Annotated in this window: 53 protein-coding genes, 1 other RNA gene and 1 pseudogene (2 of these 55 only partly in view); 20 read left to right on the forward strand and 35 right to left on the reverse strand. The window is 69.3% G+C overall.

Annotated elements, in window-relative coordinates:
- From BIV28_RS03225 to BIV28_RS03250, 6 genes are all read right to left on the reverse strand, one after another.
- A protein-coding gene (locus BIV28_RS03225) for a zinc metalloprotease (protein ID WP_076259203.1) crosses the window boundary here: on the reverse strand, positions 1–542 show its 5' portion. The gene continues 394 nt to the left of window position 1, outside the view; only the first 542 of its 936 coding nucleotides appear in the window; the start codon lies at positions 540–542; the stop codon falls past the left edge of the window.
- A 117-nt stretch (positions 543–659) separates the two neighbouring features.
- Entirely contained in the window at positions 660–971 is a 312-nt protein-coding gene (locus BIV28_RS03230; protein ID WP_076259205.1) for a DUF3039 domain-containing protein, read from the reverse strand.
- On the reverse strand, positions 968–1,789 hold the full coding sequence (locus BIV28_RS03235) for a glutamate racemase (RefSeq protein WP_076259207.1): 822 nt from the start codon (positions 1,787–1,789) through the stop codon (positions 968–970). The genes BIV28_RS03230 and BIV28_RS03235 overlap by 4 nt, the downstream gene beginning before the upstream one ends.
- An 11-nt stretch (positions 1,790–1,800) precedes the next feature.
- Positions 1,801–2,361 carry a YqgE/AlgH family protein gene (locus tag BIV28_RS03240; RefSeq protein WP_076259208.1) on the reverse strand — a complete coding sequence of 187 codons (561 nt, stop codon included), beginning with the start codon at positions 2,359–2,361 and terminating at the stop codon, positions 1,801–1,803.
- Between the two features lie 50 nt (positions 2,362–2,411).
- Positions 2,412–4,703: a DEAD/DEAH box helicase gene (locus tag BIV28_RS03245; RefSeq protein ID WP_076259210.1), complete on the reverse strand. Its 2,292-nt coding sequence runs from the start codon at positions 4,701–4,703 to the stop codon at positions 2,412–2,414.
- A gap of 294 nt (positions 4,704–4,997) precedes the next feature.
- Positions 4,998–5,393, reverse strand: coding sequence for a hypothetical protein (locus BIV28_RS03250; RefSeq protein ID WP_076259212.1), 396 nt, complete (start codon positions 5,391–5,393; stop codon positions 4,998–5,000).
- Positions 5,394–5,487: 94 nt separating this feature from the next.
- On the opposite strand from BIV28_RS03250, the gene BIV28_RS03255 reads away from it, so the two are divergent.
- Positions 5,488–6,138 (forward strand): SIMPL domain-containing protein, encoded by a 651-nt coding sequence (locus tag BIV28_RS03255; RefSeq protein ID WP_076259213.1) that lies wholly within the window; start codon positions 5,488–5,490, stop codon positions 6,136–6,138.
- Between the two features lie 28 nt (positions 6,139–6,166).
- Positions 6,167–6,571 carry a thioredoxin gene (gene trxA / locus BIV28_RS03260; protein WP_076259215.1) on the forward strand — a complete coding sequence of 135 codons (405 nt, stop codon included), beginning with the start codon at positions 6,167–6,169 and terminating at the stop codon, positions 6,569–6,571.
- A 94-nt stretch (positions 6,572–6,665) separates the two neighbouring features.
- Here trxA and ssrA read toward each other — a convergent pair.
- Positions 6,666–7,032, reverse strand: a transfer-messenger RNA (tmRNA) gene (ssrA, locus tag BIV28_RS03265).
- A 247-nt stretch (positions 7,033–7,279) separates the two neighbouring features.
- On the opposite strand from ssrA, the gene BIV28_RS03270 reads away from it, so the two are divergent.
- On the forward strand, positions 7,280–7,567 hold the full coding sequence (locus BIV28_RS03270; RefSeq protein WP_076259216.1) for a biotin/lipoyl-containing protein: 288 nt from the start codon (positions 7,280–7,282) through the stop codon (positions 7,565–7,567).
- Here the strand turns inward: BIV28_RS03270 and BIV28_RS03275 are convergent.
- Positions 7,548–8,399 carry a winged helix-turn-helix transcriptional regulator gene (locus tag BIV28_RS03275; RefSeq protein WP_076259218.1) on the reverse strand — a complete coding sequence of 284 codons (852 nt, stop codon included), beginning with the start codon at positions 8,397–8,399 and terminating at the stop codon, positions 7,548–7,550. The two genes, BIV28_RS03270 and BIV28_RS03275, sit on opposite strands and share 20 nt — an antisense overlap.
- 52 nt (positions 8,400–8,451) lie before the next feature.
- On the opposite strand from BIV28_RS03275, the gene BIV28_RS03280 reads away from it, so the two are divergent.
- Both BIV28_RS03280 and BIV28_RS03285 read left to right on the forward strand, forming a co-directional pair.
- The gene (locus BIV28_RS03280; RefSeq protein ID WP_076259219.1) at positions 8,452–9,696 is read left to right on the forward strand and encodes an MFS transporter; all 1,245 of its coding nucleotides are present in this window, start codon (positions 8,452–8,454) and stop codon (positions 9,694–9,696) included.
- Between the two features lie 108 nt (positions 9,697–9,804).
- Entirely contained in the window at positions 9,805–10,620 is an 816-nt protein-coding gene (locus tag BIV28_RS03285; protein ID WP_076259221.1) for a hypothetical protein, read from the forward strand.
- 45 nt (positions 10,621–10,665) lie between these two features.
- On the opposite strand, the gene BIV28_RS03290 is transcribed toward BIV28_RS03285, so the two are convergent.
- The 16 genes and pseudogenes from BIV28_RS03290 to BIV28_RS03365 form a co-directional block, all read right to left on the reverse strand.
- Positions 10,666–12,657 (reverse strand): DUF2207 domain-containing protein, encoded by a 1,992-nt coding sequence (locus BIV28_RS03290; protein WP_076259222.1) that lies wholly within the window; start codon positions 12,655–12,657, stop codon positions 10,666–10,668.
- Positions 12,658–12,743: 86 nt separating this feature from the next.
- Positions 12,744–13,217, reverse strand: coding sequence for an SsrA-binding protein SmpB (smpB, locus tag BIV28_RS03295; protein WP_076259224.1), 474 nt, complete (start codon positions 13,215–13,217; stop codon positions 12,744–12,746).
- 141 nt (positions 13,218–13,358) lie between these two features.
- A complete protein-coding gene (locus BIV28_RS20395; protein ID WP_278247755.1) occupies positions 13,359–14,846 on the reverse strand; it encodes a M23 family metallopeptidase in 1,488 nt (495 codons plus the stop codon).
- 167 nt (positions 14,847–15,013) lie between these two features.
- A complete protein-coding gene (gene ftsX, locus BIV28_RS03305) occupies positions 15,014–15,919 on the reverse strand; it encodes a permease-like cell division protein FtsX (protein ID WP_076259227.1) in 906 nt (301 codons plus the stop codon).
- 12 nt (positions 15,920–15,931) lie between these two features.
- Positions 15,932–16,846, reverse strand: coding sequence for a cell division ATP-binding protein FtsE (ftsE, locus tag BIV28_RS03310; RefSeq protein ID WP_076259228.1), 915 nt, complete (start codon positions 16,844–16,846; stop codon positions 15,932–15,934).
- A 236-nt stretch (positions 16,847–17,082) separates the two neighbouring features.
- Positions 17,083–17,604: a hypothetical protein gene (locus BIV28_RS03315; protein WP_076259230.1), complete on the reverse strand. Its 522-nt coding sequence runs from the start codon at positions 17,602–17,604 to the stop codon at positions 17,083–17,085.
- Between the two features lie 153 nt (positions 17,605–17,757).
- Positions 17,758–18,876: a peptide chain release factor 2 gene (prfB, locus tag BIV28_RS03320; RefSeq protein WP_076259231.1), complete on the reverse strand. Its 1,119-nt coding sequence runs from the start codon at positions 18,874–18,876 to the stop codon at positions 17,758–17,760.
- A gap of 189 nt (positions 18,877–19,065) precedes the next feature.
- Positions 19,066–19,617: a matrixin family metalloprotease gene (locus BIV28_RS03325; RefSeq protein ID WP_076259233.1), complete on the reverse strand. Its 552-nt coding sequence runs from the start codon at positions 19,615–19,617 to the stop codon at positions 19,066–19,068.
- Positions 19,618–19,854: 237 nt separating this feature from the next.
- Complete coding sequence (locus BIV28_RS03330) at positions 19,855–20,313, reverse strand: lamin tail domain-containing protein (RefSeq protein ID WP_076259234.1); 459 nt, start codon at positions 20,311–20,313, stop codon at positions 19,855–19,857.
- Between the two features lie 180 nt (positions 20,314–20,493).
- A complete protein-coding gene (locus BIV28_RS03335; protein ID WP_083706986.1) occupies positions 20,494–21,063 on the reverse strand; it encodes a pilus assembly protein TadG-related protein in 570 nt (189 codons plus the stop codon).
- On the reverse strand, positions 21,060–21,530 hold the full coding sequence (locus tag BIV28_RS03340) for a pilus assembly protein TadE (RefSeq protein ID WP_076259236.1): 471 nt from the start codon (positions 21,528–21,530) through the stop codon (positions 21,060–21,062). Before BIV28_RS03340 ends, BIV28_RS03335 begins: the two co-directional genes overlap by 4 nt.
- Positions 21,527–21,997 (reverse strand): TadE family protein, encoded by a 471-nt coding sequence (locus tag BIV28_RS03345; protein ID WP_341350178.1) that lies wholly within the window; start codon positions 21,995–21,997, stop codon positions 21,527–21,529. Before BIV28_RS03345 ends, BIV28_RS03340 begins: the two co-directional genes overlap by 4 nt.
- Positions 21,994–22,203 carry a hypothetical protein gene (locus BIV28_RS03350; protein ID WP_083707008.1) on the reverse strand — a complete coding sequence of 70 codons (210 nt, stop codon included), beginning with the start codon at positions 22,201–22,203 and terminating at the stop codon, positions 21,994–21,996. The genes BIV28_RS03345 and BIV28_RS03350 overlap by 4 nt, the downstream gene beginning before the upstream one ends.
- Before the next feature lie 67 nt (positions 22,204–22,270).
- A complete protein-coding gene (locus BIV28_RS03355) occupies positions 22,271–23,173 on the reverse strand; it encodes a type II secretion system F family protein (RefSeq protein WP_076259469.1) in 903 nt (300 codons plus the stop codon).
- A gap of 71 nt (positions 23,174–23,244) precedes the next feature.
- A complete protein-coding gene (locus BIV28_RS03360) occupies positions 23,245–24,117 on the reverse strand; it encodes a type II secretion system F family protein (RefSeq protein ID WP_076259239.1) in 873 nt (290 codons plus the stop codon).
- Positions 24,114–24,734 (reverse strand): annotated as a pseudogene (locus BIV28_RS03365) (TadA family conjugal transfer-associated ATPase); the annotation flags it as partial. The pseudogene BIV28_RS03365 and the gene BIV28_RS03360, both read right to left, overlap by 4 nt.
- Positions 24,735–24,911: 177 nt before the next feature.
- Between BIV28_RS03365 and BIV28_RS03370 the strand changes: the two are divergent.
- The 7 genes from BIV28_RS03370 (at position 24,912) to BIV28_RS03405 (ending at position 33,892) form a co-directional block, all read left to right on the forward strand.
- Positions 24,912–25,223: a hypothetical protein gene (locus BIV28_RS03370; protein ID WP_076259240.1), complete on the forward strand. Its 312-nt coding sequence runs from the start codon at positions 24,912–24,914 to the stop codon at positions 25,221–25,223.
- 430 nt (positions 25,224–25,653) lie between these two features.
- Complete coding sequence (locus BIV28_RS20195) at positions 25,654–28,092, forward strand: DNA primase family protein (protein WP_242652742.1); 2,439 nt, start codon at positions 25,654–25,656, stop codon at positions 28,090–28,092.
- A 328-nt stretch (positions 28,093–28,420) separates the two neighbouring features.
- The gene (locus BIV28_RS03385) at positions 28,421–29,374 is read left to right on the forward strand and encodes an ATP-dependent DNA ligase (RefSeq protein WP_076259475.1); all 954 of its coding nucleotides are present in this window, start codon (positions 28,421–28,423) and stop codon (positions 29,372–29,374) included.
- Positions 29,375–29,625: 251 nt separating this feature from the next.
- On the forward strand, positions 29,626–30,720 hold the full coding sequence (locus BIV28_RS03390; protein WP_207555725.1) for an MBL fold metallo-hydrolase: 1,095 nt from the start codon (positions 29,626–29,628) through the stop codon (positions 30,718–30,720).
- Positions 30,721–30,743: 23 nt separating this feature from the next.
- The gene (locus tag BIV28_RS03395; RefSeq protein WP_076259243.1) at positions 30,744–32,078 is read left to right on the forward strand and encodes a hypothetical protein; all 1,335 of its coding nucleotides are present in this window, start codon (positions 30,744–30,746) and stop codon (positions 32,076–32,078) included.
- 7 nt (positions 32,079–32,085) lie between these two features.
- Positions 32,086–32,556 (forward strand): macro domain-containing protein, encoded by a 471-nt coding sequence (locus BIV28_RS03400; protein ID WP_076259245.1) that lies wholly within the window; start codon positions 32,086–32,088, stop codon positions 32,554–32,556.
- Between the two features lie 145 nt (positions 32,557–32,701).
- On the forward strand, positions 32,702–33,892 hold the full coding sequence (locus tag BIV28_RS03405; protein ID WP_207555726.1) for a hypothetical protein: 1,191 nt from the start codon (positions 32,702–32,704) through the stop codon (positions 33,890–33,892).
- 106 nt (positions 33,893–33,998) lie between these two features.
- Here the strand turns inward: BIV28_RS03405 and BIV28_RS03410 are convergent, their stop codons facing one another.
- Positions 33,999–34,598, reverse strand: a complete 600-nt coding sequence (locus tag BIV28_RS03410) for a recombinase family protein (RefSeq protein WP_076259248.1) — start codon at positions 34,596–34,598, stop codon at positions 33,999–34,001.
- A gap of 608 nt (positions 34,599–35,206) precedes the next feature.
- Here BIV28_RS03410 and BIV28_RS03415 point away from each other — a divergent pair.
- Positions 35,207–37,372 carry an RNA-binding domain-containing protein gene (locus BIV28_RS03415; protein WP_076259250.1) on the forward strand — a complete coding sequence of 722 codons (2,166 nt, stop codon included), beginning with the start codon at positions 35,207–35,209 and terminating at the stop codon, positions 37,370–37,372.
- Positions 37,373–37,712: 340 nt separating this feature from the next.
- Here BIV28_RS03415 and BIV28_RS03420 read toward each other — a convergent pair whose 3' ends face one another.
- The 3 genes from BIV28_RS03420 to BIV28_RS03430 form a co-directional block, all read right to left on the reverse strand.
- A complete protein-coding gene (locus BIV28_RS03420) occupies positions 37,713–37,982 on the reverse strand; it encodes a hypothetical protein (RefSeq protein ID WP_076259252.1) in 270 nt (89 codons plus the stop codon).
- A 70-nt stretch (positions 37,983–38,052) separates the two neighbouring features.
- Positions 38,053–38,949 (reverse strand): hypothetical protein, encoded by an 897-nt coding sequence (locus BIV28_RS03425; RefSeq protein ID WP_207555727.1) that lies wholly within the window; start codon positions 38,947–38,949, stop codon positions 38,053–38,055.
- 212 nt (positions 38,950–39,161) lie between these two features.
- Positions 39,162–40,199, reverse strand: a complete 1,038-nt coding sequence (locus tag BIV28_RS03430; RefSeq protein ID WP_076259255.1) for a DUF4192 domain-containing protein — start codon at positions 40,197–40,199, stop codon at positions 39,162–39,164.
- A 235-nt stretch (positions 40,200–40,434) separates the two neighbouring features.
- On the opposite strand from BIV28_RS03430, the gene BIV28_RS03435 reads away from it, so the two are divergent.
- Complete coding sequence (locus BIV28_RS03435) at positions 40,435–40,668, forward strand: hypothetical protein (protein WP_076259257.1); 234 nt, start codon at positions 40,435–40,437, stop codon at positions 40,666–40,668.
- 68 nt (positions 40,669–40,736) lie between these two features.
- Here BIV28_RS03435 and BIV28_RS03440 read toward each other — a convergent pair whose 3' ends face one another.
- Entirely contained in the window at positions 40,737–41,852 is a 1,116-nt protein-coding gene (locus BIV28_RS03440; RefSeq protein WP_207555728.1) for a hypothetical protein, read from the reverse strand.
- A 192-nt stretch (positions 41,853–42,044) separates the two neighbouring features.
- On the opposite strand from BIV28_RS03440, the gene BIV28_RS03445 reads away from it, so the two are divergent.
- Positions 42,045–42,950, forward strand: coding sequence for a tyrosine-type recombinase/integrase (locus BIV28_RS03445; RefSeq protein ID WP_076259260.1), 906 nt, complete (start codon positions 42,045–42,047; stop codon positions 42,948–42,950).
- Here BIV28_RS03445 and BIV28_RS03450 read toward each other — a convergent pair.
- Both BIV28_RS03450 and BIV28_RS03460 read right to left on the reverse strand, forming a co-directional pair.
- Positions 42,857–43,924 (reverse strand): EcsC family protein, encoded by a 1,068-nt coding sequence (locus tag BIV28_RS03450; RefSeq protein WP_076259262.1) that lies wholly within the window; start codon positions 43,922–43,924, stop codon positions 42,857–42,859. The genes BIV28_RS03445 and BIV28_RS03450 overlap by 94 nt on opposite strands.
- A 567-nt stretch (positions 43,925–44,491) precedes the next feature.
- Positions 44,492–44,764: a helix-turn-helix domain-containing protein gene (locus BIV28_RS03460; protein WP_341350180.1), complete on the reverse strand. Its 273-nt coding sequence runs from the start codon at positions 44,762–44,764 to the stop codon at positions 44,492–44,494.
- Positions 44,765–45,690: 926 nt separating this feature from the next.
- Between BIV28_RS03460 and BIV28_RS03470 the strand changes: the two genes are divergently transcribed.
- The 5 genes from BIV28_RS03470 (at position 45,691) to BIV28_RS19870 (ending at position 50,058) form a co-directional block, all read left to right on the forward strand.
- On the forward strand, positions 45,691–46,698 hold the full coding sequence (locus tag BIV28_RS03470) for a hypothetical protein (protein ID WP_076259266.1): 1,008 nt from the start codon (positions 45,691–45,693) through the stop codon (positions 46,696–46,698).
- 52 nt (positions 46,699–46,750) lie between these two features.
- Positions 46,751–47,335, forward strand: a complete 585-nt coding sequence (locus tag BIV28_RS19865; RefSeq protein ID WP_207555729.1) for a hypothetical protein — start codon at positions 46,751–46,753, stop codon at positions 47,333–47,335.
- 270 nt (positions 47,336–47,605) lie between these two features.
- Complete coding sequence (locus tag BIV28_RS03480; protein WP_207555730.1) at positions 47,606–48,031, forward strand: helix-turn-helix domain-containing protein; 426 nt, start codon at positions 47,606–47,608, stop codon at positions 48,029–48,031.
- A 391-nt stretch (positions 48,032–48,422) separates the two neighbouring features.
- The gene (locus BIV28_RS03485) at positions 48,423–49,646 is read left to right on the forward strand and encodes a hypothetical protein (RefSeq protein ID WP_207555731.1); all 1,224 of its coding nucleotides are present in this window, start codon (positions 48,423–48,425) and stop codon (positions 49,644–49,646) included.
- Positions 49,636–50,058, forward strand: a complete 423-nt coding sequence (locus BIV28_RS19870; RefSeq protein ID WP_207555732.1) for a hypothetical protein — start codon at positions 49,636–49,638, stop codon at positions 50,056–50,058. Before BIV28_RS03485 ends, BIV28_RS19870 begins: the two co-directional genes overlap by 11 nt.
- A 1,375-nt stretch (positions 50,059–51,433) precedes the next feature.
- Here the strand turns inward: BIV28_RS19870 and BIV28_RS03495 are convergent.
- The 4 genes in view from BIV28_RS03495 to BIV28_RS03515 are tightly spaced (at most 23 nt apart) and all read right to left on the reverse strand, a layout consistent with a single transcriptional unit that may run on beyond the window.
- On the reverse strand, positions 51,434–52,930 hold the full coding sequence (locus tag BIV28_RS03495) for a type I restriction-modification system subunit M (protein ID WP_076259274.1): 1,497 nt from the start codon (positions 52,928–52,930) through the stop codon (positions 51,434–51,436).
- A gap of 23 nt (positions 52,931–52,953) precedes the next feature.
- A complete protein-coding gene (locus BIV28_RS03500; protein WP_076259275.1) occupies positions 52,954–53,868 on the reverse strand; it encodes a restriction endonuclease in 915 nt (304 codons plus the stop codon).
- Positions 53,865–55,190, reverse strand: a complete 1,326-nt coding sequence (locus tag BIV28_RS03505; RefSeq protein ID WP_083706990.1) for a restriction endonuclease subunit S — start codon at positions 55,188–55,190, stop codon at positions 53,865–53,867. Before BIV28_RS03505 ends, BIV28_RS03500 begins: the two co-directional genes overlap by 4 nt.
- Positions 55,187–56,893 carry the 3' portion of a type I restriction endonuclease subunit R gene (locus BIV28_RS03515; RefSeq protein WP_207555733.1) on the reverse strand. 1,056 nt of this gene lie beyond the right edge of the window, so the window shows 1,707 of its 2,763 coding nt (coding positions 1,057–2,763); the start codon falls outside the window, past its right edge; it ends in the stop codon at positions 55,187–55,189. The genes BIV28_RS03505 and BIV28_RS03515 overlap by 4 nt, the downstream gene beginning before the upstream one ends.

Consider the following 56,893-nt stretch of genomic DNA (forward strand, 5'->3'; position numbering starts at 1 on the left):
GCGTAGAGGTTGAGGGCCGCCTTGCCGCCCTCGTGCAGGGCGTTCTTCATGTCACGCTCGGCCGTGGTCCCCGGGCTCACCGTGTACCACGTGGCGTTGTTCGTGACGTCGGTGCCGGCGAGGCGGAAGCTGAAGCCGGTGCCGCTGTAGGCGTTGTTGAGCACCGAGATCTGGCTGTTGATCGTCGAGGCGCTGATGGCCCCCTGCGAGCCACTCGTGATCGTGTGGAAGTACACGTCGATGACGGGGCTCGTGAAGGCACCACCGCCGCCGGGACGAGCCGCCGCGCCCGAGGAGGTCAGGCTCAGCCCCTTGGCGGCGAGGGCCTTGCCGAGGGCGGCCTCGTTCGCCCGCACCTGGGCGTCGGTCAGCTCGTGCGGGTCCTTCGCGGTGCCGTGCATGCTGCGGGCGCCGACCGCGGCCGGGTCGAGGCAGGCCGAGCCGGCCCGGACGTCGAGCGTCGGGGACGCCATCGCCGGGGCGGCGAGGGATGCGGCGACGAGCGCGAGCGGAGCAGCCAGCGCCAGTGAGCGGAGCTTCATGAGGGAGAACCTTTCTCGCTGTCACGCCACCCGATCGGGCGACGCTTGCCAGCGAGCGTAGGAACGCCAGGGTCAACGAGACCGCCGCAGCCGGTAAAGACTGCGTCAGGAATCCGCTCAGGACTCGCCGTCGCCGCCGCCGTCCTGCGGCTCGCGAAGTCCCTCGTAGATCTCCTTGCACACGGGGCACACGGGAAACTTCTGCGGGTCGCGCCCGGGCACCCAGATCTTGCCGCAGAGCGCGACGACGGGCTCACCGGTCAGCGCGCTCTCGAGGATCTTCTCCTTGCGAACGTAGTGCGAGAACCGCTCGTGGTCACCCGGTTCCTGGAGCTCCTCGCGGACCTCCTCGCGCTCGATCGTGGCCGTGCCCGTGCTGCGCAGCGGCTGCGGCTCGTTCTCGAAGGGGTCGGGAGGCATGGTGCTCATGTCGCGAGTGTAGGACGCGCCGCGGCTGCCTCGAGCAGGCGTGCGCCCGCCGGATAGGTGGCGAGGACACCCGGCAGGGTGCCCGGGCGACCGGACAGCAGCACCGCCTCGACGCCGGCCCGCGGGGCCGTCGGGTCGGGCTCCAGCCCGAGGCGCCGCAGCGTCTGGCGGGCCACCGCCACCGGCGAGTCGAAGATCGTGACGCCCGCCGGCACGGCGGCCGTGATGCGCTCGGCGACGAGCCCGTAGTGGGTGCAGCCGAGCACGAGCGAGCGCACTCCCGCGGGTGTCCGCTCGGCGGCCAGGGCGACCGCGGCCTCGACGGCGTCGAGGTCGCCGGACTCGATGGCCTCGGCGAGCCCGAGGGCCGCCACGGCGTGGGTCTCGACGTCGGCCGCGAACGCGTCGACGAGGCCGCGCAGGTAGTCGCTCGAGGTCGTCGCCGCGGTGGCCCACACCGCCACCGGGCCGCCCGCAGCGGCCGCCGGCCGGATCGCCGGCACGGTGCCGATGACCGGCACGTCGGGCTCGAGCTCGGCCCGCACGGCGTCGAGGCCGTGCACCGAGGCCGTGTTGCACGCGACGACGACGGCGTCGGGCTCGTGCTCGAGCGCCGCGCGGGCGAGGTCGAGCACGAGGCGCCGCACCTCGTCGGGATGCCGCGGGCCGTAGGGCATGTTGTCGGGGTCGAGCGCGAGCACGATCCCGAGGTCGGGCCGCAGGGTCAGCAGCGCGTCGGCGTAGGCGACGAGGCCCAGCCCGCTGTCGACGAAGGCGACGCGTCGGGGCCGGGTGGCACTCGCGGTGTCGGGGTGCATGGGCCTGCCCGTCAGTTCATCGAGGGGTCGTCGGGGAAGCTCGCGACGTAGGCGAGGCTGTCGCGCTGGCGCCGGAGCACGGACCGCCAGAGGTCGTCGGGGTCGGCGGTGAACGCGTCGCGCACCTCGGCGTCGACGACGTACCAGTCACCGCGCAGCACCTCGCCCTCGAGCTGCCCGGCGTCCCAGCCCGAGTAGCCGGCGAAGATCCGCATGCCGGCGAGCTCGGCCGCCACGACGGGCGTCGGGACGTCGAGGTCGACCAGGCCGATGGAGCCGAAGAGGCGCTTGACCCCGAGGGGCTCGGGCACGTCGCCGGGCACCGTCACGAGGCCGAGCGCCGACGACGTCGACACCGGCCCACCCTGGAAGATGACGTGCGGGGCCGTGACGACGCGCTCCCAGCCCGGCAGCACCGAGTCGACGCCGGCCGTCAGCGGCTTGTTGAGCACGACGCCCTGGGCGCCGCCCTCGTCGTGGTGGAGCATCAGCACGACCGAGCGATGGAAGACGTCACCGCCGACCGAGGGCGTGGCCACGAGCAGACGGCCGGTGTGGAAGCGCGGGCTCACGGGCCCAGCCTTCCACACCGGCCGTCGGGTGCTGCGAGGTGCTCGGTGGCTCAGAAGCGCGCGCCGCGGCGGTTCGGACGCTCGTCGTCGCCCCAGCGGGACACGAGGCCCTCGTCGCGGCCGCGACGCTGGTCGCGACCGTCGCGGTCGTCACGGCCCCGGTAGCCACCGTGGCCGCCGTGGTGCGGGCGGAACCCGCCGCGCGAGCCCTGGCGCGGACCGCGCGGGCCGGCCGGTCCGCGTCGGTGCTGCTTCGGGCCGGCGATGAGGCGCTGGAAGTCCTCCTCGGCGATGGCGACGCCGCTCGGCGTCGTGGCGCCGGTGGCCGCGATGATCGCGTCGCCGGGCGTGGCCCGCACCGGCGAGATGTCGAGGCCGGCGTCCTTGAGCTGGCGCTCCATGGTGCGACGCTGGTGCGGCAGGGCGAGGGTCACGACGGTGCCCTTGTCACCGGCGCGGGCGGTGCGGCCGGAGCGGTGCAGGTAGTCCTTGTGGTCGGCCGGCGGGTCGACCTGCAGGACGACCGAGACGTCGTCGACGTGGATGCCGCGGGCCGCGACGTCGGTGGCGACGAGCACCGGGAGGTTGCCGTCGCGGAAGGCGCCGAGGACGCGGTTGCGCTGGCCCTGGTTGAGGCCACCGTGCAGCGCGGCCGCCATGACGCCCTGCTCGCGCAGCTGGAGCGCGATGCGGTCGGCGCCGAGCTTGGTGCGGCAGAAGACGACGGTGCGGCCCTCGCGGTTGGCGACCTCGGCCGTGATGACCTTCTTGTGCTGCGGGTCGATGAGCAGGACGTGGTGCTCCATCGTCTCGACGGACGCCGTGGCGTCGTCGGTCGAGTGGACGACCGGCTCGTTGAGGTACTTGGCGACGAGGTCGTCGATGCCGCGGTCGAGGGTCGCCGAGAAGAGCAGGCGCTGGCCCTCGGTGGGGATCGTGTCGAGCGTCGTGGTGATCTCGGCCATGAAGCCCATCTCGGCCATGTGGTCGGCCTCGTCGAGGACGGTGATGGCGATGTCGTCCATCTCCACCGCGCCGCGCTCGAGCAGGTCGTTGAGGCGGCCCGGCGTCGCGATGAGGATGTCGATGCCCTTGTTGAGCGCGTTGATCTGCGTCGTGTAGCTCAGGCCACCGGCGACGAGCTTGTGGCGCAGGCCGGTGACGTGCACGAGCGGCTCGAGGGCGTCGGAGATCTGCATCGCGAGCTCACGCGTCGGCGTGAGGATCAGGGCGTGCGGTCGGCGCGGGCGCCGCGGCGTCTCGGCCTCGAGCAGCCGGGTGATGACCGGCAGGCCGAACGCGAGCGTCTTGCCCGAGCCGGTCTGGCCACGGCCGAGGACGTCCTTGCCCGCGAGGGCGTCGGGGATCGTCGCGGCCTGGATCGGGAACGGCGTCGTGATGCCGTCACGGGCGAGGCGCTCGACGAGCGGCTCGGGCAGGCCGAGGGCGGCGAAGCCGTTGTCGGCGGCCACCTCGACGGGGCTGTCGGACACGGACTTGCGCGTCGCCTTGGTCCAGGTGTCGGCGTCCATGCGCTCGGCCTCGGCGTCCTCGAAGCTCACCGGGGCGCGGTCGGCGTCACGGCCGAAGCCGCGGTCGTCGCGCTCGAAGCGGGGGCGGTCGAAGGAGCGTCGGTCGTCGCGGCGCTGGTAGCCGCGGTCACCACGGTCGTCGCGCTCGAAGCGCGGGCGGTCGAAGGAGCGTCGGTCGTCGCGACGCTCGAAGCCGCGCTCGCCACGGTCGCTGCGGTCGTCACGGCGCTGGTAGCCACGGTCACCGCGGTCGTCGCGCTCGAAACGGGGGCGGTCGTCACGACGCTGGTAGCCACGGTCACCGCGGTCGTCGCGCTCGAAACGGGGGCGGTCGTCGCGACGCTGGTAGCCGCGGTCGCCGCGGTCGTCACGGCGCTGGAAGCCACCGTCGCGACGGTCCTCGCGGTCCTGGCGCGGGCGGTCGAAGCCACGGCGGCCACGGTCGTCACGGTCGTCACGGCGCTGGAAGCCGCGGTCGCCCCGGTCGTCGCGGCGCTGGAAGCCGCGGTCGCCCCGGTCGTCGCGGCGCTGGAAGCCGCGGTCGCCGCGGTCGTCACGGTCGTCACGGTCGAAGGAGCGGCGGTCGTCACGGCGGTCGTCACGTCGGTCGTACGAGCGGTGCTCGTCGCGGGGGGCGCGCCACTCGCGGCCGCCGACGTGCGAGGTGCCGGACGAGGCCGGACGCGAGGTCTTGTGCGCCGGCTTGCCGCCGGGCGTGCTGCCGCGGTGCGGCTTCTTGGCCGCGGCGGCCTTCTTCTCGGTGGACCAGCGGGCCTTCTTGGGCGCGCCGGAGGAGGTGTGCTTGGACATGCGTGTTCAACTCTCTCTACAACTCGAGCAGACTTCGCCTCGAGCCGTGAGTCACAACCACGACCATGCAGACGAGCCTCAGGCGCAGCATCATCTGCGCCCCTTGGGTGTACCGGTGCACGGCATCTGTGCCGTCCGGCGATCGGATCCGCTCCGCGTCGGTTCCGGGCCGCGCCGTCGGCGCGGGCTTCCGGTGGGGTGTCACCCCGTCGCAAGGGCCTGCCCGCCGGGCATCCCCGGCGCCATCCCCTCCGTCGTGATCCGAGGAGACCTCGGAGTCGGATGCCAAAAAGTCTACCAGCGGCGGCGACGTGACCCGACCACGCCAGCCAGCACGAGCGCGCCCACCCCGACCCCCACACCCGCGAGGTCGACGACGGCGTCCCACACGTCTCCGGACCGCCCGGGCAGCGCCACGTGCTGGACCACCTCGCTCAACGGCGCGTGCACCGCGAAGACGAGGGCCGCCAGGCGCGCCGATCCCGTGGCGCGGCCGACGGCCCACGTCGGGACGGCGAAGACGAGCAGGTGGACGACCTTGTCGGTCCAGCTCACGGGCCCCTCGACCGTGACGACGGGCCAGTAGAGGACGGCGAGCTGGACGGCGACGGCGATCACCGCGAGCAGGACCCCGGAGCGCCGGAGCAGTGCCGTGGACGACGCGACGGAGGGCGTCGAGGGTGTCGTCATGGGACCCGAGTCTAGGTAGGTTCGGTCGCAGACCCGCCGCCGCCGGGGCACGCCGCAGGCGGACAGAGCACGCGGGCGGAGCAGGAGGACACCGATGGGCAGGCGCACGGTCACGGTCACCGGTTCGGGGCGCGCGAGCGCGACACCCGACGTCGTCCGGCTCGACCTGCGGGTCGGGCACGACGCGCCCGACGTCGCCACCGCGCTCGGCGGCGCGGCCACGGGCATCGCCGAGGTGGGCCGGGTGGCCCGCGAGCACGGCGTCGCGGACGCCGACATCCGCACCCTCGACGCGTCGGTGAGCCAGCGTTGGGACAACACCGGCACGCCCGTCGGCTTCACCGCCCAGCAGCGGCTCGGGCTCACGGTGCGCCGGCTCGAGGCCGTCGGCGAGGTGCTCGAAGCAGCCGCGGCGGCGGTCGGCAACGCCCTGCTCGTCGACCAGGTGCGCCTCGACGTCGCCGACCGGACCGACGCGCTGGCTCGGGCCCGCGACGCGGCCTTCGCCGACGCGCACACCCGCGCCGACCAGTACGCGACCCTCGCGGGCGCCGAGCTCGGCCGCGTGCTCGGCATCGCCGAGGGCGGCGCGGTGCCCCTGGCCGGGCCGCGGATGAAGTTCGCCGCGATGGCGGCCGACTCGGCGGGCGCCATGCCCGTGGAGGGCGGTGACCTGGAGATCGGCGCGTCCGTCACCGTCACCTGGGAGCTGGCCGGGGGCGCGACACCGCACGCGTCGGAATAGTTGGGCCCGCTCGTTCGTTGGAGGCGACATGGCAACCACTGACCTGACCGCCGAGACCTTCGAGAAGACCGTGCTCGACCACGACATCGTGCTCGTCGACTTCTGGGCGTCGTGGTGCGGCCCGTGCCGCCAGTTCGCCCCCGTGTACGACGCCGCGTCGCAGACCGGCGACAACGAGGGCATCGTGTTCGGCAAGGTCGACACCGAGGCCGAGCAGGCGCTCGCGTCGGCAGCCAACATCACCTCGATCCCCACCCTGATGGCCTTCAAGGAGGGCGTGCTCGTCTTCGCCCAGCCGGGCGCGCTGCCGCAGTCTGCGCTCCAGGACGTCATCGAGCAGGTCAAGGCCCTCGACATGGCCCCGATCAAGGCCCAGCTCGCCGAGCAGGGCGCGAGCCAGGGCGGCGCGGAGGCCGCGGGCGAGGCCTCCTGAGGCGGCCCTCCCCCGAACACACGAAAGGCGCCCCGGTGAGAACCGGGGCGCCTTTCGCATACCGCGAGCAACAGCGTGACGTGGCCACCACAGGTGGTGGAGGTGGCGGGAATTGAACCCGCGTCCGATGACGAGAGACCAGGGCTTCTCCGGGCGCAGTGCGCTGTGGATTTTCTCGGCCCCAGGGCTCGCACGCACGCGTCCCCTGACAGGCCCAGTCGAGAAGGAGTCCCGCACAGCCCCCCGACATGACTGCGCAGCAAGTTCCCTAGCTGACGCCAGGCACTGAGTCGGGAACTACCTCAGGCTGACGGACTTCGAGGCTCGCTCAGGCGGCGAGGGCGAAGTCGGTGCGCTTGGAATTGGCACCTATTGGTTTGCAAGGAGCGTTGACGAGATGACCTTGCATCCTCGGCCCGCTTCCCCTGGCGTGTCGACCACCGTCGAAACCGATCACCCCCATGGGGATGACCACGTCACGCTGTTCACTTGTCAAGCTCCCGCTCGCGCGGGAGTCCACAGTATGCACGAGGAACGTCCGGGGCGGCCATCGCATTCCCGCGGGCGCCGCGCGTTGCCGGCGCGTTGCCGGCGCGCTGCCGCCCTGTTGCCGCCCGCTCCCGCCGGTTACGACGGACCGGCCTTTCCCCTAGGCTGCGGGCCAGACCCGTCGCGCCAGGCCGGGTCGACAGCACCGGAGGAGGCCCGATGTCGCGCGAGACCCTGCGCGAGACGCCGACGGCCCGCCGGCTCCCGGCCCACGCGTCGGTCGGCGCGGGTTCGACCGACCGGCACGTGACCGCGCCCTTCGCCGGTGTCGTCGTGCCGGCCGTGCGCGTCGGGGACCGGGTGGCCGCAGGCCAGGTCGTCGCGACGATCGAGGCCATCAAGATGGAGGCCGCGATCACGAGCCCGTGGCCGGGCACGGTCGCGCGGCTCGACGTGTCGGCGTACCAGCCCGTCGAGGGCGGCGACGTCATCGCCGAGGTGCGCTGACCGATCGCACCAGGGCCAGCGCGTCCTCGACCGAACCCGTGACGTCGGGGACCGGGAACAGCGTGCCGCGCACGACCCGGTCGCGGTCGACGACGAACGTCAGGCGCCGCAGTCGGGTCGTGCCGCCGGCCCGGAACGTCGGCAGGCGCAGGGCGGTGGTCAGCTCGAGCTCGGCGTCGGACAGCAGCGGGAAGGCGATGCGGTTGCGCGCGGCGAAGTCGGCCTGCTCACCGGCGCGCTGGGTGGAGACACCGACGACGGCGGCCCCGGCGTCGGCGAACTCCCCGAGCCGGTCGCGGTAGGTGCACGACTCGAGGGTGCAACCGACGCCGCCGGGCACCTCGTCGGCCCCGGGGAAGCCGGTGCCCGGATAGCAGTAGACGACGGTGAAGGGGGCGTCGTGGGCCACCGGGTCGAGCCCGGCCAGGTGCGGCACGGTGCGCCCGACGAGGCCGGCGACGCGCGCCGCCTCGGTGGAGACCTGCGCGGCGAGGGCGCTGGGCCGGCCGTCACCGAGCAGCCACGCATCGCCGAAGTCCTGGAGCGCGACGAGCACGGGCAGCGCTCCGCGACCCCGCGGCGTCAGGACGTAGTCGTGGCGTGGCGGGTGGTCGGTGTACCGGCGCCGTTCGAGCAGGCCGTCGTCGACGAGGGCCTCGAGCCGCTGGGCCAGCACCTTGCGCGAGATGCCGGTCTCCTGGACGAGCTGGTCGAACCGGGTGCGGCCGCCGGCGACGTCGCGCAGCACGAGGAGCGTCCACGGGTCGCCGAGCACGCCGACGGCCTGGGCGATGCCGCAGGGGTCGTCGGGGTCCGGACGTCGGGTGCTCACCCACCCATCCTAGTCAGTTCCCAAACGAAACTGACTGTGGTCTGATGGGCGCGTGACCGCGCCGCCCGCACCACCCGCACCCCTCCGCTCCCTGCCCCGCGTCGTCTGGGTCCTGGCCGCCGGCCGGTTCGTCAGCTCGGCGAGCAGCTTCCTCATGCTCTTCCTCGTCCTCTACCTCACCGGCCCGCGCGGGCTGGCCGTCGTGCCCGCCGGCGTCATCGCCGGCAGCAACGGCGTCGGCGCTCTCCTCGGCAACCTCACCGGCGGACGCTTCGGCGACCGGTACGGGCACCGGCGGGCCCTGCTCGTGGCCGCGAGTGCGGTCGGCGTCCTCACCGCGACGATCCCGTGGCAGCCGGTGCCCCTGCTCGCCGTCACGATGCCGCTGACGGGCTACCTCGGCGCCGTCGCGTCGCTGAGCCAGGGCGCCCTCGCGGCGCTCGCGGTCCCCGCAGGCTCGCGCCGGCCCGCGGTGGCCGTGAGCCGGGCGGCCTCCAACGCCGGGTTCGTCGTCGGCCCTCCCCTCGGCGCCCTCCTTGCGGCGTCCGGGTTCGACGCCCTCTTCGTCGTCGACGGCGTCCTCACCCTCGTCCTGCGCCACGTGGTCTCGCGGATGCTCCCCGACGAGCCGCCCGTCACCCGGGCACCGGACGCGCCGGCCGGGCTGTGGCGGGCGGTGCGCGGTGACCGGGCCCTCGTCGTGCTGCTCGCCGGGGCCGTCCTCGTCGACCTCGTGTACCGGCAGCTCTACTCGACGCTGCCGCTGCACCTGCGCGACGCCGGGCAGCCGCTCGGCCTCTACACCGGACTCGTGGCCGTCGGGTCCGGGCTGATCCTGCTGCTCGAGATCCCGGTCGCGCTCTGGCTGCGGCACCGGCCCGCCGTGCCGATCATCGCCACCGGGTACGCCCTCGTGGCCGTGGGGTTCGCGGTCTTCGGCTGGCACGGGGTCGGCGTCGCAGCCGCGGCCGTCACCGGCATGGTCGTGCTCACCGCAGGCGAGATCCTCTACAAGACGACGGCCACGGCGCACGTGCTCGACGCCGCGCCAGACCACCTGGTCGGCGGGTACCAGGGCCTGTACACCGCCGCGGCGACCAGCGGCTCGATGCTGTCGGCTCCGCTCGGCGGCGCGCTCTACGCGGCGCGGCCCGACCTGCTGTGGCCGGCCTGCGGCGTCGTGGCGGGCACGGGCGCGCTGCTGGCGGTCGCCTCCGGACGCCTCCGTCAGCAGCGTGTATCACCGAGCGCCGTTGTGCCCACTGTCAGTTCGCGAGCGTCGCGTCTCGGGGGCTGACCGCAGGGTCCGGCCACAGGTGTGCACGTCCGACCCGCCGCCCGCGCTCCCTGCCCGGCGCCCGCGTGTCGGCGTGCGTCCGAGCGCCCACCCAAGGATGGAGATCCCATGCGTTTCACGTCCAAGCTCGCCGTCGCCACCGCCTTCATGCTCGGCGCGGCCGCGGGCGGCTACGGCATCGCCAACGCCGCCTCGTCGCCCGCGCCGTCACCCGGCCCCGCCAACGGCCCGGTCGCCGCCCGGTCGGCCCTCGCCACCGTCGTGCAACCCAACCCCATGGCGGTGTACGTGCCGCTCAAGAACTGCCGCGCCGTGGCCACCGCCACCGCCGGGGGCAAGATCCCCAACGGCGCCACGCGCGACTTCCAGATGACCGGCACGACGGGCTTCACGACGCAGGGCGGCACGTCCGGCGGCTGTGGCGTCCCCTCGTACGCCACGGCGGTCAGCGCGCGCGTCACGTCGACCGCCGCCGACGCCAACGGCGCCTTCATCGCCTACCCCACCGGCACGCCGGTCGGGCAGGGCACCCTGTACTACGCCAAGGGCGTCAACGTCACGACCGGGGCCAACCTCCAGATCGGCACCGGCGGCAAGGTGACGGTGAAGAACGTCCTCGGCCCGGCGCACCTGGCCATCGACGTCAACGGCTACTTCGCGCCCCAGATCCAGGCGCACATCGAGCTCGACGGCACCCTCACCTCCGCGACCCCGCTCGTCACGAGCAGCTCGCGGCCCGGCACGGGCGTCTTCGTGGCCAACGTCGCCCGCGACGTCAGCGCCTGCGCGGCGCACGCCGACCCCGACGGGTCGGGCGGCTACATCTCGAGCGCGGTCCCGAGCGGCAGCACGGTCACGATCTACACGTACAACCTCGCCGGTACGCCGACGAACATCCGCTTCACCCTCAGCGTCACCTGCTGAGCGTCGGGTGTGCCGGGGCCGGGGCCCCGGCACACCCCCTGACGGCTACCAGGAGCCCGACGACGACCCGCCGCCACCGCCGCCGCTGAAGCCGCCTCCACCGCTGAAGCCCGACGACCCCGACGAGCCGGGCGTCGAGGTGAAGGTGCCGGTGGAGGTCGTCGAGAAGGAGTCGACGCCGTTGGCGATGCCGGTGAAGTCCGGGAAGGCGTTGCCGCTCCAGACGTACCAGGTCGGCATGAGCAGCGGCTGGTTGGCGGCCTCGGCCGCCCGTGCCACGTCGGCGAACGTGCTCGCCCACCGGTCGGCCACGCCGAAGACGACGGCGTAGGGCAGGTACCGGCTGAAGATGTTGCTCGCCTCGTCGAAGGCGATCTGGTCGGCCTCGGCGGTGACGAGGTACTCCTTGAACCCGAGCGACTGGGCGTTGACGGCCGAGCCCTCGGCGGTCTTGGCCGCCATCCGTCCACCGAGGAACCACGTGATGCCGCCGGCCGCGACGAGGCCTGCCCCGAGGGCGAACCCGCCGCTGAAGCCGCCGCCGAGCAGCGCGCTGATCGCCGCGCGGCCGTAGAAGAGGATGAGCCCGCCGAGGACGACGAGCACGATGCCGAGGCCCTGCCAGACGGCGCGCTGGGCCTGCGGCGAGGACCGGAACCAGCTGCGCCGCACGACCTCGCGGTACATCTCGGCCTGGATCGACTTGAGCGTCGTGGCGAAGGTGTTCTTCAGCTCGGACAGGCGCACGACGTCGCCGCGGCTGCCGAAGATGCCGTCGAGCAGCATCCGCTCGTAGGGCAGCAGGCGCTCGGTGCCCGGCGCCGGCAGGCGCGTCAGGGTCCAGTCGGTGCGGCTGAACATGCCGCCGGCCTCGTTCTCCTCGATGCGCAGGAAGCCGCGCACCGCGAGGTCGATCACCGTGGCCGACACGTCGATGGGGTTCGCGGTCTCGTCGATGACGACGCCGACCATCCCCGGCTGCACGCCCGCGGGCGGCTGGAACTGGACGGCGACCGTGGGCGCTCCCCCACGCGTCGTCACGGCCGACCCCGGGCCGGGGTCCTGTCCGGGGCCGGGCATCGGGCCGGTTGGCAGACCCGGCGTCAGCCCGGGCGTCACGTCGGCGTAGCGCTCGTCGCGCCCGCGGGTCCACACCAGCGTGCCCATGACGGCGAGGGCGATGAGCGGCGCACCGATGCCGCCGACCCACGCAGCGGCGTTGGCGGCGGGGGCGGCGCCCGAGCCGACCGAGGAGCCGGCGTCGCCCTGGCGCACGTCGGGGGCCACGTGCCCGAAGGCACTGGCCGGGTAGGAGGCCAGGACGGTCATGGCCTCGCCGGAGTCGAGGGAGTCGGCCGAGAACGTCGCCGGGTCGCCGGTGCTGCTCTGGCACGGGGTGTCCGAGCGCGACTCGCCGCGGAAGCACCCGACCTTCGTCGCGGCGTCGGGGGCCGAGACCCGGATGCGGACGTTGTCGCGGGTGGTCGTCTCGTTCGTGCCGAAGACGTTGTAGTAGAGCTCGACGGTGCTCGCGCCCTGGCCGTCGGGCGCCGGGGAGCCGTCGGAGCGGATCGGGTTGAGGACGTCGTGCAGGGTGTAGCGCACGACGTACTGCTGGGTGCCGCTCGTGTACTCGTCGGCGCTGCCGATGCGGATCTCCTTGGCGGCGCCGTTGTCGCTGACCTGGAACGCGTCGGGGGCACCGGTGGGGCTCGACACGGCGACGTCGGTGAGGTCGTAGTACCGGTAGCGGTTCGGGTCGTCGTTCCACCCCATCCGCACGATGATGTCGCGGAAGATGCCGTGCTTCTGCTCGCCGCTCGGGAACCGCCAGGTGATGGTCTCGGTGACCTTCATGCTGCCGTCGGTCTGCAGGTCGTAGTCGGCGGCGAACGAGGTCATCCCCTCACCGCCGACGGCGTGCGCCGTACCGGCGGGAGCCACGAGCAGGAGCACCGCTGCGCCGAGCAGGGCCAGTGCCGCGGCCGGGCTGCGCCTGCGACGCCCCACGGGGCGCCGGTTCATCGATCGCTGCATGGCTCCTCCACCGGTCGGACCTGACTTCATCCTGTCACCGGACGCGTCCGACGCGGCGGTGGTTCCCTGTGCCGGGGAGGGTGTCGTCAGCGACGCCGGTTGGCCGCGCTCATCGCACGGTCGGCCTCGCGGCGGTCCTGCCGCTCGCGCAGGGCGTGCCGCTTGTCGTACTCCTTCTTGCCGGTGGCGATCGCGATCTCCACCTTGGCGCGGCCGTCCTTGAAGTAGAGGGACAGCGGCACGATGGTGCGCCCGCTCTCGCGCGTCTTGTGGGCGAGCTTCTCCAGCTCGGCCCGGTGCAGCAGCAGCTTGCGCTTGCGGCGCGGTGCGTGGTTGTTCCACGTGCCGTTGAGGTACTCCGGGATGTGGACGTTCTCGAGGTAGAGCTCGTCGCCGGTGAACATCGCGAAGCCGTCGACGAGCGAGGCCCGACCCATGCGCAGCGCCTTGACCTCGGTGCCGGAGAGCACGATGCCGGCCTCGAACGTGTCCTCGATGAGGTAGTCGTGGCGCGCCTTGCGGTTGCTCGCGATGAGCGACCGCCCCTTCTCCTTGGGCACCGGACCGTCCTTCCACTCGTCGACCGGGATGACCGGCGCAGGACGCGACGGCGGACCAACGCTACCCCGAGCGGGCCCCGACCTCCGAGCGCGTTTCCGACGCGTCGGCGCCCGAGGTGCGGGCGAGGGCCGGGCCGGCCGTCAGAGCCAGCCGCGCGGGTTGACCGGGGTGCCGTCCTCGTAGACGCCGAAGTGCAGGTGGCAGCCGGTCGAGTAGCCGGTGGTGCCCGAGTAGCCGATGAGCTGCCCGCGGTTCACCGAGCCACCGAACTTCACGATGCTCGTGAGGTGGTTGTAGGTCGTGACGAGGTCGACGCCGCGGTGGATCCCGTGGTCGATGACGACCTGGTTGCCCCAGCCGCTCGCCCGCCAGCCGGCCCGGATGATGTCGCCGGGAGCCGCCGCGTAGACCGGGGTGCCGCACGGGATGCCCCAGTCGAGGCCGTCGTGGAGCATCCACTTGTGCAGCACCGGGTGCCAGCGCATCCCGAAGCCGGACGTCGTGGGCCCGTTGGCCGGGTAGGACAGGTAGTTCGACGGCGTGGAGTCGCCACTGCTGACGGGCGGCGGCACCTTCGGCACGTAGTGCTGGCCGCGCTTCTTGGCGGCGGCGGCCTTGGCCCGCTCGGCGCGGATCTTGGCGGCGCGCTCGGCGCGGAGCTTGGCCAGGCGCTTGGCCTCGCGGATCTTGGCCTGCCGCGCGCGCTCGACGAGGATCGCCTGGAGCCGGGCGGACTCGGCCTTGGCCGCCGCGAGGTCGGCCGCCTCGTTGGCCTTCTGCTCCTTGAGGTCGGCGGCGTAGGCCACCTGCTTCTGCTTGAGCGAGTCGAGGTTGGCCTTGGCGGTGGCCGCGTTCTGGGCGGCGGTGACGGCGTTGTTCTTGGCCACGACCGCCTGGGTGCGGGCCTGGGTGGCGGCGGCGGAGGCCGACTCGGCGTTGCGCAGGGCCGCCTCGGCCTGGCGCTTGAGGTCGGCGATCTCGCCGCGCACCGCCGTGAGGTAGGCCTGCGTCGAGGTGTTGTCGGCGGTCATCGCGGCCAGCGCGTCGATGGTGTCGCTCGCGACGCTCGAGGCGGTGTCGGCCATGACGAGCTTGTCGGCGAAGTCCTGCGGCGACGTGGCGCCGAAGACGAGCCCGAGCTGCGACTGCTGGTCCGAGCCCTGGAAGACCTCGGCCGCGTAGGCGTCGAGCGCGTCCTGGCTCGTGGTCAGCTGGGTGGAGCTCTTCGTCAGCTGCTCGGTGGCCCGCGACTCGTTGGCCCTGGCCACGGCGAGCTTCTGCGCGACCTCCTCGTTGTGGGCGCGGGCGGCGGCCTCGGCGGCGATGGCGCGCTGCTCGGTGGCCTCGGCCACCTGCTGCGCCGTGACCGCACGCGCCTGGGCCGCGAGGGCCGAGGAGACCCGCTGCTGCGCCACCGGCAGGGCCGCGTTCGTGCGCTGGAGGTTGACGTAGGCGCCGGCGAGCTTGGCGTTGGTGCCCTCGAGCTGCTGGCCGAGGTTGGCGATCTTCGCGTCGTTGCGCTTCTTCTGGTCGCTGACCGAGTCGGCCCGCGCGACGAGCGCGCTGCCGAGCGACACCGAGCACGCGACGACGAGCCCCGCGGCCGTCAGCTTGGTCGCGGCGGGCACCCTCTCGTAACGCCTCCTGAGCCACATAGGTTTCATTGGTACCACAGGCCTCCGGAGTTGGGGAGAGTTCAGGGCAAAACGCACAGGGAGGCCCGAAGGGGTCATCACCGGCGCTGCAGCCGGTCGGCGCATGCCGCGCCGCGCGGTGCGACGGCAGCGCCGGGGTCTCAGACGCGCAGGTAACGGCGCAGCGTGACCCAGGAGGTGACGGTCGACAACCCGATGACCCCGGCGACGATGAACGGGGCGACGTAGAGCACGTCGGCCACCCCGATGAAGGCGGTGTCGGTCAGCGTCGTAGACAGGAACCCGACGACGCCGTAGCGCACCGTCGCCCACAGCATCCCCATCGCGAGCACCGCGCCGAACACGCTCGCGAGCACCGTCTCCATGACGAACGGGAACCGGATCGTGAAGTTCGAGGCACCGACGAGCCGCATGATGCCGGTCTCGCGGCGGCGGCTGAACGCGGTCTGGCGGATCGTCGTCGAGATGAGCATGACCGCCGCGAGGACCATGAGCGAGGACAGCGCGATCGCCGCCCACGACACGGTGTTCATGAAGGTGAAGAACTTCTCGAGGAGCTTCTTCTGGTCCTGGACGTCCGCGACGCCCGGCATGCCCTTGATCGAGCTCGCGACGACGTCGAACTTGCCCGGGTCGTTGAGGTTGACCCGGTAGGAGTCGGCGAAGTACGACTCCCCCGCCCGGGCCAGCGGCGAGTTCTTGTACGTGTCCTTGAAGCGCTGGAACGCCTCGTCGCGCGACTCGTAGAAGACCTCCTTGACCGTCGGCTTGAGCGCCTCCAGCTCGGCCTTGACCGCCTGGCGCTGGGCGTCGGTCGTCGCCTCGCCGGCGCAGTTGGTGTAGCGGGTCTTCTCGGCGCAGAGCAGGACGGTGACCTGGACGCGGTCGTACCAGTAGTCCTTCATGGTGTCGACCTGGCGCTGGCCCATGAGGCCCAGGCCGAGCAGGTACATCGAGATCATCGTGACGATGACGACCGACACCGCCATCGACAGGTTGCGTCGCAGGCCGTTGGCGATCTCACCGAGCAGGAACTGGATCCTCATCGTCGCCCTCGCTCAGCGCTCGCTCGTGTGGACGGCCTTCTGCCGCCGGAAGATTCCCCCACGGGGGCGCGGCTCGTCGGCGTCGCGCCCGATGGGCGGCAGGCCGTCGTCGTCCGCCTGGTCGGCGTCGTAGGCGTCGGGGTCGGCGTCGTCCCAGCCGTCGGCGACGTCTGGCGCCGCCGGCGCCGACGCCGCGGCCTGCTGGGCGCGGGAGGTCTCGTCGAGCCGGACGCGCGGCATGCTGCCTGTCGTGTAGTCGCTGGCCTCGATGTCGCTCACGAGGACGCCGTCCTTGAGCCGGATGACGCGCTTGCGCATCGCATCGACCGTGACGGTGTCGTGGGTGGCCATGACGACCGTCGTGCCGACGCGGTTGATCCGGTCGAGCAGCTGGACGATGCCGAGGCTGGTGTCGGGGTCGAGGTTGCCGGTGGGCTCGTCGGCGAGCAGGATCGCCGGCCGGTTGACGAAGGCCCGCGCGATGGCGACGCGCTGCTGCTCGCCGCCGGAGAGCTGGTGCGGCAGGCGCTTCTCCATGCCGGAGAGCCCGACGAGGTCGAGGGTCTCCGGGACGATCTGGCGGATGCGGGACCGACCGGCGCCGAGCACCTGCAGCGCGTAGGCGACGTTCTGGAAGACGGTCTTGTTCGGCAGGAGCCGGAAGTCCTGGAAGACGCAGCCGATCTCGCGGCGCAGCGCCGGCACCTTGCGGTCGGGCAGCCGGTCGAGCTCGCGGCCGGCCACGAGGATGCGGCCCGCGGTCGGGTCCTGCTCCTTCATGACGAGCTGCATCATCGTGGACTTGCCCGAGCCGGACTGCCCCACGACGAAGACGAACTCGCCGCGCTGCACCTCGAGACTGACGGCGTCGAGGGCCGGACGCGTGGTCCGCGGGTAGGTCTTCGTGACGTTCTCGAAGAGGATCATCGGTCGGGCCTCGGCTCCTGCGGGACTGCGTCTGGGGCGGTGGCCCGGGCCGCCGGCGTCCGCGCCCGGGTCGGGGCGCGGGCACGACGGCAGGCTGGGCCGTCTCCGAGGCTACGGGCGCCAAGGCCCCAAACCCGGGCACCCCGGGCTCACCGGGCGCGTCGGGCCCGGAGCCTGCGCGCCGGCGCGGGCGTCGGGCGTCTGGCGTCTGGCGTCTGGCGTCGGGGTCGGGGTCGTCAGCAGACGAGCGAGCTGAGCCCCTGCGCGGACTCGCCGCCGGAGCGCGCCAGCTTGCCCCAGCCCTGCGTGCACAGCGCGACGGTGCGCACCGGCGTCGAGTACGTGGTGCGGACGCGGGTGCCGCCGGTGACGAACCCGCGGGCCTCGGGCTCGCCGCGGACCGCGACGCCGACCATGGCCCGGTAGGCGAAGCCGCGGGCGTGGTACTGCTCCCAGACGTACACCGAGGCGAAGTTCATCCAGGCCGACCCGTGCGAGTCGGTGCACCAGCCCTTGAACTGGCGCACCGTGAAGGCCGACATGCCGAGGTCGGAGACGACCTTCTTCGTGCCGAGCTCGGTGACGGACGAGCAGGGCACGCCGGCGGCGACGACGGACGAGGCCGTGCTCGTGGTCGTGCTCGTGGTCGTGTCCGTGGCAGGAGACGTGGCGGCCCCGGCTGCAGGGGCGGCGACGGCGGAGGCGGCCAGGGCCACGGCGGTCAGGGTGAGGGCGAGGAGACGGCGGAGGGCGGACATGGAGGGGTCCTCTCGGTTCGGCGCTCGAGCGGCGGCCGCCGGGAGGCCCGTGGGCCCGGCCCGTCGGCCTGCCCACATGATGCTCCGAGGACGCGCCGCGGGCACGCCGAATCTCCTTGCCGCGCGGCCGCGCGCGCGGCAGGACCCTGCCGGTCAGGCCTGGGCGTCAGCCTTCTTCTGGGCGATCTGCCAGCGGATCCCGGCCTCGATGAAGCCGTCGATGTCGCCGTCGAAGACGGCCGTCGGGTTGCCGGTCTCGAACTCGGTCCGGAGGTCCTTGACCATCTGGTACGGGTTGAGGACGTAGGAGCGCATCTGGTCGCCCCAGCTCGCCTTGACGTCGCCGGCCATCTCCTTCTTGACCGCGGCCTCCTCGGCCTTGCGCTGGAGCAGCAGTCGCGACTGGAGCACGCGCAGGGCGGCGGCGCGGTTCTGGATCTGGGACTTCTCGTTCTGCATCGAGACGACGATGCCCGTGGGGATGTGCGTCATGCGGACGGCCGAGTCGGTCGTGTTGACGCTCTGGCCACCGGGCCCGGAGCTGCGGAAGACGTCGATCTTGAGCTCGTTCTCGGGGATGTCGATCGAGTCGTCGCTCTCGATGAGCGGGATCACCTCGACGGCCGCGAAGCTCGTCTGGCGGCGGCCCTGGTTGTCGAACGGGCTGATCCGCACGAGGCGGTGGGTGCCGCCCTCGACGGACAGGTGACCGAAGGCGTAGGGCACATTGACCTCGAAGGTCGCCGACTTCAGGCCCGCCTCCTCGGCGTAGGAGGTGTCCATGACCTTCGTCGAGTAGCCGTGGCGCTCGGCCCAGCGCAGGTACATGCGCATGAGCATCTCGGCGAAGTCGGCGGCGTCGACGCCACCGGCGCCGGCGCGGATCGTCACGACGGCCTCGCGCTCGTCGTACTCGCCGGACAGCAGGGTGCGGACCTCGAGCTCGCCGACGTCCTTCTTCAGCGAGCTCAGCTCACGCTCGGCCTCGGCGAGGGTGTCGGCGTCGCCCTCCTCCTGGCCCATCTCGACGAGGACCTCGAGGTCGTCGATGCGGCTGTCCATGCCGGTGACGCGGTCGCGCTCGGAGTTGGCGCGAGAGAGGGCACTGGTGACCTGCTGCGCCGAGTCGGGGTCGTCCCACAGGTCGGGGGCGGCGGCCTGCTGCTCCAGCTCGGCGATCCTGGTCCCGAGCGCGTCGAGGTCGGTGACGGTGCGCACGGAGTCCATCGTCGCGCGCAGGTCCTTGATCTCTTGCGTGAAGTCGACAGCCACGATGGGACAGCCTACGGCAGCACGCGCCGTGCTCGTGCGGCACCGGCCACGACGGCGCCGGCACGGCTGCGCCCCGGCCGCTGCGGGAGCGACCGGGGCGCCGGGGCGAAGGGCGAAACCCTGTGTCGAGAACGGGACCGGGGCCGCGAGGGGTGGGGTGTCGCGGCCCCGGCCGTTGGTGGACGGGTCTCAGTAGACGTTCTTCGCCATCCACTTCAGGTCGCTGCCCGAGGGCCGCACCATGGCGGTGTTCGAGCTGACGGTCTCGTACATGATGCTCTTGGACGAGGTCGAGTGCGGCAGGCCGCCGCAGTGCCCCAGCTCGTGGCTGGCCGCGTGCTCGCCGAGCGACATCGAGGCCAGCACCGGCGACAGGCGCACGGTGCAGCCGGAGATGACGCCGCCGGAGACCGTGAGGTCGGCCGAGCCGATCGCGCCGTCGCCGGAGGTCGGGTCCTGCTTGAGGACGGTGATGTTGGCCTTGGTCGGGTCGGTCGTCATCGAGACCTTCCACCCCGACTTGCTCCACTCCGAGACGGCCTCGGAGACCTTGAACGTCGTGCCGGTGCCCGTGGCGTCGTACACGAGGGCCGGCGCGAGCCAGTGGCCCCAGTACCCGGCGGCGACGGCGGACGCCGGGGTCCGCGAGTCGGTCTTGAGCGGCTTGGCCGCGGTGGACGTGCCGGCGGTGGCGAGGGTGAGACCGACCGTCGCGAGGGCGACGACGAGGGTGCGCTTCATGGACATCTCCTGGGGGACCAGCCGCGGACGGCTGCAGGGTGACAGGGGTGCTCAGGGCCCGTGGGGGTATCGGGTCCCTTGGATGGTGCGCTCGGGGTTGCCTTTCATCCACGTTAGCCTCGTATGTCCCATTTGCCCCACGTTTTCGTAAAGTCCGCGTCTGCACCTCACGGCGTGGCGACATGACGACGGCCCGGCATCATGGTTCGATGCCGGGCCGTCGCGGGTGTGTGGGCGTCAGCAGTAGCGGTAGCCGGCGCCCTTCGAGGTCCAGGCGCAGGAGTCGGCGAGGCTGCCGGAGGCGGTGCGCAGGTAGGCGGTGTCGCCGGTGTTGTTCCAGACGTACCAGGACCGGTTGTAGTACCGGTTCGTCGCGGTCGCCGCGCCCTTGCCGGTGCGGATCGTCACCGTCGCCCCGGCCTTGAGGGTGAAGGTCGGGAACCGGTAGGTGTAGCCGGTCTTGTCGCGCAGCGTCCACCCGGTGAGGACGCGGTTGCTGCGGGTCGTGTTCTTCAGGACGACGTACTCGCCGTTGAGGCTCGAGTTGCTGCCGGTGTCCGAGCCGGGCGAGTCGTACTGGACCTTGTAGATCATGACGGCCGGCAGGGCCTGGGCCTCGGTGGCGGCGGTGACCGGCCCGAGCAGGCCGAGGGCGATGCCCGCCGCGGCGGCGGCGACGGTGGTGCGGGTGCTCACGGTTGCGTTCCTCGTTCGTCGGCGCGGCACGGCGGCCGCGCGTGGTGTCCGCGTCGGCCGGGTGGGGGACGACGCCTCGAGGAACCTAGGCCCGACAGCCTTGTACGCGTGGCGTTTTGGGGAAGTTCGTCGGGTTCTCGCGCTCGTGGCACGTCACCGAGGCCGGTCACCCGAGGCGGGTCACCCGAGGCGGGCGCGGGCGCTCGAGGTGACGGTGATGGTGACACTGCCGCCCAGCTGCTCGAGCACCCACCCGCTCATCGGGAGGGTCGCCCTCCCCTGCAGGGTGACCACCGCGGTCGAGCCGTCCGGGGAGCCGGTGCGCGGGACGAGCCGCCAGTCGGTGATGCCGTGGGGCATCGGGGTGCGCCCGAGGTGGGCACCTGCGGCCGCCTGCACGGACGCGTCGGTCAGGGCGAGGTGGTCGGGCACTCCGTCGCGGTAGGCCGACCCCTCGTCGATGGCGTCGGCGGCGTCGAGCGCCGCGGCGTCGGCGGTGTCGAGCAGCCGCATCCGGGCCAGCTGGGCCGCGGTGACGTCGACGGCACCGAGGATGAGGACGACGACGATGACGAACAGGCCGAGGATCAGGACGCTGATCTGGCCACGGTCGCGGCCCGGGCTGTGCAGCCTGCCGCGCAGGCGCGCGAGACGGCACGCGAGGCCGCGGGCTCCTGACCGCGCGACCGCGACTGCGACGCGTCGAGGATGGACGTGGTGTCGGGCACAGAGCCGCGTGTCGACGCTCATCGGGCCACGAACCGGTCGACGGAGGACACGTGGGTCGAGGTGACGGAGACCGACGACGGCACGTGGGCGGCGATGAAGTCGGGCACGAGCGGCAGCCGGACCTCGATGCGCACGTCCGAGCGGACGACGCCCTCCGGACGCAGGCACGGCGAGCCGTCGCACGTGACGGAGACCGTGGCGTCCTCGTCGAAACCGAAGTCGCCGAAGGCGAGACGGGCCGCGGCCTCGGCGCGGGCCCTGCCGTCGGCGTCGCCGTCGGCGGTGACGAAGGCGCGTCCGGCCTCGCGGCCGGCGAGCGAGGCCGAGAACGACGCGGCCTGCAGGCGCGCCATCGTCAGCACGAGGTAGAGCAGCGGCAGCAGCAAGAGGATGCCGAGGAAGATGAACTCGATGACGGCCCGGCCGTCGTCGCGCCGGCGCAGCACTCGCGCCCGCAGCGCGCGCACCGACCGCCCGCAGCCGGTCATGGCCGGGCCTCCTGCGCCGCGGCGGGACCCCCGCTCGCAGGGCCGCCCGGCGACACCTGCTCCTCGCTGAAGGCGCGGCCCCGCACCGTCAGGGCCTCGGAGGGCCCGAGTGGCCCGATGACCGGCAGCGGCGCCTCCACGGTGATCTCGACGACTCGGACGCCGTCGTCCATCGTGCGCACGACGACCCCGACCTTCTGGGCGAACCGTGCGCTGAGCGAGGAGGTGATGAGCGCCTGCGTCCGGCTGACGCCGTCGGAGGGGTCGGCGTCCGCCCTGGCCGCGTAGCGGGCCCCCTCCGACGCGGCGGAGATGAGCGTGTTGCGGACGTAGAGGGCCAGGCCGATCTGGAAGACGCCGAGGGCGACGAAGAGCAGCAGGGCCGCCACCATGACGAACTCGGCGATGGCCGAGCCCCGCTCGGGCTCGGCTCGCAGCCGGCGCAGGATGCCCGGCGCCGCGGTCACGGTCCTTTGACGTTGCTGATGGCGTCGCTGAACAGCTGGCCGAGCTGCGGGCCGGCGATGGCCCACAGAGCGGTGACGAGGCCGGCGGTCATGATGGTGATGAGGACCCAGCCGGGCACGTCGCCCCGGTCGCGGGACCCTCCGAGGCGCCGCACGAGGGCCTCGGTCGTCGCGGCCTGCAGGCGCGCCCGGTGTTTCTTCAGCATGGTCATCTGTCTGTCCCCTGTCTGGTCGGTTCTCGGTCGTGGAGGGTGCCGGGTACGGCGCGATGCGTCAGACCCGGAAGTGCAGGAAGCTCAGGCCCGGGTAGAGGGCGAAGAGCACGGTGACGGGCAGGATGAGGAAGACGACGGGGACCATCATGAGGATCTCCCGGCGCCCACCCTGCTCCATGAGGGTGCGCCGGCCGCCCTCGCGCACGTCCTGGGCCTGGGCGCGGAGCACCTCGGCCAGCGGCGTGCCGCGCTCGACCGCCACGACGATGCCGTCGACGAAGCGGCTCAGGCTCATCAGGCCGGTGCGGTCGGCCAGGCCGCGCAGCGCCGTGGGCAGGTTGGCCCCGGCGCGGGCGTCGGCGAGGCAGCGGCGCAGCTCGTCGGACAGCTCGCCCTGCGAGAGGCGGCAGACCCGCTCGAGGGCCCCGACGGCCCCCTCCCCCGCGCTGACGGCGAGAGCGAGCAGCTCTGCCACCGTGGGGAACTCGGTGAGCATGCGCGCCTCGCGACGGGTCGCCGCGCGGGACAGCATCCAGTCGCGGGCGATGAGCCCGCCGAGGCCTCCGCACACGACGAGCCCCACGAGGGCGACGACGGGGAACCGCTGCTGCGCCACGGCCACGAGGCCGGTGAGGACGAGCCCCACGAGGGCGCCGAGCGTGCCCCAGAGCACCTGCTCGGCACGGAACCGGTCGACGTCGGCGGCCACGCCGGCGCGCAGCTGGCGTCGGACGACGGACGGCGAACCGCCGAGGACCGAGCCGACGAGCCGACCGAGCCGGGCCACGTACGGGGCGAGCAGCTCGCCGAACCCGAAGGGCCCGCGCGGGGCCGCAGGACGGCTGAGCAGCGTCGAGGGACGGGGCGCATCGCGCAGGTAGGGCTCGAGGCGATCGTCGAGCCCGGGACGGCGGCTCGCCGGCAGGCCCGCGACGACGAGGGTGAGCCCGGCGAGCAGCATCACCCCGACGAACGCGCCGGTCCACGACCAGCCGGTGTCGAGGACCGCGCCCAGGCCGGACGCCACGCCCCTCACCGGAGCACCCGCTCTTCCTCGGGCAGGCGCCCGACCCACACCATCGCGCGGTAGGCGACGACGCACAGGGCGGCCCCGACGGCGAGCACGACCCAGCCGACCGGCGAGGCGTAGGCGGCGAGGGAACGGCCGTTGAGGGCGAGCATCGCCAGGACGATCCACGGGGCGGCGACCGCGAGCCGGGCCGCGTTGACCGTCCAGCTCTGGCGCGTCTCGAGCTCGGCCCGGGTGCGCGCGTCTTCTCGCAGGAAGGAGGAGAGCGTGCGCAGCAGCTTGCCGAGGTCGCTGCCGCCGACCTCGCGCGCGATGCGCAGCGACTCGACGAGACGGTCGGCGACGGGGTCGCTCAGCCGCTCCTTGAGCCGGTCGAGGGAGTCGTGGAAGCGACCCGTGGTGCGGTAGTCCTCGGCGAAGGCCGCGAACGCCGGACGCAGCTCCTCGGGCCCCCGCGTGGACAGCTGGGCCAGCGCCTCGGGCAGCGCGAGCCCGGCGCGCACGCCCGACGTGACGTTGTCGACGACGTCCGGCCACAGGTCGCGCAGCTTGTTGCGCCGCGAGCGAGCGCGCATGCGCACCAGGGAGATCGGCGCGGCGCCGGCCATGACCGAGAAGCACAGCGAGATCGGGGCGACGCGGGTGAGCGCCAGGACGATGGCGAAGGTGAGCAGGAAGAGCACGACCGAGCCGACGATGACGTTGTTCGGCGTGATCGAGGCGTACCCCGCCTGGTTGAGGTGGTCGCGCAGCTCGACGACGAAGCCGGAACGCCGTGGGCCGGACTCGGGCGCCGGGGCCTGCGGCCAGAACGACCAGTAGACGAAGAAGACGCCCGCACCGAGGAGGAGCCCGATGACGAGCGGCGAGGTCACGACGCCTCCTGCGCGAGCAGGGCGGCGACGTCGTAGCCGGCCCGCTCGAAGGCCTCGTGGTGCGGCGGGAAGCCGTCGCCGCGCACGAGCCGGCCGCCACGCGTCGTGAAGAGGTCGGCGATCTCGATGACGTCGCCCTCGGCCCGGCCCGGGACGGCGACGATCTCGCGGACCCGGCGCACGCCGTCGCGCTCGAGGGCGACGTGGACGACGAGGTCGACGGCGGCCGCCACGGTCGGCACGACGAAGCGGCTCGAGACGTTCTCGCCGGCGAGCAGCGGCAGGGTGCACATCTTCGTCACTGCCTCGCGGGCGCTGTTGGCGTGCAGCGTGCACATGCCGGGGACGCCGCTGTTGAGCGCGATGAGCAGGTCGAGGCTCTCCTCCTGGCGCACCTCGCCGACGATGATCCGCGACGGGCGCATGCGCAGGGCCTCCTTGACGAGGCGGCGCAGCGGCACCTCGCCGGTGCCCTCGAGGCTCGGCTGGCGGCACTGCATCGAGGCGACGTCGCGCAGCGGGATCTTCAGCTCGAAGACCTCCTCGCACGTGATGACGCGCTCGCGTGGCGGGATGGCGGCGGCGAGGCAGTTGAGGAGGGTCGTCTTGACTGCTTGTCGTTTGAGACACATCCACCGAGAGTCGCAACCCCTGCAGGCGGCACGTAACATGGGGCGCTGCGAAACGACGGCTTGGAGGACGGTGGCGCCATGGGCGCGCGTGGAAGTGGCATCGGGGTGGGGCAGCCCGCACGACGTGACGAAGCAGGCCATTCACTCCCATCCCACGAGTTCATGAAGTACGTCGCCCTCGAAGTGGCCTGTGCTGTGTGTCATCGGCAAGGCGTCGAGACCGTGCTGGGGACGTGGGCGGTCGAAACCAGGACGCCCGCGTTCGACCCTGGGGGCCTGCACCAACGCGGCGACAACACGGCCGTCACGGTCGAGGAACTGCCCGACGGCCCGAACCGTGTCCGCCGTCGCTACAAGATGCGCTGCCCCCGGTGCCATGCCACACCAGTGGTCCGCGAGGACAAGGTCGACGACGCGCTCCGGAGACTGTACGAGCCTGGCGCCGTGGCCCGGACGCATCGAATCTTCATGTAGGCGGTCGTTCTCCGTCTGGCGACGAAAAGCTCACCCTGCTACCGTCTGGAGCAGTCGGGTACCGGCGGCTCCCAGCCCGGTACGAGTTGTATCCCCTCTCAGCGGAGGGCGTGCTTTTTGCGTCCCCTGAGAGGTTTCTCATGTCTGATACGACGGCTGCACCCGCCGTGGAGTGCCCGACGGCCGGCGACGACCCGCGTCGCATGACCGCTGCCGACCGCCGCGAGCGTGCTCGCATCGCCGCGTTGACCCGTCATCACCCCAATGACCCCGAGACGCTCAAGGCGTCTCAGCGGTTTCGGGCAGAGCGCTACACAGAGCACGTTCGCCGAGTCCTAGACTCCGCTCCCCCGATGAGCCCATCGCAGAAAGCTCGGCTGACCGCCCTGCTCAGGGGGGCCGTGCGTTGACCACAAACGAATGGCCCCTCATGGAGGAGCCACCCGAGTCGTCCGCCACGACAACCGAATTCAGTGTAGAACCACGCCGGTCCCAAGGGCGCCAACCGCGCGGTGCCGCCGTCCGGGAACCGCATGGACTCGGGGCCCTCCGCGCCGCCGACCTCGAGCAATACCTCGATGCCGCCTTCGGCGAGGACACGGGCACAGCGTTCGTCGCCACAGGGTTCGAACCCTTCGCTGACGGTGACCGCTACAAGCACGGCCTCTGGAAGGAGACCCCGTTCTGGTGGCCCGGCGAGGCAGCCAGCCTGGTCGAGGCCGTCCTGCGCAATGCCGCGACGGGCTCGGACGTCTACGTCTGCCCATACCTGATGAACGGTGACCGTCGCGCGAAGGGCGCGAGCGTCACTCGGACGAAGGTACACGCGGACATCGACGGACCCGTCGCGCTCGACCTCGTCAACGATCTGGGCGGTTGGGCGGTCGCGTCCGGCTCGGCCGGTCACGGCCACGTGTACGTCGACCTGAACCGGTCTGTGTCGGCGTCCTGGCATGAAGCCTTGTGCCGAGGCTTGGGAGCGTACCTGGGGCACGCCGACGCGAAGGTGTCCGACAACGACCTACTCCGGCCGCCCGGAACCGTCAACAACAAGCCGGTTGCGTTCGGCACCGAGGACGCCGCCCGCGTGGAGTGGCTCGTGCGGCCCTCCGGGCGGCGATGGGACCCAGAGGATCTCGCCGATGCCTTGGGCATATCCCTGCCCGACGAGTCGGGCGGCCAGCAGCTCCGGCCGGTGATCAACACCGTGAGAAAGGTGCATGTCGCCAGCCTGCCCCGGGGCGTTCGTGACGCGCTGTCGGAAGTCAGCGACGATCGCAGCGGCGACACCATGAGGGTGGTTGGTGCCTGCGTCGACGCGGGTCTGACGCTCGAGGAAACCCGTGCCGTTGTCCAAGGTCGCACCGATCTGGCAGAGCGACTGGCCCGCCGCCCTGACGATGACGTACTGCGATGCTGGTCGCGGGCCACGGAGTCGCGTGCCGTTCGACAGGGCACGACCGGACCAGCGACCGGTCGCGTCGCATCCGTGACCCGGCTGCACGTGGCGGCCGAAGGGCCGACAGGAAACGACCAAGCTGTTCGTCAGCATCGAGGGCAGGCCCGGATCGCATATCGACTCGCCCAGACGTACGGTGGGCGGCTCATGCACGTCCACGGCCTCGGCTGGCACGTCTGGGACGGTCGTCGGTGGGTCGAGGACGACCGGGGCGCTGCGATGCGGGCGGTGCTCGACGTCTTGCGCGCCGCGTTGGCGGACTCGATCCAGGACAAGGAACTGCGGGAGGACGTGCGACGTTGCGAATCCGCCACGGGCCTGTCCGGGGTTCTCACCATCGCCGCCGCTCTGGAGCCGTTCGCGGTCACCGTGACGGACCTCGATCCGGACCCCTACCTGCTCAACGTCGCCAACGGTACGCTCGACCTGCACACGCTGCAGCTTCGCCCCCACGACCCGGCGGACAGGATCACCAAGGTCACGGCGGACGAGTACGACCCCACGGCGAGGGGCCCGATGTGGGACGCCTTCCTCAGTCGCGTGCTTCCTGATGCCGAGGTTCGCGGGTTCCTGCAGCGGTACGTCGGACTTGCCCTATGTGGCCGAGTCCTCGAGCACGTCCTCGCCATCCTCACTGGCACCGGACGGAACGGCAAGGGAGTCTTCTACGGAGCCGTGGCCGCGGCCCTCGGTGACTACGCGAGCACCGCCGAGCCGGACCTGTTCATGCATCGGGAGAACGCCCACCCCACCGGTGAGATGGACCTGCTCGGGCTACGGTGGGTCGTCGTGTCCGAGTCCGACCAAGGCCGCCGGCTCGCCGAGGCCACGGTCAAACGGCTCACCGGAGGCGATCTGATCAAGGCTCGGCGGATGAGGCAGGACTTCGTGGCCTTCGCGCCGTCGCACACTGCGGCGCTCGTCACGAACCACCTGCCGAAGGTTTCCGGTGATGATCCCGCTCTTTGGGCGCGCCTACGAGTCGTCCCGTTCGAGGTGGTCATCCCGGCCACGGAGCAGGACCCTCACCTGGCCGAGAAGCTCGAAAGGGAGAAACCGGCCATCCTGGCGTGGGCTGTCCGAGGTTGGCGCGACTACCAAACCCACGGGTTGGCGGCACCGCGGGCCGTACGCAGCGCCACCGACGAATACCAGGCACACTCCGACGCCATCAAGGGCTTCCTCGACGACTGCTGCGACATCGGGACCGGGTACGAAACCGAGGTCAGCCTCCTTTGGTACGCCTGGGGTGCGTGGCGGCTCGACGCCGGCGCAGAGGAAATCTCAAAGAAGGCCTTCGGCGAGGCCCTCGAGAAGCGGGGCTTCCCAGCTGCCAAGGGTAACAAGGGGATTCGCAAGCGCCGCGGCCTTCGTCTGAGCACGGAAGACGGTGAAGCGGACGTGGACTGAGCCTGGAGACGTCGGGGTGGCGCGTGTGGCGCGTCTCTGTGTTCGTTCTCCACACCCGCACAGGACACGTCATGCGGGTGTGCATGCCACACGCGCCACCAACCGACTTCTGGCACGGAACAGCAGGCCCACATCCTGAAAGTGCCAAACGAACCGATCGCGCGCGGACGCAGACAGCGCTGGGCCGGCTCCCATCATGCTCGGGCAGGGAGCCGGCCCACGTCGGTCGCCTGCACTGCCTTACCAGTTTTCGGTACTCGGACCTCGGGCGTCGGCCCGCAGCACCGCCGGCCTCCGACCGGCCCTCCCGTGGGGCATGGTGGACAACATGGCCGTCGTATCGCTTCAGGCGCCGGTCGCGCTCGCGCGACCCATTGGTGACCTCACTCCATCCGAAGTCAAGAATCTGGTGTGGGAGCCGAAATGGGACGGCTACCGGGCGCTGGTCGGCGGCGGGAAGATCTTCTCCCGCAACGGCACCAACCTCACGCCTCTGTTCCCGGACCTGACGCCGGCCCTGAGCTCACGGCTGCCCGACGACCTGGTCCTGGACGGCGAGGTCATCGCATGGGACCTGGCTGCCGGCCGGCTCGACTTCGAGGGGCTGCAGGCCCGGATGACCGCCGGTCGGCGGATCCGCGTGGTCGCCGCCCGACGTCCTGCACAGCTCGTCGTGTTCGACGTCCTCGCGGCCGGCGGTGAGGACCTGCGGGGACGACCGCTGCGGGAGCGCCGAGCGGTTCTCGAGCAGGCCCTGGCCGGCATCGCCTCTCCCATCGTGCTGTGCCAGCAGACCGACGACATGGCCCTGGCCCGGGAGTGGTTCCAGACGCTGACAGCGGGCGGCATCGAGGGCCTGGTCATCAAGGATGTAAACAGCACCTACCCGACCTCGCCGGGTCAACGGGTGTGGTGGAAGGTCAAGGCCACGCGGACGCTGGACATGCTAGCGATCGGCTTCACCGGTGACCAAGCCGCGCCTACCTCCCTGGTGCTCGCCTTCCCTGGTGACGTGGACGAGGACGGCCGACCAGTCACGGCCGGCTCGACGACATCACTGCCGAAGGCTGTCGGCCGGTCGCTGTCGCCCTTGCTGCACCCGACCGGCGAGACGTTCGAGCGCACCTTCGCATGGGGATCAGCTGCGCCCACGCGGGTGACGGTCGTGACGCCGTTCGTTGTCGAGGTCGAAGCAGACGCCTCGGCGGCTGCCGGGGTGCTCCGCCATGCTGCTCGGCTGCATCGAGCCAGACCAGACCTCGACCCGGCAGAAGCCACCTGACGGAGGAACGACGCCTGGCATCAGTGTCGGGACTCGGCGATACCGTCCGGCCACGACGTCGTCAGAGGGAGCTCACGTTGCGAGTTCGGGTTCATCGTGGCAGCCACGAGGTGGGCGGTTCGTGTGTCGAGGTCGAGCATCGCAGTTCCCGGCTGGTCCTGGACGTCGGCAAGCCGTTGACGGCCGGCTGGGGGGAGTCCGTCCCTCTGCCGGACGTGCCCGGTCTGGCGGACGGTTCCGACCGAGACCTGTTGGGGCTGCTGATCTCGCACCCGCACCTGGACCACTACGGCCTAGTCGATCAGGTCTCGGCACGCGTGCCGGTCTTCGTGGGCCGGGCGGCCGCGGCGGTCATCGAGGCGGCGTCGTTCTTCAACACCTCGGGACCGGTGCTGACGCCTGCTGGCCACTGGAGCCACCTGACGCCACAAGTCTTCGGCCCCTTCACGGTGACGCCGCATCTGGTAGACCACTCGGCCTTCGACTCGTATGCGCTACTGGTGCAGGCGGGAGGACGCCGACTGCTCTACACCGGCGACATGCGCGGTCACGGCCGCAAGAAGTCGCTGTTCGAGGCGATGACCCACGATCCACCGAGGAACGTTGATGTCCTGCTGATGGAGGGAACCCAGGTCGCTGATTCCACAACCTCTGCGACCGCCCCGGGGCACCATGGCGCCACATCCGAAGACCAGCTAGAGCTGCGCATGAGAGACCTCTTCACGGCGACCACGGGCCTGCCCGTTGTCGTGTCGTCGGCTCAGAACATCGACCGGCTCGTCACGGTGTACCGCGCAGCCCGGCGTGCGCACCGCATCCTGCTGGTCGACCTTTACACGGCGACCGTGGCGGCGGCGACCGGGAGGGCCACGATCCCGCAGCCCGGTTTCCCCGACCTGGGAGTCTACGTGCCGAACCGTCAACGGGTCGCCGTCGAGACCTCCGGCCAGTTCCACCGCACCGCGCAGATCCGCCCGGTGCGCGTCTTCCCCGAGCAGATCGCCGCCGACCCGGCCCGGTACGTCGTCCTCTCCAGCGGCTCCACCGTCCCGGAACTCCTGCACCGAAACGCCCTCAAAGCGGACGGGGCCGTCATATGGTCGCTCTGGTCCGGGTACCTGAGCGAGGCCTCCGGTCGTCGCCTGAAGGAGACGCTCATGGCTGCAGGGGTGACGCTGATCGAGGCCCACACGTCCGGCCACGCGACCGTGCCCGACCTGCAACGGCTTGTCGCCGCGATCAACCCCGGCCGAGTCGTGCCCATCCACACCGACGCACCGCACGCGTTCGCCGCGCTGTTCCCCCGAGCCAGCCAGGTTGCCGACGGCGACTGGTGGAATGTCTGATCCACCACGAAAGGGCCTGCCACATGTTGACCCATGAAGACCTGATGGACGCCGCGCCGCGGCTCGGTTTGGAGCACGCCCACAACCGCAAGGACTACAAGAACAGCATCGGGCGCGCGGTCATCCGCGGCGTCTACCAAGGGACACGCGCTGTCGCGGTGTCCGGAGACACCAAGCTCATGTGCGCATCCCTGATCGACCTGCTCGACCTGCACGCCTCAGGCCAGCCGGCTCCCGCGGGCGCCTCTGTCGCACCGGACGAGGTCACCATGCTCTTCGCGGCCGACCCGGCCCACCGCGAAGGGCCGGACGCGCTCCGCACCCTGGCCAGCAGCATGGTGACGGGGCCCAGCGTCAACCTCGTCGAGGTCGCTCCCGACGGCACGGCAGCCGCCGTCGAGGCGGAACCGGTCGACTTCGGCGCCGGGGCCGACCCCGCCAAGGAGTACAGGTACACCCGCTGGCACGACCTACTCATGGGCGTTGCATCGCCGCCGGCGTTGCTGGCCGAGATCATCGACAAGGTGGGCCGACCCGAGCTGCGGGCGTATCCCCAGCTCACCGCCAAGGGCGAGTGGTCGCTTCGGGTCGAAGGCGTCGAGGCCGGACGCTACGCGAGGGGCCGGCTCACGCTTAGCGTCGGCAAGGACGGCTCCGCGGACCCCGTGACCGGCACCCGTCGGATGAGCTCGCCTCGCACCAAGTGGCAGCAGGCGACGGGTCTGACCTCGCCGCTGGTCATCAGCGAGGACGACGACCTTTCCGCTGGTGTGACTGCACTCGCCGCTTTCGCCGACGCGTGGCTGCCTGCGCGGAAGACCCTTTCAGCAGCTGCGAAGCAGGAAGAGCATGCCTTGGAGTCCCGGGTGCTGCGCGGGCTCGTCCCGCTCACGCCCCGCGGCGGTGGTCGGCTGCAGGTGCTCGACCCAGGCGAGCACGGCGGCGACCACAGAGGGATCGTCAACTGGGGCAGCCAGTTCCCCACTCGATGGGGACACGACGGCGGCAACTCCGCCCGGTACCTCGATGCGCTGCTGCGCGACGGCGACACCCCGTGGGCCCTCGAGCTCAAGGCCGCGCTGCCCGGGAGCGGACTCCGGGCCTACTACCGGCACGCGGTCGGCCAAGCAGTCCTGTACCGCCAGTTCATCAAGACCGCCACCCCGCTGCGGCCGTGGTTCGACCGGTACGGCCTCGACCAAGCCAAGGTCCGCGCAGCCGTCGTGATCCCCGAACCGACCGCCGGTCCGGCGGACCTTGTCGACCGCCAGGCAGCGCTCTGCCGCATGTTCGGTCTCGAGCTCTTCTGGGTCTCGGACACCTACGCCGCTCTCCACGCGATCCCGTACGAGGCGTAGCCGTCCCGTGGCGTACACCGAGCTCACCGGCGACCTGCTCACGGTCGATCTGCCCGCGATCGGGCATGGCTGCAACACCGCAGGCTCCATGGCCGGCGGGATCGCACGCCAGGTACGAGACCGGTGGCCGCAGCTGTACGCCGAGTACGCACAACGGTGCGCCACCGGACGGTTCGCGCTCGGGTCGTTCCACGCCGTCGACGTCGGAGACAAGCTCGTCTACAACCTCGGCACCCAGGCACGACCCGGCCGGAACGCCGATCTGGATGCGATCGAGTCAGCCGTTTCGGCAGTCCTGGACGACCTGACTCGCAGGGGCATCCCGGCGCTCGGGCTGCCCCGCCTGGGCGCCGGCATCGGCGGCCTCCCATGGCGCGAGGTTGAAGCGTCCCTGCGCCGTATGGCCATGGACTCACCAGTCCAACTCGTCGTCGTCACGCAGCCGCGACGAGGAAACACTCATGAAGACCTGCAGTGACAAGCTCCTCGGGACCCACTGCTCGCAAGTCGGCTTGCCTCAGGGGGAGCTACCCCAAGCAGCTAAGGATCGCCGACTGATCGACATGTGGTGCGGGCGCGTGGCCACCCGCTCAACTTTGCCGGACAGTGTTCTACTCCTTGTCGTGAGCGAAAACGACACGAGCGACGCCGACACCAGTCCCCAAGCGACTTACGCCATTGGGGCTGCCGAGGCCCCGGTGGACGGTTCGTGCGTCAAACGTGATCCGGCATTCGACGATGCGCGCGTTGCCATAGCCCCGGACCGCGTCGACAAGGGCCGCCTGCTGATGGCCGGGCTCGAACAGGAGATCGGCGGCCTGTGGGACACCATGAACCACATGCAGGGCGCCCCGGCACCAAGCGGCTTCCTCGACCTGACCGATCACAGCATCCAAGACCTGCTGAACTGGCTGCGCCGCGCTCTGACCACGATCAGATCGCTAGACCACGAGATATTCGAGAAGTCCGACCCGGCCACGTACCAGGCTGCGCGACAGGTCGACCCTCGCGGCATGACCATCCGCGGACTCACCGCCCCGCGCAATAACGCAGTGCACCACCCAGAGGTGGTCGACCCCCAAGTCGACCGCGCACTCGGGCCATTGGACGGCCACTACGTAATCTTCCCTGCCTGGGTGGAACGCACCAACCGTCTTGACCCGATGTTCACCACGCAGAAGGGCTTCTCACAGTCTTACGCGGACGCCTACGACGAATACGTGGCCGGGCGTACGCTGCATGACACACTGTTGGACGCGTTCGGCTTCTTCGACACGCTGGCTCCGGACTTGGCGCGGCGGGACGAGGCCGGGCAGCTCACGTGCTTTCCGTTGCCCCCGCCACCTTTCGCTGAGCCCGGTCTCTACTTCCGGCTCAGCCCGTCATCACCGAACGAACACCGCCAGCAGGCCCTGCTTGACGCTCAGCTGCGACTCCAGCTGGAGATGAACGCGCCGACGGGCCTTGAGCGCGTTATCACGGGGGCGTTCGAGGCGGAGCCGGGCCATGTCGTACTGGTGGGGTACACGATCCTTCATGAGCGGTTCACACACCAGTTCTTCGAGCCGAGCGATCAGGTCACCTTCGACATCCGACGCGGGTATCGGTACGTATTGGACGCCGGCGTATCACCCGGCTCAAACTCGCAGGTCCTGGAAGTGGCGGCCGACCTGACCTTGGCCGGTGGACGCCCTCTGCCTACTGCTGAACTGCTGCGCGCCGGATCCGACGGCGGGGAACGAGCCCGCGTCCAATGGGAGTTGTGCCGGAAGGACCCGCGTCACTATGCCCGTTTCCGCCGTCCCAGAGCGTGAGCGGAGAAGCGCAGTCACCACGCTCAGGAACGGCCCCCTAAACACAAGAAGACGGCCCAGCCGGGCGCCGCCCGTCCGGCGCACGAGAGGAGCCGACCAGGGCGGGTCATGGGCTGAGTTCGTCTGGGGCGAACTGCGCCAAGGCTCGGTACACGGACGCCCGACTGACGCCGACCACTCGAGCGATGGAGGCGACGTCGTGCTCGCGACTGTCGTACATGCTCCGGGCAACCTTCAGCTTCTCCGGTGTCCAAACGGTAGGCCGGCCACCGGTACGCCCGCGGGCTCGGGCCGCCGCGAGGCCGGCCAGGGTCCGCTCGCGGATCAGGTCTCGCTCGAACTCGGCGAGGGCGCCGAAGAGGTGGAAGACGAGCTTCCCGCCGGCGGTGGAGGTGTCGATGTTCTCGGTGACGCTGCGGAAAGCCACGCCCCGGCTCTCGAGGATCTGGACCGTGTGGATGAGGTGGCGCAGGCTGCGGCCGAGACGGTCGAGTCTCCACACCACCACCGTGTCTCCCGGTCGAAGCTGCTCGAGCATGGCGTCGAGCGCCGGCCGGTGCTCAAGTTTGCCGGACGCCTTGTCGGTGAAGATGCGCTGGCATCCGGCGGCCTGGAGGGCATCTCGCTGCAGGGCCGCGTCTTGCTCAAGGGTGGACACGCGGGCGTACCCGACTAGGTAGCCGGCGATGGGGGCCTCATTACTCATGGGTGTCCCTCCTTCTGAGACGTTGATTTTGGACATGGGAAAAGGACAGACGCCCCCGTCTCGTTGGAGGCGGGGGCGCCTGGGTGTTCAGAAACGCTCGATTCTGTGAGCGCTTCTACGTCCGTAGGGCGGCCGCGGAGGCCAGCTCCAGTCGCCCGAGGCGTTAGCTACCCGCTGACCCATCAAGATGAAGGTCAGCGCCTCGCGACGGTCACGTTGTAAGGGGTCAGCATTTTCCGGAGGTACTGCAAGCCGGCTGGTGTGCTGAAGTCGGCAGCCTTCCTCGAGGGCACATCACTGTGGGCAGCTACGGGCTCAATGGCATCATTCGGCACGTACGAGCCCCCATGGCGTCACTGCGTCAATGCCAGCGTTGGCCAGCGCTGGGCGGCCTTGCATGAAGCGCTGGGGATAGGGGTGACCTCGAACGCTCCCCACGAGGGCTCCGGTTGCGCTGAGCTGGGCAGCGCCGCCGCCCGGGGGCTTCAGGTGGTCGGTGTGACCTCTGAGCCGTGGACATCGGTAGCCGCCCGAGACTCCTCCTCGCACCCCACTCTCTTGGGGTGACAGCGTGCACGGGACTGCGGAGGGGGTGCGAGCATGTCCCCATGACGACTCACGGGGGTGCCACGACCGGCTTCAGCCTGCAGGGTAGGAGGGAAGCGTTCTTCGATACCCACCCGAAGGCCAAAATCCTCGATGCCGCACTCCAGACGCCTGACAATCGGATTCCGCTCTTCTTCGTGACTTCGCGTGTGGAGCACGCCGACCTCCGAAACGTAGGTTTTGCGCTCGGTCGCCTCGGGGCTGACATCGAGCGCCAGTTTCTGATCAATGGGGAGATAGCCTTCTTCTTCGCCCCTTGGCGCGATTTTCAGCGTCGTTCATTCAACGTGATGACGAACGGGCTCGCGGAGTTCTCCAAGCTGGCGCAGAATTCGGCCGGACGGGGTGAAAGGTTCACGCCCTCGGCCAAGGTTGCGATTCTGGTGTCCGAAGATACTCAAGTCCAGGCGAAGATCGAGGAGTGGCAGAACAGCTCGACCTCTCCGACGCTGATCATCTCGGTCCCTGTGGCTTCCGATGACCCGGAAGTCACTCGGGTGGAACTTCTCAGGCAGCTACGAGCCAGTCTGGGCGATCGGGATCTGTATCGGACGCAGAACCCGGTAACGGGGGACGATTTCTTCGGCCGACAAGAGATGCTTCGGAACGTGGCGGCCGCACTGCAGAGCGACGAGAACGTCGTGATTCTTGGGCTGCGGCGATCCGGAAAGACATCAGTGCTGCGCGAATTGAAGCGACAGATGCTTGCGCGCGGGACGATTGTGACTATGAGTGATCTCCAGGTCCTTGAGGAGCACAGCGTCGGCAGTCTGGCAAAGTCGATTGCAAGCAATCTCGCCGACGACTTGCGTGATGCTCGCCAAGCGGGGCTCTCGGTGAAAATCGGGGACCAGCGTGAGCAGGCGGCTGACAACATGGCCCTGTCGGACCTGTCAGACAGGCTGAAGCGTGTGGCAAACAGGAACGCCGATCTGCGCTTTGTAATTGCAGTAGATGAGATCGAGAGCGCTGCCCGCATTGCCAAGTCGGACCCGGATCAAGTAAGGACTTTCCTCGCCGCATTGCGTACCGCGGCTCAAGCCTGCCCCAACCTGTCGCTGGCATTTTCCGGTGTGGCCAACCGGATGTTCAGGTCCACTGTCCTTGGGCAGGGCCCCTCCGCCGTTGATAACCCGATGTTTGGCCAGGTGAGTAGCACCTATATCACCGCGTTCAACGAGGCTGAGACGGGAGAACTGCTTCTCAAGCTCGGGCGCCCGATGTTCTTGAGTTGGACGGACGAGGCGGTCTCGGACGTTCAGGCCGCTACGGGCGGAATGCCTTACTTCGTGCGCAATCTCGCGTCCGCTGTTCGCAAGAGCATCAAGGACAGCGAGAACACGGCTGACTTCGCGATGGTCACCGTCACGGCGGCTCATGTGGCCGCAGTCCTGCCCTTGTGGCGGGAGGACGCCGGTCACGATTGGCGCCAACTGATCGAAGCGCTCCGCCTCCACTATCCGGAGGCGGCGGATCTGCTTGACCCGTCGTTGTCGGGGGATGAACTGGATCAGTGGATCCAAGCCGATGCCACCACGCGAGACGCCGCTGAGGATCTTGCTCATCTCGGGCTACTTGTACGCGAAGAGGCTGGCGCATGGCGGCGCACTGAGGCACTTCAGGCCATCCATAGGCTCATTGCTGAGAGGCCTATGGAGAGCGACGCGGATGAAGACCAAGATACGGAGACTGAGGAGGGCATACTCGCCCTTATAAGGCGCGGGGAGGCGCACAGCCTGGAGCTGAAGGAAACCTTCCGCATCAACTCACACACAGGCCAGAAGGACGCCAGGATGGAGGGAGAAATCGTCCGAGCAGTCGCCGGCCTCATGAACGCCGACGGTGGCCGGCTGATTGTGGGCGTTCACGACTCGGGAGAGGTGAAGGGCTTGAAGCGCGACCTGCAAGTATTCGGCGAGAGCCTCGACAGGTTCGAGCGGTGGATACTCGGTGATCTACTCGGGAAGCGCATCGATCCAGTCCTTGTGTCCAAATCCGTGCGCCTATGGTGGGTGCGCGTGCGGGGAGCGCAGATATGTGCGTTGGAGATTCAGAAGACGTCCGAGCCAGCATGGGTGGATGACGAGCACCTGCACGTACGGGCGGGGAATCAAACCCTCGAGTTGACTGGGCGAAGGCTGGCTTCTTTCCTCGCGGAGCGAGCCTAGTCCCGACGTTGCACCCTCTCTCCAGGGACTTGTCGGCGACAAGCCCATCGACGTAGGTGAAGAGTGAGGTGCGGCCAAGATCGTTTGTGTCGGGCCGGAAGTACGGCCGCCTATGGGGCCGCCGGAGCCGACGCTGGCGTCACGGAATGGGCGGCGACCTGCCGTTCGGAGAGTTCTGATGTGCCGTGGAGCGGCGCACGTGGTCTAGGAATTGTCCAAGCGCCTCTAGACCCCTTTCCGGGAGGCAGCAACAGGCGCTGGGGCGGTGCCTGCCCGACGCGGAGCGCGGTAGAGCCATTGGGCTTCGTCGAGGACACCTCCACGCGAAGCATGGTGGCGTTCACAGTGGCTCGTCTTCCAGGTCGTAGCCGCTGCCGTACTCGGAGCCGTAGGCCCAACGACGAGAAGGGCTTCCGGTGCCGGGACTCACCGGCCGGGACAGCACGGCGACGACGCCCTCGACGGCCTTGACACAAACGAGGACGACGTCGGCCAAGTCATGGACGGCGCGGAGGCCGGCCGTCGCGGTCTCCGGCTCGTGTTCGCGGAGCTTGGCGTAGGCCACGACAACGAGGGCCGCCGCTGCGGCCACGGACATGACGATGATCATGGGTTCTCCTCTGGGACAAGGGCGGGAGGCCCGCCGACGGGCGACGGGCCTCCTGCGATGAAGTGGTGGGTCAGTGCCGGGCGCGGGCACGACGGGCGCGTGCCTGGGCCTGCTGGGCGCGGCGTTCGGCCCGGTTGCTGGGTCCGTACGAGTCGGTCCACTCGTCCGTCCCGATGGGGTACTCAGGCTGAGCCGTCTCGTGGCCCATGCCGGGCTCGGTCACGCTGACGAAGGGCGCGGAGGGCTGACCCGGCCGCGAGGCGGATGCCGCTGCTGGTGTCCACGTGGTCCGCCAGCCGGTGACCAGGTCCGCCAGTAGGCCCGGAGCGATCACCAGCGGAAGCAGCAGCAGCTCGAGGCCCCAACGCAACCACGAGCCGCCGACGAGCCGGCCCAGGAGTCGGTGCACGACGGTGGACTGGCTGATCGGACGAACCAGGACCGCCAGGGACCGGATGCCCTCGACCAGGGCCTGCGTCACCGGGTGGGCGGCCACCGCGACGAAGACGCGCTGGACCGCGGTGCCGGTGGTGGCCAGCCCGGTCGCGATCCGGGTGCCGGTCGGCCCGCATCTACCCAGCAGCGAGCGGGTCTGCTGCCAGAGGGCCTTCGCGCCGGCGACGACCTTCGAGCCGAGCCAGCGGCCGACTCGGACCGTCGCCCTCCACACCGCCGGGATGCTGAGGACTGCGGCGGCGGCCGTCACTGGCCCGACGGACCCGAAGAGGTCACGGACCCGGATGAGGCCAGTGGCGATGCGCGACCAAACAGGGCTGCCACCGATGGCGGACAGTACCGTGCGGGCCCGTGTCAGGACCCAGCCTGCTGCGCCACGAGGCAGGGCGAGCAGGGTGTCGAAGGCCTGTCGTGCCGCCCTACGAAGGCGGAGCAGGAGCGCGAACCGTTCTTTCTGGGGTGGGGCCGGGACGGCGTAGAGGGCTGGGCTGATGGGTTCTGCAGTGGACATGCTTGATCTCCTTGATGGTTCAGGCCCGGCGGCGGCTGCCTCGGGCGTGAGAAAGGCCCACCGCGGGGTGCGGCAGGCCTGGTCTGGTGGGTGCTCTTGTGCTGGTGGAGGGGGGAGGGTGGGGCAGGTTCGGCATCCCTTTCCCCCGTACGCGTGAACCAGTGAGGAGCGTTGGCTCGTTTCTGCCCCCGCTGCCCAACGGATGACGACCGTCAAGGCCGGTCGGGTCGGATGCCTTCGTCGAGCATCAGGGTGAGCAGCTGGGCCAGCCGGTAGTCCGGGTCGCAGCGCAGCGCCCGGTCGAGGGCGACGCGTGCCAGGGCTCCGTCGCCGTGCCACCACGAGTAGGTGGCCAGGAGGGTCAGTGCTGGTGCGGCGTGCTCGTCGGTCGCGTGCCGGCACAGGTCGAGGAGCCGAGGCTTGACGGAGCCAGGTGCCATGTCCACGCCGTCCTCCTCCTCGGCTGCGCGTATGGCACGGCTGCACGCGTCGACCAGCGCTTGCGTCTCCTCAGGTAGGACGTCGCGCTCGAGGCCAGTCGGGATGAGCACGACGGCGAGCCCGTCACGGGTGGAAGTCTCCTTGAGCGACTGCAGGGCGATCGCGGCGTCGGCGACGGCGAGCGTGCCGTCGGACTGCGTCAGGACTCGAGCCCAGACGTCGGGGAGGCGGTGACGGCCTCTCCTGTCCGCGAGGATGGCGGGCACCTCGCCGGTGCGCCTGATCAGGTCGGCGACGTCCTGCGCGGCCCGGCCTTCCTCGACCTGGGCCGCGAGCGTCTGGCGATCGGGTAGCGGCGCGCTGCCACGGCCGACGAACTCGGCGATGGTGGATGCCACGTCCACAGCCGGCCGAAGCGGGGTGCCCTCCGGTGGGCAGCAGGACGGGCGGTCGCAGTCTAGGGAGCGCCATCGCCCGTCGTGGACCACGAGCCGGTCCCGGATGGCAACCCCTTGGGCAGCGAGCCGGTCGGTCACGGCCTCGAGGAGTGGCCGGCTCTGATCCACTGTGTCTTCGTAGCCGACGACCAGCGCGGCCTCGGCGGTCTCCCGGCGCACATGCCGGACGAGGGCTTCGGCGACCTCCTCGAGGCGTTCGGGTGCAGGCAGGTCGATCCGCTGGGTCAGGTCGATCCTGTTGTCGCGGAGGGCCATCACGACGATGGCGTGTTGCGGCTGGAATCCGAGCAGGTGCGGGATGACGGCGAGCAGCTCTGCAGGGCTGCGCAACTTGATGGGTGGTGCAGTCATGGTCTTCCTTTCGGTAGGCCCGGCAGGTTCCGGGCACGCGAAAGGGCCCGCCACGATGTGTAACGGGCCCTTCGTGAACTCTTGTGAGGGGGTTTCTCCAGTCCACCGTTGGACGTGGTTATCCCAATGCCTCGTGGGGCCTATTTTATCACCCAATCCCCTTGTGTCAGAGTAGATTTCCGCCGTCTCGGCGCGGCCCCACGGTGGACACGTTGCTCATCAGTACCTTGGACGCATGGTCACCGGTTCGACGTCCCGCAGCAGCTCGTGGCAGTGGTTCTGGGTCTGTCTCATCGACGAGGCACGTCCGCCGTGGAGCCCCGGCACGGTGGCTGCCGCTCGGTCGCGCATCGACGAATTGGTGGCCAGGGTGGCCGAGGTCGAGGCGGATGTTGCGCGGGCCTGCGGCAGGGCCGAGTCCGCCGCTAAGCGCGTGGAGGATGTCGTCCGAGGGATGGAACGCTGGTGACGGTCCTCCGCGCACCTTGGTGACGCCAAAGGACTCCGCTCGCGGCAGCGACAGTCGACCAGTACCGCTTACTTGGTAGGGGACGGCGTCGGTTGCGCCCACGTCTCGAACCATGCTGCGGTCTCCGTGATGGCGTAGTGATTTGCGTAGTCTTCGCGGCCCGGCGTTTCGCCCTCTGGTTTGCAGGTCGTGTCCGTGGCGATCCAGTAGTTGAGGCCGCCGTCGTTGTTCCTGTCGGCGTACATGAGGTACGTCTGACCGTGTGCGACGGACTTCACCCGGGACTCGGCGATGACGGGCAGGTATGAAGCGTTGACGCACGGGTCGTTATCGGGCGCAGGGATCGGGCCGTTCAACAATGGCTCGGTCTGAAGACGGTCTCCGCGCGCGTAGGCGATTCGCACGCCGACTATGAGACGGTTCTTGCCCGCAGGGGCGACGAGGGCGAGCGAATCCGAGAGCACTGTCCCGGCGTCGATCCACGATGCCTGGGCCACCGGACGTGTGGAGCCGCAGTTGGGTCCGTGGCTCATCGTCACGAGGTCATCTTCAGGAGTGCCTTGTTTGTCGACCCAGCAGTAGGTCGCTAGAGAGACGAGGACCAGTGCCCGAGTCTGCCCCTTGTTCTCCACGTTCATCGAGAGGCGCACCATGGGCGCGCCGGATGCAGCATCGGTGCCCTGAGTCTCCACGCTCGAGGTGATGGAGATGGCGACCTTCTGCGTGGCTTCGGTGAAGGCAATGGTGTGCCAGGCTTGAATTGCGGGGAGGATCGCTGCCAGCGCGGCCGCCAGGAACTTGTCCCGCCGGTCCTTTAGAAGGTCTCCGGGGAGCGTGCGCCACATCCACACTGCGATCGTCACTGCCGCGGCCAAGGCGCCAACAGCCATCCTCATCACTCCCGCGCGAGCAGGAGTGGGCAGGCCGGCGAAGAGCACCATGATGCTCGCCATCGCGGCGGCCACAGCTCCAGCAAGACAGAGGTACCCGGCCAGCGGCCACTTGGCCAGTAGGGCCCCGAGGATGCCGCCAGTCAGGATGACAGTCAGTGAGAGGAAGAGGGCGTCCTCGAGCGTGTCGACCGCGGACACCGTGGCCGGCCGGGGCTGGGTCCAGAAGAGGACCGCGAGGTAGGCGCTCGGTGATAGACCCACGACGGCGATCCACCGCCGATGATCACGCATCCGGTCCCCCTTCAGCCGCTCTGGCCAAGCGCCCGCCCCGCTGTCTGATAGTCGCATAGGGGCCGAGCATGAAGGCGGTTTCGGGTGCTGCTTTGCATGGGGCAGCGACGCCCGCTGCACCTCCGATAACCCGGCGAGAAGCAAGCGGATGAGAGTTCCATCAGAAACATGACACTCAGCCCAGCTGTTCAAGTGATTCACGACGAGTACCTGCTGCCCTACACCGGCCACACACGCGACCTCTACAGCTACTACCTCGACCGGTACCTCGACTGGTGTGCCCTGCAGGCGTACGAGCCACTGACCGTCACCCGAGCCGACGTCGAACGTTACGTCCACCACCTCCACATCGAGCTGGGGCTGCGCCCGTCGACCGTAGCCACGGCCCTGACCCCAGTCCGGGGCTTCTACCGCTTCGGCTACCACGAAGGGGCCATGGACCGAGACCCTGCCGTCCACGCACGGCGGCCCCGCTACTACTATCGCCCCAGCGACACCCTGGGACTCGAGCGCTCGCAACTCACCGCCTTCCTTGCCGCCGGGGCCTCAATGGGCGGACGCTACTACGCGGCCGCGTTCCTCCTCGGCTGCATGGCGCTTCGCGCCAGCGAAGCCTGCTCCCTAGTAGTAGGCGACTACCAGGAGACAGTGCGGGGCCACCGCGTCCTCGCCTTCACGGGCAAGGCCGGCCTCCCCGCCCAGATGCCACTACCCGTGCCCGTCCTCCGTGCCCTCGACGCCGCCGTGGGCGAGCGCACCGACGGTCACATCCTGCTTCGGCTGGACGGCCTGCCCTTGGGCCGATCAGGCTTGAACACAATCGTGGCCACCATTGGACGACGAGCCGGCATCGAGCACCGCATCAGCCCCCACATGCTGCGGCACAGCGCCATCACTAACGCCTTGGAGGCAGGGGCGTCTCTCAGGAAGGTGATGGACCTGGCTCGGCACAGCGAGCCTCGCACCACCATGAGGTACGACCGGAACCGCACCCAGCTCGACGATCACGCAGTCCATGCGCTCGTTTCCTTCATCGTGCCCGTGGGTGCCGAGGACACTGAAACAGCCAGCTCAAGGGGGGCCGCCTCCCCGGGGTGACCGTCTGCGGGTGACGGGCTATCGGGGTCCAGGTCGTACCGGCGTAGGGCGGCCGGCATGGGTAGACCGTACTTCTCGGATAGAAACCGAGTCTGGCAGAAGCGCTCGGCGTCCTTCGCCACCCGTGCGAGTATCTCGGAGTTGGCGCCTGAACTGAGAAGGATGCTGATTACGGGGAGCGCCTTCGCGACGTGCTTGACGCTCACGACCTGGCCCTTGGGAAGCCACTTCTGCATGAGTTTCTCGACTGCCTCGATCAGCCGATGGTCCTGTCGCAACTTCTGGGACCACCTCGATCGCCCTTTGATGGCCTGGTAACCCCGCGAGGCGTCAACCAGCGGCTTGGCCTTGCCGGCCTGGAGAGTGAACGACCTGCGGACGAGGTGCTCGATGAAGGCCCGCTCTTCGGGGTTCTTAGCGTCGAAACCGTAGGCGTACGCCGTACGGCTGGCGATGGAAACGCTCAAGATCTGGATAACAACGATGTCGGCCGTCATCGCAGCCGGCAGTCCTGCGACGGGTACCAGTGCGAGAGCACCGATGCCAGCCCCCTCAATGGCCCCGGCAGACCGCCACTTCAAGGTATGGGCCGTGAGCAGCCGGTCACAGTCCCGGAGGTCACGGTCCCGGAGTTCGCTGAAGTGGTCGATCGGGATGCGGCGCTTCTTGGCGATGTCGACCACAGTCTGAGGATCGTTCAGCTCCATCGCCCACTCGTCGACCAGGGTGAGTAGCGCAAGCGCACCCTGCAGAACCGGCCGAAGTGCCCGGTCGAGCACCGCATCGGCGGCCCTGCCCGCCTGTTCCCAGACCGCATCCGGAATGGCCTCGCCCGCCTTCTCCGCCGCACGAGAGGCGGCCTTGGCGGCGTTCTCGCCGGCTTTGTGCGCCCAGTTTGGCAACCCACGGGCATTATTCCGCTTGTCCCAGTGGGTGTTGAGGCGCTCCCACTGTTTGCGCTCGTACGAACTCATGGACGCCTCGCCTCGCGGTGTCGGCGTCGTCGGGTCAGTCACCAGTTCTCCGTTCGGGCGTCGCCAGTGGGGTCTGGGAGTCGGGCTTGTGAAGATTGCAGACGCTGAAGGGAGATGCTAGGGGACAAGTAGGCCGCATTTGCGACGATTTGGGCTCGCAGGACTCCTCGGCCGGCCTGGCGACTCTGCACTCGAAGTGCCGCGGCATCGACGGCTGCCGCGGCTGGAACAGGCCGAACACGTGTTCGACTATGCGCCACACTGGTGCAATGGCAGCCGGATCGGGACGCGGGCACGAGCACCCCATCCCTCCCGTGCCGCCAGCCCGCCAGCACTGCTGGGTTAACCACACCGCGGAGAACGGAGGCCCTCACCCGGGGCTCGTGACGGCGTGGCAACAACGAGACGGCCGCTGGTGGGCCCGAGTCACCTACCTCGTCGTCGAGGCGGACGCCGTCGTCGACCAGTGGGTCCGCGCAGACCAGCTCACGCCGGTGACCGCGCCGGGTCGGCATGTCTGAATCAGGGTCGATACCTAGCGAGTCCCTGAGCGGCAGGGCCGCTGCCTCAGCCGGGGAACGGGTTGTCCTTCACCCATCGAGCCGTGGCCTCGTGCTGCTCGTCGATCCAGGCCTCAAGTCGGCTGCGTTCGACACGCCACTGCCCGCGGCCCCCGAGGCGCATCGCCGGCATCTCTCCCGATCGCACCAGCGCTCGCACTTGAGCCACCGAGGTCGACAGCAGGGCGGCCACTTCCGGCATGCTGTAGAGCCGCGGTTCCACGCCGACAGCGGGCGCGTCCTCCTCGTGCTGCAGCTCTTGATCAGCCATGCCGGTCATCTTGTCAGGATCAGCAGGCTGGTTGGAGTCTCCACGGGACGGAGCGACACGGCTGAACCCGCGGTGCTCACCCAGTGCGGTGGAGGCACACAGCGGGCGCGGCGAACACCTTGATGATCAGCGTGGCCTCAGCGCCAGACAGAGGCACGACCTCGAGCCCCACCGAGGTGGTTGCCTTCACGGCCAGCCGTGACCTTGGCACGCCAGGGGTGGCGGATGTGGCGTGTCTCCAGTTTCGTCCTACGCACGCGCGCATAACGTGCGATGCACCGTCTGTGCCACACCCGCCACCCTGCCGCTCTACGGCAGATGCTGTGCGCGACCTCATGCTCGTTAAGCCGGACGCCCCATCTTCTGCTCGGTGAGTCCCACCTCGTGGGCGCTAAGCCCCCTCATAACCTTGGCGAGGCGTTGCCGATGCCCGACGAGAGTCTCGATCGCCCGGTCGACGGCCGGCAAGAGCTCGTGTCCCAATGGGGCACGGGTACGCAAAGCCCTGGCCTTGCTCTCCACCGCCAAGCACAGGCGCATTTGCTCCGTGATGTCGAACCGGTGATTGGGCCGTGAGCCCTCCGGCTCGGGAGCGCCGGAGTGCTCCGAAGCCGTCAAGGCCTTGTCTCAAGGACGCTCCCGGGGCCTCACCCGGGCATGGTCGTGGAGTGGTAGCAGCGCGACGGCGCCTGGTTCGCCCTCCGTCGCCTACGTCATAGAGGTCGGCGGGGCCCTCAACACCAGCGACTCTCGGCTGAACGGCTGACGAAAGTCGGGTGACGCGAAGGGCTCGAGGGACCGTCGCGGTTCGCTCTCCGAGGGTTCCTGCATGAGGGTGATGCCAACCGATGCTTCGAGTCTTTCGGGCCGTGCCGCGTGGTCCCACGGCCTGACCGTGATGTCATCTCCGAGTGGCCAAGCGGGAGGAGAGATGAGTGGCCGAACTGATGCGTGAGCTTTTCGCGCCCGAACCAGAGCAGTGGGGGCTCCGCGGTGACCCGTGGGTATGGGAGGCGATGCGTTCCCGTCTCGCAGAAACGCCCGTCCCCTCGAGCCGCGAGGCCGCGGAGCGGCTACTCAAGGACACGTTCCGGTCCATCGTCGGGGTCGACGTCACGGCCGACCCCCTCCCGGAAGGCAGCCAGCAGGTCTACCGGGAGGAGTTCGCTCACGGCGGCATGTCCAGCGGATACGTCGACGTCGCCGAGTGGCAACGCCGACTGATCCCGCTCCTGGTGAGCCGCGCCGGCGCGAGCGCTGCCGTTAGCATCCCCGACACTCATCAGGTGGGCGCGCACTCTGATGTCATCCGCGCCGAGCATGCCGGCGCCTTCGAGGCAGCCTGGCGCGAGATGGCCGAGCAGTGCCACGACACCGTAGCTCCGGAGGCGACCTATCAGGCCTGGCTCGCGCACTTCACCATCAACCGGCTAGGCCCTCTGCACGTCGTGCGTGAGGTCGACTTCGGCGCCCGATACCTAGGGCCGGCTGCCGCCGCGCACTTCAGGCCCGTCGGCAACCTCATGGTCGACATGCTGGTCCTGCGTCAACCGATCGTGCATCTCCCCCGCCGTGCCGCCCTCGGGGCGCGCGACCTGCCCGACGGTGCGCCCAACCCGCGATCAGGCCTGAGCAGGCTGGCCGACTTCTCCGTCATCACCGAGCTGAAGGTCTCCGCGACCCAGAGGGACGGTCTAGATTACGGAGAGGTAGTCAGGGACTTTCGCAAGCTCTCGGTCATCCTCGACGCAGCCGAAAAAGCTCACCCAGGGAGCCCGCTCCCCGCGGCCTACGTCGGCGTATTCGCGAACGCGGACAAGCCACGGCTCAACTTCGGTCTGTTGCAACGCAAACTCCGAGGCGCCGATCTGCGCTCCGACGTGCTCATGGCCGCCTTCGACTCGGCGACCGGCGATGTCTCGTTCGAGTCAGCAGCCGGGTGAGAGAACTACGAAGGCTCTACGTAACCCCCTGGTTGTCGAGCATGATGCTGCGGTGAGTACTACTTGCTCGTTTTGGCAGCAGGTCGCGCTGAATTCGGTCGGTCCTGCGCTGACGATAGTCGTAGGGACGGTTGCCGTAGGCGGCCTTGTCTCTTGGTTGCAGCGGCGCCGCGAGTCTCGGCTTAATCGTCAAGACCTGACGGTCGAGATGTTTCAGGTCGCGTATGGGTTCTATACGCCCGTAGAAGACGAACGAAATCGCATTCACTACGGAACCTCCAAGCCGGGATCTGAGAAACTGGACTCAACCTTCGAGCAGTTTCGAATCGCAGGACGCACCATAGAGGCGCGACTGCGCGTTCCCGCTCAGGGCAGCGAGGACAACACGTCGCGTTGGTTGTGGCATTGCGTCCTGGACCTCCTCACGCTGCTGTACTTCCATCAGCGCTTCCCTGCCCTGCGGACCACGGAGTTGATTGCTGGGCAGGTCGAGGAGCACGCCCTCACAAACAATCGGGAGCAGGTGCCAGAGGACCTAGTTCAGAAGTATCTTCGGCCCGACGGGCTAGAAGAGCCGGACGAAGTCAAGCGAAGGTTCGCCCAGGCACTGGAGGATCTGATCGAACATCGTCGGTGACTCAGACGCGGGGGCGGCCGCTCCATTGGTGTAACCCCCTCCGCGGCTCGCGCGACGGCCCCGGCTGAGTGCACAAGATCCACGCCAGGTCAGGAGTCCGCAGTTGGCACGAAGGACCGAAGGACCGCTGCGATTTAACAGCTGAACGCCTTGCGAGGGTTTTGGGTCGGTCCCCGGGGGTCTTTCGGGGACGGCGTAACCGGGCTCGTGGGCTGCCGCCGAGGGCGAGTCGTCCGTGCCCCCGGCTTCAACGGGTCGAGAATGGTTTCCATGAGCGTCCCGGCCGCCATCCCTCTCGTCACCGGCAAGCATCGCAACCGAGCCCTCGCCGCGGCGCGTCAAGCCCGCGCCGTCCAGCTTGCGACGGAGGGGCGCACCTACCAGGAAATCGCCGACGAGCTCGGCTACGCCAACCGCGGCACCGTCTACAACATCGTCCACGACGCCCTCGCCCGGGATCGCAAGGACGCAGTCCAGGACCATCAGCGGCTCGAGCTGGCACGACTGGACGCCCTCCAAGCCGCTCTGTGGGACCGGGCGATGAGCGGCGATGTTGAGGCGGCACGTGAGGTTCGCGCGGTCATCATGGCTCGCTGCCGGCTCTTCGGGTTGGACCAGAGACGGAAGCGGTCTACCGCGTGGACACCGCGGACGGTTGTCCTGTCCGCTGACGACCTTGAGGCCCTCGGCGTTTGAGAGGACGTCTACCCTCATCCGCGCATAGGCGCCATCGCTTCCGGGATGTCGTTAACTCGCCGGAGTCTTAGACCAATGCCGGCACATGGCGGCCGGATCTGTCGTGGCCCCGAATAAGTCCGACACGCCACCGTTGCATCTCTGGCGTTGCATAGCAGTCACCCCCGCGGACCCGCTGTCCGACGAATGCGCGAACAAAAGCAGATCATCCATAAGGTCACGCCCGCCTTCCCCTTGGCGCGTGGGCACTCCCGCCCCATCGGTCAATGGCCCCGGGCGGGCGTCTCTTCTAGCGCCGGACCTGCCGCGCTGACTGCCGCGCCCGCTCCCTTTTCGCGAGTCCGGCAGACCGAGGGGCAAAGTGCCCTTCACGCTCGGACAGCCTGCTACCGTGCGCATCATGCCGGACTCAGGGGACTCCGCTGAGGTCAATGACGACCTCGCCGCCGACGTGGATGCTGACGCCGATGAGCCCAATGAGGGCGCGTGGTTCGCGGAACTCAAGCTTGACGGCGAGCGCTTCAGGGCCCTTGGCCTCCCAGCGGAGTCGGTCATCGAAGTCACGCACTATCGCGACGCCGTCTTTGAGGTGGCGCGCCAGATCTACTTGGACCGGCATCCAGACAAGGAGCGCGCCCCGCGCGGCTTCGACAAGGCCTTCGACCTTCGCCTGATCAGGGTGGATCGAGGCAGCGCCCAGACGCGCGTCCGCCTACATCGAGCGGCGCGCTACGAGCGAGCCGACTACGACGAGTGGTTCTCGATCTACGGGGAAGCGGCGGACTCCTTTAGAGATGTCATCGCTACCGTCCAGTCGAGCAGCTCGGTTCCGCAAACGGTGACGCCGCGACAGCGTCAGGCCTTTCGCAAAGTGGGGTCGACGCTCAAGTCGGATGAGAGCGTCACTGTCGGCTCCCACGACGGCACTGCCGTCGCTAAGCTTGACGACGAGGTACGAGTCACGCTCGCCGCCATCGACGCGGTCGTAGATAACACTCCAGTGCCGCTGTCAGTGGTCGGCGTCATTGTTGAGTTCGACAGCGTTGACCAAACCTTCGAGCTCCGCCGCGACAGCGACAACGGTCGCGTTCGCTGCTACTTCGGCTCGTACATCGCTGGCCTCGCCAGCACGGTTCGCCGCGTAATGGCCGAAGACGGCGTGACGGCCCCAGACGTGCAAGTCACCGGCTTGGGCATCGCAGACGCGCATGGCTTGTTCTCCCAGCTCGCAGACGTGTCGGAGATCGAGGTCATTCGCCCGTGGACGGAGAAACGGTTGCATCGGAAGCTTGCCGCCATCGCGGCCCTAGAGCCGGGCTGGCTCGGGCCTGGAAGCCAAGCTGTGCCGGAGGACGTTCGCCAGCACTTCGAGGAGGTCGTCCCCGCGCTCTCGCGCGTTGACGTGCACATCGGAGTCGCCGCCACCGCAGATGGGCACCTTGCGTTGGAGTGGAAACGCGACGCGGTCGAGTATCTCGCGGAGATCGAGCCCTCAGATCGCCTGTACCTGTGTGTCGACGACCGGCAATCAGGCACTCTGCTCGACGCCGAACTTGGTTGGGACGCAGCCGTAATTACCAGTTTTGCCCAGGGGGACGTAAGCCATGTCGGATGACCACGCGAAGGCGTCGCTAAAGATCGACGATCTGGACGAGGTGCTCCTTCGACAGGTTCACCCTGTCCACCTCGACGAGGACGCAGTCGTCCAGAGCGTCGCGTTCAATCCGAGCCGCGAGCATCAAGGCCTGCTTTCGACCCTGCGCGAACGGGTCGGGGCGGAGGAGGCTTACCGGCGACACAAAGACGCGGGACTGGCGTCAGCCGGAACGTGGGGCGTCTCCGTGCGCGAAGCTGACGAGAACTCGCTCCCTTGTCTCGACGACGAGCACCTGCCTGACTCTCCGCCAGACCACGCCTCCATCGACTTCTCGGCCCTGAGTCGGAAGGGTGCGGTCCGCGCTGCCAAGCTGCTGCGTGACGCTGCTGTAGCGCGGGGGTGCCTCCACCCGGCCGAGGACGCTAGCTGAAACCATCTGCGCGCACCACAACAGCTGCCGGCCCGCGCCGCGCAGCTTCGTCAGGTCTTCCGACGAGAGCTGCCGGGCGATGCGCCTCGACGCCAGGTGCTCTCGCGACACGATCGGTACGTCTCGCCAGCGAGGATCTCCGCCCTGTTCCGGGCAGCGGCCTGCTGCGCTCCGGAGCAGGAGGCGTGGCCCCAGTGCCCGTCGACACACTTGCCGATCGGCGTGCCGACCGCGAAGAGACGCAAGCAGATGGGACAGCGCCCGGACCGCGTGGCGGTGAGGCTTGCCGTCTTGGACCGAGTCCCAACCTTGGCCGGCCGGTTGGAGGATGGTGAGCCGGCACCTGCAGCGCGGGCTTGCTCGAGGCAGAAAGCATGGACCGGGTCGCCCTTCTTCGTCCTCGTGCCATCGTCCTCGGTCATTGGTGTACGACAGATGGGGCACAGCGGTCGCTGAACCTGCATGCGGCAAGCCTCCCAGCGGGCACCGACAGTCGGAGCACCCCGGGCGCGCTGGCGACTCGGACCATGGCGCGGGGTCGAAGCTCCCCGGGCTGACTCACGCAGTGTCGGTGCCGGCGAGTGGCTTGGACCGGGCGGCGGACGCCTTGGGGACGTCCGACCATGTCTTCGGTGTCCGGCCATATTTGCAGGTCAGACCCGGGTGGACGCCTTGGGACGCCTTGGGACAGCAGCGTCACGATGAAAGCGGACACGGCTTGCGCCGTTCACCGCGTCGCCCGTTCGACCATACGGGCCGGTCCCCCTGCCGCTCAGGCGTCCGACACCGTCCAGCCTCGTCCACGACTCCCTGACCTGCTGTGATGCGCGGACACCATCGTCACACCGGGACGCCGCGATGGCGTCCGTCGTTTTGTCGTCGCCGTTCAGTGGGTAGGCATCAGCCCGGAGCCGGTGCTTGGCTCAGCGGTTCCGGCCGAGGCCGGGCGCGCCGGCCTGCGCCGAGATCCACACCGACGGCTGGGCCCGCCGCTGCCTTCCGCACTTCGGGCACCGCCCTCGGCCCGCCGTCGTGGCCGAACCACCTGATGGCTTGAACGGCACACGACACTTGGTGCAACTCAGGAAGCCATGTCTGAGGGCGCACAGTCCGCAGTAGCCGTCGAAGCGGCCCTGCGTCCCCGGGCCTTGGCAGTCACGGCAGCCTGCCGCCGTGCGCGGACGGGACGTGGGTCGGCGCGAAGCGGGTTTGGGGGCAGTCCGACACGCACGGCAACGGGCCGCTCCCTTGGGAAGCGCAGGTTCTGCGTCATCGAGCAGGCTTAGCGGCGCGAGTCGCCCACACCGCGTTGACCAAACCCCCTCCCCGTCGGCGGCGAGCATGTGCCAAACACCGCCCAGCTGACCGAACAACTTCAGCTACCCGCATCCGTCGTCGAGAGCTGCGCCTCGAGCGCCGACGCGACGGCCTCAAACTCGGCCAGCGCTGCGGTCAGGTCTTCGACGATCTCACGCGCGATCACGTCCGGCGACGGCAGGTTGTCGAGGTCCTCGATGGACTCGTCGCGCAGCCAGGTGATGTCGAGGTTGGCCTTGTCGCGGGCGACGATCTCGTCGTACGTGAAGGCCTTCCACCGCTCCGACTCGGTCCGCTCGCCGGTCGATGCGCCCGGCCGGTAGGCGGCGACGAAGTCGTCGAGGTCGGCACGTCGAAGCGGGTTCTGCTTCAAGGTGAAGTGCATGTTGGTGCGCAGGTCGTAGACCCAGAGCTTCTCGGTCCACGGCTGCCCGGGACGCGCGACCTTCTTCTCGAAGAAGAGCACGTTGGCCTTGACGCCCTGCGCGTAGAAGATCCCCGTAGGCAGCCGCAGCATCGTGTGCAGGTTGAAGTCGCTCAGGAGCTTTCGGCGGATCGTCTCCCCCGCGCCGCCCTCGAAGAGCACGTTGTCCGGCAGCACTACGGCCGCGCGGCCGTTCGTGTCGAGGATCGTCATGATGTGCTGGACGAAGTTCAGCTGCTTGTTGCTCGTCGTCGCGACGAAGTCCTGGCGCTCGATCTCCCGGTCCTCGCGGACCTCGCGGCCGTCGGCACCCACCATCGTCAGAGACGACTTGCGCCCGAACGGCGGGTTCGACAGCACCACCGACCATCGCTGTCCGGGGTCGGCGATAAGCGAGTCGCGAACCTCGATGAGAGAGTCTCCGTTGGCGGTGCCCATGCCGTGCAGGAGGAGGTTCATGGCCGCCAGACGAGCGGTGCCGTCGACGAGCTCGTAGCCACGGACCAACCCATCCCGCAGCTTGTCCCGCTCCGTCGGGGTCATGGACTCCGCGCCGCGAGAAGCGTGGTCGTGAGCGACCAATAGGAAGCCTGCTGTGCCGCACGCCGGGTCGACGACGGTGTCCGCCACGGACGGCCTGATGACGTCGACGATGGCCTGGATCAGCGCTCGAGGTGTGAAGTACTGGCCCGCGCCGGACCCCTTGTCCGAGGCGCCCTTGGAGAGCAGCTCCTCGTAGGCGTCCCCCTTGATGTCGGTGCCGGACTGTGACCAGTTCTCCTTGTCGATCAGGTCGACGATGAGCCGCTTGAGCTTGGCCGGGTCCTGGACTCTGTTCTGAGCCTTGCGGAAGATCGTTCCGATCACGCCCGGCTCGCGTGCCAGCCCGACGAGGATGCGGGTGTACGTGAGCTCAAGCTGGTCGCCTTGGGCGTCGAGCAGCCGCTGCCAGGAGTAGTCATCGGGAATGATCTGCTCGGGCTTGAGCTTTCGGGTGGCGCGCTCGTGCGCCATCTTGAGGAAGAGCAGGTAGGTCAGCTGCTCGGTGTACTCGATGACCCCGACGCCGTCATCGCGCAGGACGTCGCAGTAGGACCACAGCTTGTCGACAAGCCGGCGTGCATCAGCCACGGGAGTTCGGTCTTTCTTGGTAGTCAGAGGGTGTCGAAGAAGTCTTCGTCGAGGCGGTACAGGGTGACGGTCTGCTCGACCTGCACGCCAACGCCGTACGCCACCAACAGCTCCGCAAGCCTGGGGCCGTCGATTAACTCGATGCGGGCGTTGATCCGTTCGGCTTCCTGCCGCGCTCCGGTCGAGAAGCGGGAGGTCGTGATGAATACGCCACGGTCGCCCTGCTTGCCCAATAGGGCGCCGGCGAACTCGTGGATCCGTGGCCGGTCGATGGTCCGTCCCTCGGCATATCTCTTCGCCTGCACGTAGATCCGGTCGAGCCCGAGGGGATCTTGGCTGATGATGCCGTCCACCCCGGCATCACCGGAGGCACTCGTGCGCTCGACCGAACCCGCCTTGCCGTACCCCATTCGCTCAAGGAGTCGGATGACCAAGTCCTCGAAACCGGTCGGTGACAGCGCTAGGGCGCTCTGCAGCACTTCCCCCTCGACGGCCGCCCGGTTTGTCGACACGGCCTGCTCGATCAGGTCGCTGGGGGTTGCCTCAGCGATGGGGGCGACCGCAACGCTTGGCAGTGGTACTGGTGCCTTTCGGGTTCGCTCACGGAACTCCACGTAGGAGGGATACGACTCGAGGGTCTTCATGTCGATCCGACCAGGGTTGACGCTCAACGCGGCTCGCCCGACGTCGGAGATGACGACCTGTCCGCGGCTCGGTCTGGACACGAGGCCGGCTTGTGTCAGGTAGGTGAGCGCCCAGCCGACGCGGTTGTCCATCGTCCGTTGACGTCCGCTGGGAAGCATTGCCTTGCGTTCGACATCGGTGAGTCTGAACTCCTCCGCCATGGCGTCCTTCACATCGCGCGACCGCCGGATGCAGCCATCTTCAAGGTGCTCTAGGACTGGGCGCATCAGCGTCTGGAAGTCTGGGATCGTCACGGCATGCTCATCGCGAAATCGGCTGTGTCTGCAGGCACTGTCAACTCCTCAACAACGTCGTCGTCCGAGGTTCGCGCAGTCAACTTTCCCTCGAAGGCCGCGCTGAGGAGCGCCCGCCGCAAGGCGGTGCACCGCAGCGCCTGAGCCTGCACCTGCGCGGCGAGTCGTCGGGTTGCCGCGTCCACCTGGGCGAAGGTGGCCAAGGCCGTCGCTTGTTGCCTGGAGTCGTGTAGAGGGACTTGCACGCGACGCAGCGATCCCTGAGAGATGTTGCGCATCGAGTCTTTCGTCCCCGTAGCTAAGGCCGAGATCTGTCGCCGCGCAGACGGCGCCTGCAAGGCGCGCCAGAGCCACTCTGAGCTGACGTCAGCACGAGGAGTGATCCTCAGACTCTTGTCGCTGAGGAGCAGCCGTGGCCTGACGTCGCCCACAAGAACACTGGCCCCGACGTATTCGCTGGTGTTTGCCCTGCTCACCAGGAGGTCTCCCGAACGTATCTCGAACCTCGGGTCTACTCGATCTGCTGGCACGGCCTTGTTCTCGCCGGGATCGAACTGACCCCACGTCATGGCGCTGACCTTGATGATGCCCCACTCATCCGCAGTGGCAGGCGAACTTGAGGCACCGAAGGACTTGCCTGCCGAGATCTCAGTTAGCAGATCACCGAGTGGCACCTTTCCCTCAGTACCACCGAAGTGTGCATCGAGGGCGCTCCTGCGGAGTGCTTCGAGGCGTGATCGCGCCTTCGACAAGCTGTCGGCTGCGGCGTCGAGGCGGGAAAGGTGGTCCTCGAGGATCTCGACGATGCGCCGTTGCTCGTTCATCTCCGGGTAGGGCAGAGGGATGTCGGAAATGGACCTTGAAGACAGGTGCTTGACGGTGACGGACGACGTGGCATCCCAAATCAAGTTCAAGTACCCCTGCAGCACGATCTCCAGGAACCTAGGGTCGTACCGGCTTTCGTCCACCTCGACTCGACACACCCGCTGGTTGAGCAAAGCTTTACCAAGGCGCCAGCGAGCCGCTCGAAAGTCGCCGTCCATGCCTACAAGCAAGTCCCCGCGCGCGATCAAATGCGACGGCTCCCAAGGGCCGGCGTACCAAGTCGAAACCGAACTGGTACCGACGTCTCTGATGCGGATGAGTGGAAGTCCGACGCCATCGCGGTTGAAGTAGACCGACTGGAACGCGGCACCGTTGACGACGCGCGCCACGTCACCGAGCCGTACGCGGGACCAGTGGGGAGCCTTGCCGACCAAACCGGGGTGACCTGAGGCTTCAGCGCGACGGACCAGTTCCTCGGGGGGCGTGCGGAGCGTCACGCGGTGAGCCCCGAGTTGAGCTCGTCGATGAGGTCGCCGGTGCGGTCGCCGAGGTCGCGGAGGGCACCGTCGATGCCGCCCTTGTCGGTGAAGGGTGCTTGGTCGAGGTCGTCGGCGGTGATGCCGGCGGAGGATGCGATCACTTCGACCATGCGGTCGAGCCACCACCTTTCGAGGGGACTGAACGTCGTCCCAGCCTGTTCTTGTTGCGCGAGCCACGCGGCGTACCGCTCCCGTACCTGGTCGGCGTACGGGACAAGCTCGCTGTCGACCCCGACCGTATAGCGCAGCAGGGAGACGAGGTCGGTCAGGGTGTGGCGGTCGTTGTGCCGCACCCGGTCGACGTCCACAGCCGCATACGCGTCCCAGATCAGGTCGGTGGTCCAGTTGTACGGCGGCCGGGAGATCCGGTCGGCGAGCTCCTGGATGTCGGCGAAGGCGATGCGGCGCTCCTTCGCCTCCGTGGCGAGCTGGATGGCCGTGATCTCGTCGCGGTGCTCGGTGAGGTATGCGCTCCAAGACTCGACGATGGACTTGGCTCTGGTGGTGTCGACGACGCCGTGGGCATCGATGAGGGTGTCCACGTTGACCTCGTCGATGACGCGGTCGTGGGTCGCGCGCAGTTCGAGGATCCGAGCTCGCAACTCGGGGTTGGCCGCGAGTGGCTTGATCGCCTCGTCGAGCAGCTCCTGGAGGGCAGCGGCCGGGTCCGTCGCGTCCTGGACTACTTGAGCTTGGGTGTCGGGGTCGACGGCGTTGACGAGGCTCCGGACGATGTCGCGCACGGGCGCTCCGGCGACGTCGTCGAGCTCGGCGCGCTCCCCCGGCGTCAGTTCGAGTTCGAGCTTGGCGAGGCGCGAGGCGAGGGTGGCGGTCTCGTCCTCGGTCAGCGACAGAGCCGCGGCCTTGTCGAGGAGCTTTTTGAGCGGGACACCCTTGTCCCGGTTGAGGGGCGGCTCGACGAAGTCATGCTCCGTGACCCCGACGGCATCCACGATGACGAACCGGGTCTTGGCACTTGCGTCAGGGGTGACGGCCTGGAAGTCGGCCGGCGTGATGGTGCGGGCGCCGCGGCCCTTCATCTGCTCGAAGTACTGGGCGGAGCGGACGTCGCGCATAAAGAAGACGCACTCCAGGGGCCTGACGTCGGTGCCCGTGGCGATCATGTCGACGGTGACGGCGATCCTGAGTGACGGCGACGTGCGGAAGGCCTGGAGCTGCCCCTTGGCGTCGCGGGCGGCGTAGGTGATCTTGGCCGCGAAGTCATTGCCCTTGCCGAACACCTCCCGGACCGTGGTGACGATTTCCTCGGCGTGGGCGTCGTCCTTGGCGAAGATCAGCGTCTTCGGGACGGTGGAGCGGCCCGGGAAGATCTCGGTGAACAGCCGGTCGCGGAAGGTCTCGAGCACGAGACGGATCTGGGACTTGGCGGTGACGGCCCGGTCGAGCTGCTTGTGGGTGTACTCGTAGTCCTCCTCGAGCTGCTCGAGGCGCTCCTTGCGGGTGCGGCGGTCGACCTTGGGCACGAAGAGACCGGCGTCGATCTTGCCGCCCTTCTCGGAGATCTCGGTGCGGATCCGGTAGAGGTCGAAGTCGACGTTGACCCGGTCGGCGACCGACTGGGGATACGTGTACTCCGAGACGAGGTTCTGCCGGAAGAACGCGAAGGTCTGCTTGCCTGGCGTGGCGGTGAGCCCGACGAC

It is taken from the genome of Intrasporangium flavum (assembly GCF_001956915.1).
In the GTDB taxonomy this organism is placed as follows: Bacteria; Actinomycetota; Actinomycetes; order Actinomycetales; family Dermatophilaceae; genus Monashia; species Monashia flava.

Excerpts from the sequence above, each read along its gene's own strand:
- BIV28_RS03285 (WP_076259221.1), top strand. The coding sequence starts at position 9,805 with ATGCGTTTCACGTCCAAGCTCGCCGTCGCCACCGCCTTCATGCTCGGC.
- BIV28_RS03325 (WP_076259233.1), bottom strand. The coding sequence starts at position 19,617 with ATGAAGCGCACCCTCGTCGTCGCCCTCGCGACGGTCGGTCTCACCCTC.
- BIV28_RS03255 (WP_076259213.1), top strand. The coding sequence starts at position 5,488 with ATGGGCAGGCGCACGGTCACGGTCACCGGTTCGGGGCGCGCGAGCGCG.
- BIV28_RS03395 (WP_076259243.1), top strand. The coding sequence starts at position 30,744 with ATGTTGACCCATGAAGACCTGATGGACGCCGCGCCGCGGCTCGGTTTG.
- BIV28_RS19870 (WP_207555732.1), top strand. The coding sequence starts at position 49,636 with ATGTCGGATGACCACGCGAAGGCGTCGCTAAAGATCGACGATCTGGAC.
- BIV28_RS03335 (WP_083706986.1), bottom strand. The coding sequence starts at position 21,063 with ATGAGCGTCGACACGCGGCTCTGTGCCCGACACCACGTCCATCCTCGA.
- trxA (WP_076259215.1), top strand. The coding sequence starts at position 6,167 with ATGGCAACCACTGACCTGACCGCCGAGACCTTCGAGAAGACCGTGCTC.
- BIV28_RS03385 (WP_076259475.1), top strand. The coding sequence starts at position 28,421 with ATGGCCGTCGTATCGCTTCAGGCGCCGGTCGCGCTCGCGCGACCCATT.
- BIV28_RS03270 (WP_076259216.1), top strand. The coding sequence starts at position 7,280 with ATGTCGCGCGAGACCCTGCGCGAGACGCCGACGGCCCGCCGGCTCCCG.
- BIV28_RS03440 (WP_207555728.1), bottom strand. The coding sequence starts at position 41,852 with ATGCGTGATCATCGGCGGTGGATCGCCGTCGTGGGTCTATCACCGAGC.
- BIV28_RS03290 (WP_076259222.1), bottom strand. The coding sequence starts at position 12,657 with ATGCAGCGATCGATGAACCGGCGCCCCGTGGGGCGTCGCAGGCGCAGC.
- BIV28_RS03425 (WP_207555727.1), bottom strand. The coding sequence starts at position 38,949 with ATGTCCACTGCAGAACCCATCAGCCCAGCCCTCTACGCCGTCCCGGCC.
- BIV28_RS03315 (WP_076259230.1), bottom strand. The coding sequence starts at position 17,604 with ATGTCCGCCCTCCGCCGTCTCCTCGCCCTCACCCTGACCGCCGTGGCC.
- ftsX (WP_076259227.1), bottom strand. The coding sequence starts at position 15,919 with ATGAGGATCCAGTTCCTGCTCGGTGAGATCGCCAACGGCCTGCGACGC.
- BIV28_RS03235 (WP_076259207.1), bottom strand. The coding sequence starts at position 1,789 with ATGCACCCCGACACCGCGAGTGCCACCCGGCCCCGACGCGTCGCCTTC.
- BIV28_RS03355 (WP_076259469.1), bottom strand. The coding sequence starts at position 23,173 with ATGCTGCTCGCCGGGCTCACCCTCGTCGTCGCGGGCCTGCCGGCGAGC.
- BIV28_RS03435 (WP_076259257.1), top strand. The coding sequence starts at position 40,435 with ATGGTCACCGGTTCGACGTCCCGCAGCAGCTCGTGGCAGTGGTTCTGG.
- BIV28_RS03450 (WP_076259262.1), bottom strand. The coding sequence starts at position 43,924 with ATGAGTTCGTACGAGCGCAAACAGTGGGAGCGCCTCAACACCCACTGG.
- BIV28_RS03460 (WP_341350180.1), bottom strand. The coding sequence starts at position 44,764 with ATGACCGGCATGGCTGATCAAGAGCTGCAGCACGAGGAGGACGCGCCC.
- BIV28_RS03370 (WP_076259240.1), top strand. The coding sequence starts at position 24,912 with ATGAAGTACGTCGCCCTCGAAGTGGCCTGTGCTGTGTGTCATCGGCAA.
- BIV28_RS03420 (WP_076259252.1), bottom strand. The coding sequence starts at position 37,982 with ATGATCATCGTCATGTCCGTGGCCGCAGCGGCGGCCCTCGTTGTCGTG.
- ftsE (WP_076259228.1), bottom strand. The coding sequence starts at position 16,846 with ATGATCCTCTTCGAGAACGTCACGAAGACCTACCCGCGGACCACGCGT.
- BIV28_RS03480 (WP_207555730.1), top strand. The coding sequence starts at position 47,606 with ATGAGCGTCCCGGCCGCCATCCCTCTCGTCACCGGCAAGCATCGCAAC.
- BIV28_RS03245 (WP_076259210.1), bottom strand. The coding sequence starts at position 4,703 with ATGTCCAAGCACACCTCCTCCGGCGCGCCCAAGAAGGCCCGCTGGTCC.
- BIV28_RS20195 (WP_242652742.1), top strand. The coding sequence starts at position 25,654 with ATGGAGGAGCCACCCGAGTCGTCCGCCACGACAACCGAATTCAGTGTA.
- BIV28_RS03415 (WP_076259250.1), top strand. The coding sequence starts at position 35,207 with ATGACGACTCACGGGGGTGCCACGACCGGCTTCAGCCTGCAGGGTAGG.
- BIV28_RS03350 (WP_083707008.1), bottom strand. The coding sequence starts at position 22,203 with ATGCTGAAGAAACACCGGGCGCGCCTGCAGGCCGCGACGACCGAGGCC.
- BIV28_RS03230 (WP_076259205.1), bottom strand. The coding sequence starts at position 971 with ATGAGCACCATGCCTCCCGACCCCTTCGAGAACGAGCCGCAGCCGCTG.
- BIV28_RS03340 (WP_076259236.1), bottom strand. The coding sequence starts at position 21,530 with ATGACCGGCTGCGGGCGGTCGGTGCGCGCGCTGCGGGCGCGAGTGCTG.
- BIV28_RS03430 (WP_076259255.1), bottom strand. The coding sequence starts at position 40,199 with ATGACTGCACCACCCATCAAGTTGCGCAGCCCTGCAGAGCTGCTCGCC.
- BIV28_RS03250 (WP_076259212.1), bottom strand. The coding sequence starts at position 5,393 with ATGACGACACCCTCGACGCCCTCCGTCGCGTCGTCCACGGCACTGCTC.
- BIV28_RS03410 (WP_076259248.1), bottom strand. The coding sequence starts at position 34,598 with ATGAGTAATGAGGCCCCCATCGCCGGCTACCTAGTCGGGTACGCCCGC.